We start from the raw sequence: 57671 nt of genomic DNA, 5'->3' as shown, positions 1-57671 counted from the left end.
CGAATGCTTAGATTGTCTAAGTATCTGCCATTGTTGTATACTTAGCAATCCTAAGTTAACTGCATTGTTTTAGCCATATGAATAGTCGAGTATCCAACCCTGAGTCGTACATATTTTCTGCAATAATCTACATTTGCAAGGATAACTTCACCAGTAATGATGTAGCAAAAATTCTTGTCGAGCGATTCTCACTCCCGAAAACTTATCGAAAGGCAAAAGCTTTTTCTTATAACCAAATTCAATATCTAGTTAAAAAAGGATTATTAAATAAAGTAAGAAAATCAGGCGTGTATCAATATTTATACTCAATCACATCAGAATTCAATATAGCAAAAGAAAATGTGCAATTAATTGAGGTAAGCCAAAAAATCTCACTTCAATTTTCAAGTGCTACCAGCCATGAACACAGTGATGTAAACATTCAAATAAGATATCTCATTGAAAAATACAGCAGTGAATTGGAAAAAGTTTCAGGAGCAAAAGAAATTTATGAAGAATTGATAATTGCCGTGCCGAGCAGGGAAAATGAATTCAGGAAACTTTCTCTTGAGCAAGATAAAAGACATATTAAGATAAATGAAAAAATAAACACACTAATTGGGATTGTTAATAAAAATATCGCAATAAGGCAATGAGTTTTAAAAAGGATTTGAAGTTTAATACAGTCATGAAAAAGAGAGGGCAAAGCCTACCCTGCCCTCTCCCTTCATGCACTGATAAGCCTCACTAATATGAGTGTTAGCAGCGCGTACCACTATATGCTAGTCCTGAAAAATATAATCTTAGTCAGTCCCAGATGCAACCTTTAACACTTTAATGCAACAAATTAAACAACGAGTTCATCCTTACACCTTAAAAGCTGTAAAGTAAAAAAACACCCTGAAGTCTGTTATTTTTACGCAAAGTGAACTTATTTTAAATAATCGACATGGTCACCTACTTATGGATAATGTTTTCCCGGTCAGACTTCTTAGCCAGTTACGGCCACTTTTAATTGGCTTTCGTAAATCAAAAGGATTAACTCAAAGAGAACTATCCGCCAGGTTGGGTGTCACTCAGCAGACTTATGCTCGACTTGAGGCAAACCCTTCAAAAGCAAGTTTTCAGCGTCTATACAACGTGTTAAATATTTTAGGAGTGGAGATTTCGCTTAGTTCTGGACCTATTTCAACTTATACAAAGGCTTCAAATTTGGTTGAAAAGGAGTTTGATTCACCGGCAAGGCGTGAAGAATGGTGATAGAAGCCAGGCTATTTGATAGGACTGTACGTCAGGCACTGGCCCTAAGGAAGGTGCGATTTGCGAGCAAGGGCGCTTTGCATCGGAGTTAGCGGGCCGCCAATATGGGAGTTAGCGAGCACACAACCAGCCGCGAAGCTCCCCGCGTCATAGCGACATAGAGGTGTTGTGCATCCATCTCTTCCGGGGATGTGATGACTGCCACCTCCCCTTCAAGTCCCTTTAGCAACAATGTGCTGCCGATTACACGCCGGGGCAACGGTCGACTCTCGTGGCGATTGCGTTCGCGCTCGTTTATCGTGGCGTCTGCAAAAGTGCAGCCTCCGGCAGCAGCCGACTGAAGGGCGCGCAAACAACAGCGCAAAACCTCTGGCCGATAGACTCGCGCATTGTCCTGACGAGTCAGAAGGCGCAGCGCCTCTGCGGCCAGCGTAAAACCTGGTCTCTCTGCAAATGCCACTAACGCTGCTTCTGCGACCGTCGGCGGATTGCGGGCTCTTCCTCTTCGTAGCGTTTCCAGCCGGGGCAGCAATGCTGCGGGGCCAACCTGGGTCATGACGCCTGCGGCAAACTTTACCAGGCGCGTCAACGCATCCGCAGCCTCCAGGTTAAACCCTGCACCAAAGTCGGTAAGGTCAACCAAATCGACAGCTTCGACGGTCGTCGCACCCGGGGTCTGGCTGGCCATCTGCTGGCGCCCGCGAGTGTCGTAGCTGTTTCCAATCACCAGTACCTGCCCGGTAGCGGTAACCGCTCGGGTCTGGGCGGCAGTAAGACGCTGCTGAACAGCAGTTTCTGCCTGTAACAGGGGCTTGCTTTAGGGCTAATGAAGTTGCTGATTTTGATGCCTTAACGGCAGGAGAGTGCATTGATGGATTATCATTCTCACATACCTTTACCGTCTTACCCTTTTTCAGATCGGGCAGAGCGGGAATTGCAGGCGCAGTACCTTTCGCAAGTGCCTTACAGTAACCGGCAAGCGGCCTGGGTATCCGCATTTCGCTGCATCGTTTTGCCAGTAACTCAGTACTGATGTCATACAACACAGCTATACATTCCGCGGGCTCGCACCAGACCAAGTGGTACAGCGTTTCCCGATCCTGGGGCAAAGTCTGCGCGGCATCGTGTGGATTCATCTCTGACATTGCGTCTCCCCTCCTATGGGTACATTATCAGGAATCTTTGCCTGTTGGTGATTGAAAGAAATATGAGCTGCTTCCCATTGATTGGCGCGACTGAAACTGAGCGGGAAGAGATTGACGCCATTTTGCAAGATACGTGGGAAAGCGCTGAGGATGGATTCTTTCAATAGGCCGATTTCGAATCGGGAAAATCTTGACGTGATCAGAACTGATTGATAGGGAGAAACGCCGTGGGGCTATATGAGAAGTGGTGTGAATCCATTAAAGAAAATGATGAACGCAAGTATTACTGGACGTATGTCGAGAAGGACGGCGGCCGCGATGATATCCGCGAGGACCTTGCTGAGACCATTCGCTCGCACTACGAACGACTTGAACGCATCGCCGATGACGTAGGGCGACTAGGATACAAGGTTGCTGCCAAGATCCTCCGCGAGGCAATGCCTAATACCCCGAAGGGCCGCTCTGGCGACCTCGGCGAAATCCTTGCGACTGAACTAGTTGAGGAAGAAATCGGTCTGCGGGTACCCGTGCGCCGGCTCCGTTACAAGGACGGCCGTAACATGGCCATGCGCGGCGATGACATCATCGGCGCGGGCTACCAAGGCAATAAGCTCTGGCTGCTAAAAGGTGAAGCTAAAAGTAACCAGAAGCTTGGCAAAACCACGGTCACCGCCGCCCGCAAGGTCCTCGACCGCGACAATGGCCGCTGCACGCCTGACTCGCTGCTGTTCGTCGCCAATCGCCTGCTGGAGAGCAACGACGCTGGCGATAACGCACTGGGTCGCGACCTTCGTGACGAAGTGGGTCTTAAGTCTATGCCAGCCGATCGCATCGACCACATGCTCTTCACCGTGTCGGGTAACGGCCCTCACGCTTCCCTGAAAGAGAACCTTGAAGCCGCTGGAGTCAACAGGGACCATTACGTCGTGAACATTCACGTCGAAGACCATCAGGATTTCATTGCGGCAATGTACCTAGAGGCGGAAGATCTTGGAGACGACTGAAGAATTAAGCACCTTCCTGACGGCCGCTACAGTTGACGGTATTCTCGGGCGCCTCCTCTATCGCGGTGCAGCTTGGTCGTTGATGCGCAAGAATGGCGTATTGCCGCAAAACGCTCCGCCGCTTGGCGCAACCATCGAAACAGATCTTGCCGAGCACGGTTTTGCCCTGCTTCGAGGCGCAATGGCACTGCGGGCTCAGGCTGGTGCTTCGGAACTCACTGGCAAGGCCTTTGAGCGCGCAGCCAACGCCTTCGAAGCCCTCGTGCGTAATGGTGATCCAGAGTCGCCTGATCGCGGATTCCGCCGCACCATTGCTGCTGCAGCCTACCATCTAGCCGGCTTCTCGGCCGTCGCCTTTTCAATCTTCAACGAGATAGAGGAAGACCTTAACGTCTCACCCGGGGAAATAGCGATCCGACACCTGATACTGCGCGATCTCGATCAACTTCGCGGCTTCGTTCGCGACTGGTTGAATTATGGGGCTCACGGCGATGAGCAGATCGCGGCGGCCCTGCAGGGCGGAGATGCTGACGTCGACGAAGTACTGTCGACAATTCTCAATACGACGATCTGCCGTGCCCTGGCATTTTTCGACTTCGCGCTTGAGACGGGCGAGGTTGAGTCGTTCGAAGCCGCGCGAGGGCTCCTTACCACCGCTGTCGGGCTTGCCGACAACGCTGAGAACGTCCCGCTGTGGTGGATCTCGAACCTCTGCCGTCACCTGATCGACGACTTGTGGCAACACTCACTACACCAGAATTTGCCGACTGAGCCACCCGAGGGTGCGGAGGAAAGATATCCCGACCTGCGGCGGTTGTTTATATCTTCCCTTTACGCCCGCAAGACCTCAGAAGTGGAGCTATGGCCATCGCAGCGCGAAGCCGCCCAGCGCTCCACAGACGTCACGGACGATCTGGTCGTCGCCCTGCCGACCAGCGCGGGCAAAACACGGGTGGCAGAGATTGCCGCGTTAATGACCCTATCCTCCGCACGCCGGGTGCTAATCGTCACACCGCTGCGCGCTCTTTCGGCCCAGACCGAACGAACTTTCAGGAAGACCTTCGCGCCCCTAGGGTTTGGTGTCTCTTCTCTCTACGGCGCCAGCGGCCTTTCGGCCGGTGATGAAGACGCCCTCCGCACACGGGAGATCATCATTGCGACGCCCGAAAAACTCGACTTCGCGCTGAGAAGCGACCAGACGTTGATTGACGATGTCGGCCTGATCGTCCTCGACGAAGGCCACATGATCGGTCCTAGTGAGCGCGAAATCCGCTATGAGACGCTCGTGCAGCGTCTACTTCGGCGCACGGATGCGGCAGAGCGCCGAATAGTTTGCCTTTCCGCGATCCTGCCAAGCGGCGACGAACTCGACGACCTTACCGCATGGATTCGTTCCGACGAACCCGGGGAGCCTGTGCGTTCCGACTGGCGCCCAACGCGCCAGAGATTCGGCGCGCTTACCTGGCGAGGTAAGGACGCGTTGCTACGGCTCGATCTAGACGACGATGGCCCCTTCCTTGACAAATTCGTCGCGGAAAAACCAGCGCTCGGGAAGGAGAAGAAGCCCTATCCACGCAAGAACTCGCACCTCGCTCTGTTCGCGGCATGGGAGTTCGCGAGCCAGGGCAAGCGCACCTTGATCTTCTCTACCCAAGCAAACTGGGTCGAGAGCTACGGCAAACAAGTCGTGGACCTCTGCAAGCGCGGCTATCTGGACTCGTTGCTGGAAGACGAGACTCCAATCGCCCGCGCCCTAGAAGTCGGCAAGGAATGGTTGGGCGAGGATCACCCAGCCGTGGCCAGCCTGAAGGTGGGCGTTGCCATTCATCACGGCCGACTGCCGAGCCCGTTCCTACGCGAACTGGAACTGCTTCTATCCGAAGGAGCGCTAAAGGTCATTGTCGCTTCGCCGACGCTCTCGCAGGGCCTCAATCTCAACGCTGCCGTGCTGCTTGTGCCCGCGCTATATCGCGCCTCAGAGAAGATCAAAGGAGAGGAGTTCGCGAACGTGGCCGGCCGCGCCGGACGTGCATTCGTCGATGTCGAGGGGCTGATCGTCCATGTCATGTTCGACAAAATCAAATGGCGAAAGAAAGAATGGAGGGAACTGGTCGCCTCTGCCAAGGCCAGGACGCTTAAAAGCGGCCTTATTCAGATCGTTGCCGAAATCCTTGAGCGTCTATCACGCGAGGGCGTCTTGGATATAGATGACGCCTGGGAATATCTCGCCAACGCCCGCGAGGCTTGGAGGTCACCTGAAGAAGAAGCAGTGGTAGCAGAACGACTGGCAGCCGCAGTGGAATACGACGCTTCCACCGACGATGAAGACGAGACGGATGACGAGGAGGAAACCATCGACGAGGAGCCCCTGTCTCAGCTCGTCGAACGCCTCGACGCCACCGTATTCGGTTTGATCGAAGCCCTAGACGCTGATCGCGCCGATCTACCTAAACTTCTAGACGAGGCGCTCAGGGGGTCACTCTGGGCTCGCCAAATTGCTCGGGAGGACGAGGATGTCGCTTCCCTGCACCGGAAGGTATTCGAAGCACGCGCTGCTCTCATCTGGAAAGCTACCACCCCCCCTACGCGACGCGGGCATTTCGCGATGGGAGTAGGGCTCGAAGCTGGCCTCCTCATCGACGCTATGGCGGACGAGTTGGCCGAACTCATCGACAGGGCAGACAGTGCAGCGTTGAGCGGCGACATCAACGAACTCGCCGATGCTCTCGGCGGACTCGGCGAACGCCTGCTGTTCATGCGGCCTTTCATCCCTGACAAGGCGAACGCGCTGCCGCCGAACTGGAAAGCTATCCTACGTAGTTGGGTGTCCGGGGAAGAAGTCTCCAAGATCGGCCCGCAGAACATGCGGGCGGTCGAAGATGCCTTCACCTATCGGCTAGTCTGGGCGCTAGAAGCCGTCCGCACCCGGCGCATGTCCTTCGGCTGGTCGCCGGATACGGTGGCGGGCGCCGCTGCGGCTGCGGTCGAAACCGGTGTCCCACAGTTCATGATGGCGATGCTGATCCGCGCAGGCCTGCCGTCACGGCGCGCGGCAATGGCGGCCATCGAAGATGCTGAACCAATCTTCGTCACGCCCGCAGAAATGCGGGCCTGGCTTGAATCCGACGAGATTACGGCCAAAACCGACGCAGGCGACTGGCCAACACCCGACACCTCCGCGTTATGGGCCCGCTTCCGAACCGAAGCTCTCAGCGGAGGCATCCAGAAATGGTCCGTCGAACGCTATAAGCGCCTACTCGATACCGAGTCCTCCCCGCCCGCTGGCCTCTATCGAATCCTCACCGACGAAGGGGACGCGCGGACTTGGCTGACAACCCCCGACTACCAGCGGATCGCCGTCTTCAAGAAGCCAGCGGTTGATCCCAAGCCCAGTCTATTCTCGGGACAGTTGCCGGGCAAAACCCGGCTCGTGGATGCTCTACGCGTCGGCCGCGGAAAGTTGCGTTGGCCGACTGCCGACGTCTAAAAGGGAACGGTCAAGATGCTGTATGCCTGGATCGACGAACAGAAGCGCGCACCTGTCGCGAAGGGAGAGTGAATCAACTGCCATGACTGTGGCGACATGCTAACCGCCGTTATGCTTGTCGAGAATGCGCCCCATGGGTGGCATAAGGCGGACGACTGTAATCCCTGGAGTTAGCCGGAAGTTTCTTGGCACCTCGTTTGGAAAGAGCACTTCGATATCTCCTTCCGCGAAATCGCGCAACGCGATTTCGCGGAAGAAGAGCTTCACTGAGTTGACATCCTAGTCCGTAGCAGGACTTATTCCATCAATGGGCTCATTGCAGTACCAGATATCAGTACCTAACTTCTGTTGCCAGGCCCAGACGTTCCGAACCGACGGCGATACTCTTCTGCCCCAAGAGCCATCACCTCAACGTCATGCTCGTTCACCTCGATAGCGTTCTTTACACTAAGCTCCCGCTTTAGGATTGCTAGCTCTGGAATAAACTTCGGCTCAGCCCGTCCATTAAATATCGCAGGAAGAAGCAAATACGCGCGTGACTGCCTGTAAATATTAAGAAAGCGGATCAGGTTGACATCGGTTTCTGCATGCATGGTTTGCATACGTGATGCCATCATGAAGGTCTTGCCTGACGTTTCGCCCTCATCATTAGAAAGCCTAGAAGTGATAAGAACACGATAATGCGCCGGTTCGTCAACGGATATTCCACGCAGAATCGCCAGGTAAATTTCGTCCTGCTTATCGACCGTTCCTAGACGTTGACGCCAACGTGAAAAAATCTTCCTCGCGGCATCCTCGTGCTTAAACATGAGCGCAATCGCTGGAGGATACGAGGGCCCCCAATGAGTAAAAGCAGTTCCATTCCAACCAGCTTGATCCCAAAGATGAACATCTATAACTGAGCGAACACCCAGATCGCGATGATCACTTGTTAGGGGCGGGGAACTTCGTTTTCCTACCGTCGAGCATCTTTCCTGATCCTCAACCGTGTTTAATAAGCGGCGGATGATTACGGGACGAGACGACTCAAGAGTGAACTCCGATATCGCCATCTGCGTCCAATCACTGAGCTTCGATAGCCCTTCTTTGAATACGCGTTGCCGACTATTGCCGACAATTACGACCATGCTAATGCGATCAAGCACCGCCTCACTGCTGAAGAGATGTTCGATCGTTTTTCGCATATCCTCCACGTAGCAAGTGGCAGCAAAAATCTCAGCAGCCAATCCAATCAGCATTTTCTGGATGTCGGCCTGCCGGGCAAATGTAGCTGGTTTGAACCCAGTCGGCCAGCGAACTATCGCCGTCATTTCATCAGTATTGATCGTGTAGTCAGGTGCCAGCACTTCAGAACTATCTTGAAGTGATATAGTGAAGTTCTCTGTATGCGCTACGGCGCCGCTTTCGATTGCGGTTGCAAAAAATGCTTCAACGGATCCTATTACTGCTTCTGCGGCAAGAACTAAGGCATCGGAGCACGGGTGAAAGACTGCCACACGAATGCCCTGAACTCTTGAGACAAGGCACTGCGAGTCTGCCTCGTTAAAGATGACAGGACCATGCTGGTTGCTAGATACCGGTTGGCTAGCAAGCAAAGTAAATAACTCGGCCACCTTCTCTGGCGTCTCTTCTTGCGGTATTGATCCCTCCCGACGAAGTTCGGCTTCATGGCCGAGCGCGTAAATCAGCGAGTTTCGACTCTGTTGCAGACCGAGTCCACCAAGAACGTCAGGTAATCGCACAACGTGTTGAAGTTCTTCCGCTGTGAAATTTAGGATTTGGCTCGCCAGAATAAGATCTAACTCCGTAAGTCGCTTCGCGATACGATCTTTTGATGAGTCGTCGAGCGGAAGCATCGCCGTACAACCTCGAACTAACCGAACAGCTTCGAGAGCGTCTGGAAGATGCCGAAGTTCGACAGCAATCCAAGCGAGGGCCATAACCATGGGTACGATCGAAGCCGAAAGGTCACTGTCCTCCTCGGCTTCGATGAACATCGAAGCCATTGCAAAAATGCATGTAGCCCGCGCAGCCCAGAGCAATCCGGCACTACGATAAGCAAACGTGAGCAGTTGCAGTGCTTCGATCAGAGAATCGGCATATTCTTTTTTAGTGAGTTGACGCGCGGCTTTGCCCAACAAACGAATGATTTCGAAGTTATCTTCGAAATCGAGTTGTTGCGCTCGCTTGAGAAGCACTAACGCCCCCTGAGCCTCACCGGTACGCTCAGAAACAAACGCTGCTACCTCGTCAACCAGTTGGACATAACTACTGTCCTTACCGGCGACGAGCCCGAACACCTCAATCATTTTAGTCAAACGCTCAGCAGAAAACTCACCGAGACCTCTCGCACGCTTGACGACATCCGAGAACTGCGGCCATAGCGAACTCAGTTTTTCAGTATCTTGTTTAAGTATCGCCTGATTGACTTCTATGACGAGTAACGACGACAGGGCCTCCAAGGCATTATTTGGACGTTCTTTATTCTCAGCAATTACCTTTAACCTCTCGGTCAATCTAGATGCTCGCTCTTCAAGCCTAGCCTCTTCGACCGTCAAATGCTGATGAATGACCGAGTTGAATAGCAATTGTACTAGATTACAAAGAAACTCAAGGTTTATGGCGTGATCCGTGTCGCTCACCAGATTCGCAAACTCGTCATACCTTCCGTTCAAATACGCGATGTCATCGAACCACCAAAAGGCGGTCCAGATGGACTCGTAGTGCGCTTCCAACTTCTGGCGATAAGTTCCATCTTGTTCAGCGAGTCGAATTGCACGAGCAAACCGACCATCTGTCTCGATTCGTGGGAGCTCTAGATTACGCGACAACTTAGCTGCCACCAGAGATTCCGTAACTCGTTGCATTTTCATCCCAGAAAATGCCTCCGGATTGCCGAGCGTTTTCTCGATGTCTTCAAGTTGCTGTGAGCGGGAGTAATCTGTGGGCCCCATACGCCTTGAGCCTGCAACCTCCTGCCCTACACCAAGGTAATTAAAGGCTAGGTCCTTACGATCATTACTGACGACCTGATCAACAATCCAACTCCGGTCAAGAATAGTGATGGTCACACCGTACTGTTTCGAAAGTTCATCCTCGACGCGGGCGCGATCCTTCGCCCGAGCGAACTGCGCTGTTACACAATAAACTTTCTGATAGCCACGCGGCGTAGCCACAATGCCTGCAACGTCATTGCGAACTTTCTCCGCCCACTTTCTCTTAGCACTGAAAGCGAATGCCCAACGCTCCTGTGCAGCATTTGCGTCCCCCATATACGTGAGAGTAGCAATCTCGTCGGCAATCGGAATAGTTTCTGAATCAGCTTTGCTGTCCCCTCCTCCCTCCGGACCGGTAGCAGGCTTCAAGTTTGGGCAGATCGTGCGTTCGCACAACTTGCGACAAAATATCTCGAAATCATGGGTCTGGTTACGCGATGTAATACTATCGAGGTGGTACTCAAGTGCCGAGGCATCGAGTTGATATGCTGTGCGATCGCTGGTATCCGAGTAAAATTCAGGACGCAGTTCACGCATGAATTTTGATGGCGATACCCCTTTTACTTGTTCTCTTTCAGCCATTCATTGCCTCTTAAATACGAGTTCCGCCATCGTATACATGCGAAGAAAATGTTCGAATGTCACCATGCACTTCTGCGCCAAGCCTAGACCTCCAGCGCCCCTAAACTAATGTTTCCAGCTCGCTGTAAGCCAAGCGCGACAAGCACCGTCCTGCCTTCGCTAGGTTCACCTGCAAGGCTATGCTACCTGTTCTCTGGATTTTACCCCGATTCATGGTATTCCCTGAATTTAAGTAGAGAAGGCTGAGGCCTGATACGTCTCTAATAAAGCAGCCTCGGCTCCAGTGAGGCCCAGTTTCGACCAATAGCAGCGAAGTGCGAAGGATCACCTGCTGCCCAGAATATGGAAAAAACGTCGACCAAAAGATTGAAGTTTACGCTTCCGCGTCGACTTTGAAAATTATCGCAGAGCTTCAATCTAAGAATTTGATTAGAAAAAGTTGATATGTCACAGAAACGCAGGTAAAAAACTTATCTCGGCTGAGACAATCAAATAATTTTGTAGGAGTAAGGGCAATATGGGGACTCCAGAAAACTACCACCTTAAGGGCTATGTAGACCACTCACTACCAGGTCAAATCGAGACGTTACATAAGGCGACGTTTTCTAGCAAAGAGGAAGTACTTACATCCAGCACGCTCTCACCTGAAGATGTTTTCATTTTAGTCGAAAGACTCCACTGGGCTTCAATTAGTGGCAATATAACTCATCATCTTGAAGAAGGTGCATCTAAAGTAATACTAAAATATCCATTTTCGCAATTCTGGGAAATAATCACTGACTCATTCGCTATCGCCCAGTACTCTAATGAGTACGGAATTGCGTTCCAACATGATTTAAAATCAAAGCTAAAGCTGGAGAGCCTTAACTTTCCCCACTTCATTCGAATTATACTTTCAGCACATTCGATCGGCGAGGAATTTGATAGCATAAGTATTCCCCCTCACAATGCTGATATTGGGCATTTCGAGTGTCGAGCGGATATAATTTCTCATGCAGCTTATATAGAGGGTATGCTTTACAAGATAATAACTGACAGCAAAAAAACCACATATAATCTTGCTGATAAAATGACATATAATAGAAAAATAGATTTTTGCGAAAAGGAGAAACTACTAAGCAATGAGCTTCTTTCAATTGTCAAATTGCTGAAAGATTTGAGAAATCAAGCTGCGCATCAGTTTTCGTTTGAGAAATGCGGCCCAACAGGAAACTATCTTAAAATTAACCCCGTCAGCGATAAGTTATTAGAGGAGATAAAGAGTTTTGTATGCGCCTGCGAAAAGCGGTACTCTTTGAAGGAAGGGAGGATAAATCGCTTTGACAATGTTTTTCGAATGCTTGCAGGAGAGTTAAATGCCAAGGCCAATTTGGCCCAAATGATAACCTTAGGAAAACAATACCCAGCCGAGCTATCGAGTTACTTCTACGGATAACAGAATTTTATAAAACTTCAACTTCTAGAATGAGGGTTCGGTCTTTGTATCTGCTATGCATTAACCTCCTCCTTCTTGACTTTATTAATAAGATTGATGAGCTGAGAACCGAAGTTGCCTATAAGCTCTTCAATGATATCAATGGCGTTCTGATCGACAGAATAAACAGCAAATCGGTTGTTGAGTTAATGTAAATATCTACCCATCAGTATATTGAGGAAATAACAGCAGAAAAAATTTCTGTTGTTAAAATTGGCGTAAGCTCTATGAGAATGCATATCGATGGGAGTATTGGAGCGCTCAATGTACGGATCAGCATCCGATCGGCGTAAAGGTGATGGAGCTGAAATTCCAGCTTCGTTTCCCGTGTACAGTGAAATGGAAGTTCTATTTAAACAACCATTGGGTAGTTCCATTAACCTTAATAAGTTTAGCGTAGATATTACGACTTGGTACGAGTAAACCTGGCCTGCACCTCACAGGCCAGACGTTTGCGCTCAGTGTTAATACTGCTCAATGTCAAAGGAGACGCCCTGGCGAGGGTTACCGTTCATGGTGATAATGCTCAGCAATGCACGATCGCCTGAGAGGGCCGAGAATTTTTGTCTCAGGTGGCGCCTCAGCGGGTCGCTTGCCGTCGTCAGCACTAACCCAAGCCCCTTCTCCTGCATCGTCAGCATCCTGAAAATATCCGTCATAGCCACCCGGTTCATATCATCCAGGTGAGCGACAGGCTCATCAAGAAAGAAGGTGCCGCCCAGGGTCCTTGCTCTGGCAAGATATAGGGACAGTGCAAGATCCTGCCGCTGCCCCTGGCTGAAATAATCCTGCGTAATAAGTTCATCATCCGCTTTTTCACCTGTCAGTGCCCTCCATCTCAGCTTGCCGTCCTTTGCCACTTTCAGTCCGTCGTAAACTTCATTGGCATGCATTCGTGAAAACATCTCCGAAGCAGGTTCGATGAGATTCTTAAGACTGAGGCTGGTCAGACGTTCGATTTCGGATGCTAGCTCATCACGGGCCTGCTCACCTTCCCGCTTTCTGCGTGTGTGTTCATCTATCCTGCGCTCAAGCGTCTCAATGCTGGTGCGAAGCGTTCCCGCGCGTGAAATAGTCCTGTGCAGATCCACGGCCGTCTGAGCCAGTGCATATAGCGTCTCCAGATGATTCAGGCGGTTCTGCATGCTTGCATGTGCCTCTTCACACTGGAGCAGATTCGCTTTTGTCAGGTCTGCAGCACTGACTTTTCTCCACTGAGTCTGGATGAACTGAAGGTCAGCAAGGACAGCAACAAGCTGCGCTTCTGCAGCCGTTATTTGTTGCAGGCTATTAGAGACGTCTTCCCCGGTCTGCTTCAGCCCCATTTCGGATACCTGCTGCGCCAGCCGCGCCGTCTTGAGGGCAATGTCAGTATCATCCTTCATCTTCGCCAGCGAAGACTGCACAGACTGGCACCGGTCGTAGACAGATAATTCGACCACTGCGTCTGTATCCGTCTTTAGAAATGCTTCCGCGGCAAGTAGCCTCTCCCTGAACGCTGCATAACGTGCAGACAGGTCCAAGTGAGCGATAAACTGAGATAACTGTTCGGGTGAAGATGAAGTTATTCCGCTCTCCTCAAAAAAGACACTATTGCAATGCGCCCTAAATGCCTCACTGAGCTTGCTCTCCGCTGCGGCAAGGGATGCTGAAAAGGCGTCTGCATCACGCAATAAGCCTTCCTTTTCCCTGAGCATCTCTTCCATGCCCGCATAATCACTGCGCATTTGCTCAAGCTGCACATTCAGCGCCTGTGCTTCAGGAGAAAGCCTGTCGCGGGCCGTACGTAACGCAGTTAATAAACGTTCATTTTTAACCCAGTCATGCGTGCAGAGCGGACAACAGCTCCCCTGTACCTGACTGACAAGCTGCAATCCCAGTGCGTGCAGTTCAGCGGTCTGATCATCCAGAGCCCTGACCGAGTATGTCATCCGCTTAAGTTCATCCGCTGCCTGTTGTTCTTTAACACGTAACGCGACAACCTCATCCCGCGACACGCGCCTGATACGAGACTGCCATTCCTCACGAGCCTGTCCTGAAATATACACACTGCGTGCCACATCCAGGTAGCGACTCAGTTCTTCGTGATAGCCCTGCAACGCGCCTGACGGGATACCCTTTTCAAAGTAGTTTTCAAGCAGCTGCGTATCCGTGAAACGGTGATTTGCGCTGACACCCGCCTGCTGCATTATTTGAGCATAATCCTGCGCCAGGGATCCTTGCGCAGCCATCCATTTCAGCCGCGTGTCTAGTTCCCGAACCTGACCGTCGTCACGTAGTTTTTGCTCCCCGGCATGTTGATGCTTCTGGTTGGCATCCTGCCATGCGGTGCGATGCACAAGGATTCGGGTGCGTAACTGCTGCTCCTCTCCGGATGCATGCTCAAAGGCTTCCCACCGGGCTGAAACATCAAGACAGATGGCTCCATAATTTTCCGTCTCACGTCTGTATTCCGCTATATCCGTTTGCGCACGTTGAAGGAAGGTTTCATGATTTGACTTGTCCAACCCGGAATTCAGACTGACGGCAAGCTGCGAAATCAGCTCAGCCGCATCTGACGCAGGTTCATTTACTTTTTCAGCCTCATTGACGGCGCGGAGCTCTTCCCGGAGACGGTCTAGCCGCTGTGTCAACTGGCTGACACCGGGCAGATACTGGAGATAACTGTTGATGGACTGCTGTAGAGGTATGAGATGTCCGTACCCCAGAATGTTGGCAAAGACCTGTGAACGCTGTTCGGCTTGCGATTCATCGACCAGCAGGGATAAGGCATTAGAATAAAGCCACCGGCTATTGCGAAGCCAGGCCTGCTTTGTCAGAACCGCCTGGGGACGGTTCTTGCCCGCACCAATTTCCTTCGGAGAGAGTAGGCTAAGAAGAGACAGGGTGTTGCATTGAGTGATGACCTGTCCGTCGGACTTCTCCAGTCCCTTCAGCGTGCGCGTTAGCCGATACTGCTGACCGTTGATAATGCAGTCTGCGGCAACAAAGGTTTCTCCATCCCCCCACTTACAGGTCAGCGAACTTTCTGAAACGTCAGGTAATATGCCCGTCAGTAACCACTCCACCGCCTGACAAAGCGTGCTTTTTCCCGTACCATTTGCGGCATAAATAACGGTCAGTCCCGAGTTAAGCGGAATGGTCACCTTTCCGGGTATTCCCCTAAAACGGCTGATCGTCACGTTTAATATCTGAAGATTATACATCGCTGCTCTCCCACTTACTTCCATGGTTCAGGGCGATAGCACGCGGGGAATTTCCCGACTCAAATTCAGCCAGAAGCGCTTGCGTGCTGCCTGTGACCCTAAGGTCTACGGCAGAGATTCCCCGCTGCTCCAGCGGGGCAAGCCCCAGCATTGTGACGCGACCGATGCGTTTCCACTCCCCATTTTCCATCCACACGAAATGCTTTCTGACCAGACGGGTATTCTGCTCAATATCTGTAATCATGCCGTCAGGGACACAGTGAACTGACGGCATCGCATATATTACGCTTGCATCAATGACCCTACCCGTGCCTTCACGAGTCCGGGCCATAGCGTCCGCAATCCTTTCGCTGACGATCAATTCTCTTTCCATCTGGTCAGGTTTCGCGTTTAAAGGCCACAGCAGCATGCATGCATATTCGGATTCCCAGTAAAGACTGCCTTCAGACAAACCCTCAAGGTATTCTGCCGGAAATGTTTTCCTGAAGAATCCGGCAAAGGCTGCTTTTGTTTCAAATTCAGCAATCAAACTATCCATTTTTTACCGTCCATAAATTGCTCAGATAGCACTCAAGCTCAGCCAGATCGTCATTTCGCGTCCGGCTGAGCAGAGGATTAAGGGGGAAAAGCCAGGCTCTGCGCGTTGAACGTGGCGCAGCGAAGGAGTCAGCCTCCGCCGCAGGTTCAGCAATATTGGCGCGAGTTAGATCCTGTCGGATTGAACGACCGTGTGAAGGTAGGTCCTCTTCCACATCAGCAAACACGCTCAGGTCGCAATGCTCCCCCCCATCCTGTATCCATTGGGTCAGTATGGCGTCAACCTGCGTGTCACTCATTTCATCAGGTAACCATCCCATCACGGACTCAGGTGTCCCCACACCGTTCCATAAAAGATGCCCCGTCACGGCATGATTACCGTTCCAGCTGAGGCTGGGGTGCATTGAAAGGTAGCTTAGCGCTCTGATCACTTTACGAATGCCCCGGCGCTGTTGAAGGAATGTGTTCACCTGCGGATAGACATAGGACCTGGGCCCGCTCAGTGCATAATGAACAAAATAGCCGGCATAGGGAGGGGCACATGTCACCAGCGCATGCCGAAATGCATTCACCCCCTCCTGTACAAGGAATTGCGGGGGATCAGTGAAGGGATCCAGCAGCACCCGCTGAAGCTCAAGTTGTATACCATCGGCTACCTCGTAAAAACACCCATTGTGCCATTGCCACATGTAAGAGGATGTCGCGGTAAATTCATCACCCGCCGAATTAAACCGAAGACAAAACATCGCAGAGGTCACGCTCTTATCCCGGATTAACAGGGCCGGAATCGGCCCGTTATCGGCGTGCAAAAGATCATCACCTGCACTGGCTGGGTAAATTCCTGAGGCATAACGTATGCCGTCCGTAATCTCCACTTGTGACTGATGGCAGAAAATGACCCCTAGAAAACGCTTCTGCCGTAGGCTCTCAAAACGGCGGATTTGTGCGTTAAAATGCTCCTGTGTCAGCGCACAGGATGATGAGACCAGAAGGACGTTGGGTCGCCGGTGACCGTCATCAGCAATGCTCAGAGAGAGACGGTCATCCAGTACCGTGCCGGAAGAACCGGCCGGAGTGTAATAATCGGTGTTCAGAACGGGCCAGAGATTCACATCATTAAACGCCAGGCGAAGCGCGCGCCCTGCATAACTCAGCGCGGCATCGCAGTCGCAGGTTTCCAGTAAAATAAAGCGGTGAATATCGCCTACACCGGACTTTACCCAGCACCAGCCCGCCTGATACTGAGCCCTTCCCGGGTAAAGGCCCTCGCTGTCAGCAGAAAGCCAGCCGTCGTTTTTCCAGGTGTTTAGCATGGTACCGGGCACGATGCCGCAGCCTGCCTGTAAAATAACGGTGCCCTGACATTCACTGATAAGCGCATCAATGGAGCACTGGTCAGCAGGGTCAAAAGCATTCGCGGGGCAGACCAGCATGACCGGATAGTTTCCGGCCACCTCGGGCATTTTATCTTTTAGGAATTCGCCCAGCATACGCACAGAAAGTCTTTCACCCGCAGGAAAAATAAATGCGTTCAGCCGGCCTGCGGATAACAGGTTTTCATTTCCGTAATGGGTATAAACGTTTTCTGCATGCATGGCGCGTACATCCGCCGCAATAGCGCCCTCTGGATAAACCTCCCGGAAAAAATCCAGAACGCTCTGTTGAGAAAAATACACTTCACGGCGAAAATAGATGCTCATGAGGTTGTCGGACGCACGCACAAGTGGCGAGAGCGATTCACGGGTGTAAAGCTCAATATTCAGTCGCTCAAACTGCGGATACACCATGTCATATAATGCCTGTCCGGTTTTTTCCTTAAGCAGCGGGGATTTTCTGAGCAACGCATATTTGTCCCGGACGGCAACCAGTGCTTTGAGGTAATCCGTTTTTCGTCCGATAAGATCGGCCAGCGCAGTAGAGTTTCGCTGGAAATACTGCTGTGTTTCGCCGTTAACGTTATCAGAAACTACGAGAATATAGCGGAATGGGAGACCGTCAGGAGGAAGCAAATCACTTATCACCAGACTGCGCAGGCAGATTTTTATCCACTCATCGCGAACTTCTGGCATGGTAAACGCTTTCGAACTGTACCGTTTACATTGTACGATGCCCGCAATCACTCGGTCTTTCATCAGTTGAACGTCTATACCGTTATCGGAACCATCGTTTATCCGAAAGGCAGTGTCATACCAGTCCCAGGTCGCCTCAACCTTTTTCTCATCAAATAAATCCCGGACGATTAATTCGAATGCTCTGGGGTCAAGCGTGCCAAAAGGCAACTGTCCGCAGTCATGAGCATAAATATCCCGAGCGTTGTCGTGAGCCCGCGCTCTCTCCCGAACATCGTCTTCATCGCTGTAAATATGAATACAGGCGTCCATTCACCATCCCTTAGACAACGTAGTCAATATTTTTTGTATCATTTTAAGGCACTTTACTCCCAATTGAGTCGGGCACAAAACCTGAAATGCTAAAAATTTCATCGCCATCAGTAACAGGTATTTAACGCACGCCATGTTTTAATGCCTGGCAGGGCTATCCCGAATGGATGAGATCCGGATTCAAAAATACACTTGCTGCAACCTGCTGAATCAGAAGGGGATGTGCTTAAGCGTTAGCTTCAAGAATTTCAGGCGCGTGGCTGGCAGATCCTTGCGAGATTCGCAGTTGCCCAATGTTAAATCTATACGTTGGAGCGCATTCAGGTTAAAACCTGTGAGGGCCCGGGCGGCGCGACTGACCTTTCAGCTTCTCCCTCCAGGCAAATAAGGCTGGCGAGAACGGCTCACGAATCCAGCTCACAAGGGAATAAGTCATCAGAAATCGTTATTGACCTGCTCCCTATCAATTAACATATTTCAATGTTATCAATGTCTGCTTTTGGCACAAAGCAGACGCCCACTCTCACGCGAATGCTTTGCCCTTGACTTGCCAACAACCGTATCGCTTGCTCCGCAACTATGGTTTTTTATTAGAATCTTCGCCACTAAATAAATTATAATAAATTGATTTTATTAGATATCTGTCAGAATCTATATGGTCAGCACGAGTAGCATGCTCTAATGTTTCAAATGCTAGGGTTTGTGCGGCTTCAGCAAAAATTCCAGGCCAACCCTTACTCAGCATCGACAGTCCTTTAAGGACCCTTATCTGAATTTCCCTCATACTGGCACCATCGCGCGCAACAGGTGAGAAAAAGTCTTCAAGTAGATCGTTATTCTGAAGTGGTGCAACATGTACAGAAGGATATTTCACTTCTATTTCATCAGATTTATTCTGCGCGTAAGCGGAAAGTATACGTACACCTCTGCCAATGACATCAATGGCGGTTCCAGGATCGTTCACTGCGGGGGAAAGGGCTCGGCAGGCTATTTCGGCCATGACGCTAAGACAAAATCGGGGGTCCTGAGCAAATGAACGTACATCCGAGACAATAATCGTCTCAAGTAAATCGGTGCTGATTGATGACTCCTGGCCCTGACTCAGGTACAAAACTGGCGTGGACGGATGTATGAAACTGCCCGGCTGCGCCACGAGGTATACATGACGGGGATCATTGGTCAGCAGCTTGCTGAGTTTCACCATATCAACATATTCAACATAGCCAATCTTTTTCGGATAAACTGCAACCGTTCCTTTCGGCTGTTCATTGTTCTCAAGCCATGGATATCCGCCGAGACAGGGATTTCTTGCTCTCGCAATAAATGTTTCGATGGCCGCCTGTTCTACTTTTGCCGTTGTCTCACCAACCCTCCCCAGAGAGGTCAAATGCTGTATCCAGCGAAGCAATGTGATGAGGATTAAGGCAATGACAACCAGTGTTACAATGAATAAAATGACTCTCCCCCTTTCTCCATAAGCTCCCATATTGAGGGCAATAATCCCTACCAGACTGAAGAGAAAAGAACCGATGAAGGTGGCCAGTACATTTTGTGTGGTGACGTCTTCAACAACTAAACGAGTAGCTCTGGGAGTCACATTAGTAGTGGCTGAACCGTAGGCTGTGACCATGATGCTCAGCGAAAATGTGGTCACTGCCAGCATACTCGATGCCAGTATGTTCAGAATGTTATCGACTGCTTCCGCACCAACCTTCACGGAAACCGACTCAGGTATCATTGATTTAAAAAGAATTGATAAAAGGGCCGTTATTATTGCGACAATTGCGAATAACGTTGCCCTGAACCATAGTTTTTTAAATGTCTGCTTCAGCATCCATTTCCAGCGTGAAATCATTCTGCATTCCCTCATATTGCAGCCGGGATAAATAAATGCCGCCTCTGTGGCGGCATGTTGCTGTTAACGAACCAGATGCAGGAAGTGCAGGTGTTTTTCGTACTGGTCCAGTATGTCATTAATCAGCTGTTCCTGATTCCAGCCCATTACATCATAATTTTGGCCGCCCTCTTTGAGATAGACTTCAGCGCGATAATATCGATGTTGTTCACTCTGCTGCTCATCATTATCCAGCGCAGCGAGCGCGAAGGTCGGTGAGTTATACCCGCGAAGCCTCACTTCATATATATAATTCAGCTCGTTGCCCAAATCGACTTCAAGGCGAATACGATCCTCGGCGGCGTCACTGATGTGGCTTATCGTTCCCTGCTTGTTAAGTTCCTCCTGAACCAGCGTCATGGCGGGTTGGATAATGTCGTCCATAAAACGTTTCACAAGAGAGCGCTTCGGCAAATACGCGATATTGCGTAACCTTCTCTGCCAGGGAATTGGGTTACGTGCAGCCGTAGGAGCAATAGTCGCCATGCTAAGGCTTTCACGCTTGGTCAAATCCCGACGCAGGGCTTTTAACAGTCCGTATATGGATATTAATAAGATAACTGAGAAGGGCAATGCACTCGCTATCGTTACGGTTTGCAACGCACTCAGCCCCCCTGCGATCAGCAGGGCAATAGCAACAACGCCCATGAGCAATGCCCAGAAAATTCGCTGCCAGACGGGCGTGTTTGCCACCCCACCTGATGCCAGAGTATCCACAACCATTGCCCCCGAATCAGCAGACGTTACAAAGAAGACGATGACCATCGCCATTGCAATGAATGACAGCACGGAAGAGAACGGGAAATGCTCCAGGAAATTAAACAGGGCAAGCGCAACATCCTGCTGAACGGTATTGGCGAGGTCAGTGGCGCCCTGGTTCATGATGAGATAGATGGCGCTGTTTCCAAACACCGTCATCCACATGAGCGTAAAGCCGGCGGGAACAAACAACACGCCAGTCACGAACTCACGAATTGTCCTGCCGCGGGAAACGCGTGCAATGAACATACCTACAAACGGCGACCATGAAAGCCACCATCCCCAGTATAATAATGTCCAGCCCCCCAGCCAGTTGCTCGACTTGGGTTCATACGCGTAAAGGTTGAACGTTTTACTCACCAGTTCCGACAGATAACCACCCGTATTTTCCACAAATGACTTCAGCAGAAGCACAGTGGGACCCAGGCACAAGACCAGCGCCAGGAGCAACACCGCCAGGCCCAGATTAAGCTCAGACAGGATGCGTATTCCCTTGTCCAGGCCGGACACCACCGAAATCGTCGCTAACCCCGTGATGACCACGATCAAAATGACCTGTACCGTTTCATTGATGGGCACGCCGAAAAGATGGTTCAAACCGGCATTCACCTGCAATACACCGTAACCCAGCGATGTTGCAACGCCAAAGACAGTGCCTATCACGGCGAAGATATCAACCGCGTGGCCTATAGGCCCGTAAATGCGATCGCCGATAATGGGATAGAGCGCAGAACGCAGCGTTAAAGGCAGACCGTGACGGTAACTGAAAAAGGCCAGAATCAGCGCCACGATGGCATAAATTGCCCATGCGTGCAGACCCCAGTGGAAGAACGTCAGGCGCATGGCTTCCTTCGCTGCCGCAACGGTCTCTGGAGTGCCGACAGGTGGCGAAAGATAATGCATCACAGGTTCGGCAACGCCAAAGAACATCAGGCCGATCCCCATCCCTGCCGAAAAAAGCATCGCGAACCAGGAGTGGTAGCTGAAATCAGGCTGCGCATGGTCTGGGCCCAGCTTTATATCACCGTAACGTGAGAGTCCAAGGAACGTGACGCTCAGTAAAATCAGGGCCACAGCAAGTATGTAGAACCAGCTGGCATTCGTGAAGATTTGTTGCTGAAGTAGTTTAAAATTTTTGTCGGCGACATCCGGGAATACGGCGGCAAAGGCGACAAGAAGGAAAATTAGCAAAGCAGATGTAAAGAATACCGCTTTGTTAACCTGGCTTGTAGACTTCTTTGGGGTTGTATCATTTTCACTCATAATCATTTATTCCATTAATTAAATCCGCACTGGATAGAAGGTACTACCTCTCACAGAGTAGCAAAGTTCAACTGGCTATGCGGGATTAATCGGAATGCATGGTGGAATGAGTGCCGATACAAATCATCCTATATTCTAAGGAGTTTTAAGTTACTCAGCCTGCCAATTACTGGGGCATTTAATTTGTATGATCTGTATCAAAGCTGGGATATAAGTTAAGTGAAGTATATTAGGCACGAATTACCAGCGTCTGCTCTTGGCACAAAGCGGACTCCCGCGCTCAAGGCTCTGGCAACTAAGATATAGCTCCTACAAGCTTTGCCCTTCCCTTCCCAACAACCAAATCGCTTGCCTGGAAGCAGTGTTAGGGGATAACACGATGCGCTCTGGAACGCGATGATTCTGAAGCGCGCTACGACCTCACCATCTCCTTCCATGTACCGGAGACCAGTGTCGATCTGCTGATTCCAGTACAGAGTAAAGTGGATACGCTCATCGCCAGTCAGGTCGAAATGACGTCCTGAAAAAAGTGTTAGACGCAACGCAATTTCGCCCTGTCAGGGAGTTAAATTTTTCCAGATGTCATAGCCGATATAAGCTAGCGTTGAGGTAGCAAACAGGGCAAAAATGATGACAACGTAGCGGAATCTACCCTGACTTGCGGCACTTTGCGCCTCCAGATAGCTCTTTTGCTGGCTCACTGCCTCGGTCAACGCCTGCTGGCTGGTTTGCAGAGACTCAATTGCCTGGGTTAGTGGGGTCAAATGCTGCACCAGTGCTGCCGGGACGTCGGAAGACAACGTTTCAAGGCTGCTTAACACTTGCCTCCGATCGCTTTCCTGCCGTTCCGCGAGCATGGTTCGCGTCGTTTGCACTCCTTGGCTCACGCCCTTGAGCTGCTGGTCAAGTTCGCTTACGTAAGCAATACCTGACTCGACTTTATCCAGCCGCATGATTTTGAGGTCACGACCGAACATTGCCGCAGAAACAGCCTTGCAAACCTGACCCACCGTCACTTCAGAAGCCAGTACCGGAGCAGCAAACACGAGCGGAACAAGAAGCAGCAGTTTCTTCATATGGATCCATCCTTTTAGTTATGTTCTTGAATAACGCTTATCGTATATTTCGGCAACCTGAAGCATTTCTTGACGAATATTTAGCATTAGGTTGACAGGACTGACTAATAAAATCCCTGGCGTAATCTCACGCACTCCCTGACGGTTAGCCCTGCTCCTGCTGTACATCCTCAGCGTGGTACGCGAACAAAACATCGGGCATGAGGCCCGTTTTCTCTATGGTTGCCAGCACGGACTGCGTTGAAGCCTCAGCGATAACCTTCATCGCTTCATCACGAATTTCGACATACGCTTGGTCTTCACGGGGCACGAAAGGCTCAAGGAGGTGGGCGATGGCTTTACCGTTAACAGAAAGGCTGAACGTGCCAGCGGCACGATCCACATTCCAGATGTAGATGAGTGGCCATAAACCCAGTTCGTCGCATTCGGCCTCACTGCGGATCCCCGGCAGATACACAGGCATTGACAGCTTTTCATCACTCAGCGTCAGCGCGATAAACTGTTGCGCCGTCAGTCGGGAACCCTGCCCGGGCGCAGCGTCAGGTTTTTTCTTTTTAAAGAATCCGAACATGGTCTTTCCTTGTTTATGATGAATCGGAGGGATAGTCACTGTCTTACAGAGCGGATGAATCAGAGCGTCACGGACCACAGCGCAGACTCGCGGTAACTCTCATTCGGCAAAAGTGATTTTTACACATTTCATGTCACCAGAAACGAGAATTACTTATCGCTTTTCCTGGCAAGATAGCCATGATGATGGCCAACACATTGCTGGCGTGGATGCTGGCACTATCACGAAGAAACGAGGGAGATTCCTTCGATTACATATGCAGCATTATTGGTTGCCGTTTTATTGGGAAGTGGAGTCGTCACTTTTCTTAACGTCCTTCTGCCCTCTTCCGCCAGATCGAACCTCATAAAGTTGTTTAGAAATCAGCAGGTATTCAATGGCAGGCCATGCTGTGGTTCACGCTGCATTTCAAAGGCGTCACCAACATCAGCAAATGCTCCGGACAAAGACGCGCTGTTCATGTGGGCCAGATGCCCAAACGTCCTCTTCCTGCTACTAACCAATCCTGTCATGCATCCATTTGATATGGCCGCTTTGAGCGATAAGCGGGCCTAAATAAAAATGTGATATTAATCACGAAATCAGAAAAGCAGGCTCATGAACAAACAATCGCAATTTTGTATAAATTATGGCCCGATTTTCACACAGTTATGAACTCAAACTGAGTTCATAACTGTGTGATTTTGATTGTTTCATGAATAAAGTTATTTTAATACAGGATATTGCAAAATTTTTTGATTATAGATTTAGTTATGTAGCACCCGTAAACCCAGAATAGTTAAATCATGTTGATTGTTAACTTACTTCATGAACTTAGATGGCTTGCATAAAATCATAGGGTTAAGCCCCCTCTTAATCTTTAGTTTGCTGGCATTATGTTTAAGAGCTATTTTCTTCATATCCACGAACCTCTCTGAGGATGTCTCAGATGTATGTACTTGACCAGTTGAGCGTTGCTCCTAATCGGCGACTTTGGACATTGGTTGACACCACTACTAACTTACCGCTTCTGTTTCCACTTCTCTTTCTCATTGATCGCTTAGCTTCACGTTCCGAATCCACGCAGTCATCTACACTACAGGCTCTAAAGTTTTTTTATGAGTACTGGTATCAAAAACATGATGTCACTTTCTGTTTGAGCTTCCAATTGTCTGGATACAATCCTTCGATTGCGGTTAGTGAGCTTGAAGCATTTCTTCATTATCTTGAATCAGGAAAGCTTATGTTGCCTACACTCGGATATGCAGTAATTAGTAAGCACAATACGAATATAAATCATGTACATGCAGTCTGCCGTTTTATAAACTATCTGATCAATACTTACGTTTCTCCTCGTTATATGGATGGCACCCCAAAAGAGCTTTCTCGTTATGCTTTACAATTATCCAAGCGTTTGTCGACCTATCGTTTTGATTTTCGACCCAGCAAGCAAAAGCATTCACACAAACATTTTAATAGCCTTACAGCAGACATGGTCAGGAGATTTTATGAGATTATTAGACCAGAATCGTCTTTCAAGCCAAATCCTCTTAATCCCTTCCCTGCTGGAGAAGTTCAATTCAGAAATTATTTAATCTGTCGTCTTCTTTTGAATTATGGTTTGCGAGTAAGTGAATTGCTCCTGTTAGAAAAACACTCAATTAAACCTAACATCCAAGGCGGACAATTCAGTATCATAGTGACCTCTGTAGATGATGATGTCAGAGATCCAAGAAAACGATTGCCGTCATTAAAAAACTCATGGGCGCATCGAGTTTTAGCGTTAGACATAAATGATTACAACCACTTGAAAATATACATTGATAAAATAAGTAAAAATACCTCTCATAACTTCATATTCACATCAACAAAAAGTAACTTGCCTCCTCTATCATATCACTCTATATATGATATTTTCTCAAAAATTGATTGTGTATTTAAAAAAGAGTACCCGCAATTCAGTGATGAAAAAAGTATTGATTCTGTAGTTAGCATAACCCCACACGTAACTCGCCATACATGGGCTTATTTGATCTTAAAGAGAATTTATGCTGCTAAATATCAGTCTGTTATGAGAAATTGCAAGATTGCCGGAGTTGATTTCGCTATTGCAGGTCTGATGAGTGAAGCTAAAGATGAGCTTCGTCTTTTAGGTGGATGGAGTCATAATAGCCGCATGCCAGAATTCTATGCCCGGCGTTTTCTTTCTGAGCGAGCTAATTTTTCCAATGTCAAACGTATTGCCGCTGACTCCTCAGAGGATGAATTTTTTTCATCGATACATCAAGCGTTTAGGGAGGTTATCAAATGAATAAAATCCCAGCAATAGAAAGCGAAGATAAGCATGTTTTTTTTGAACGTGAACAAATGATACAAATAAAAAGTCTCCACATCCCTTCAAAAATCCACTTAAGGTCAGCTGATGTTTTTGATGACAAGAATATATTTGCAGAGACTAATGATTGGGTGTTCCATTACTCAGGTAGCCAGTCACACATTAATTTCAAAACGGATGATTACACGACTAAACTAATTAAGTATATATTATACCGTTATGCATCATCAAAATCTCCTGGGACTATTTATCGTGTGCATCGCGCATGGCTAGACGCAATTGAATATGCTTCGAAGCAAGGAATGTTTAACTTTAAATTGTTAAGTTCTTTCCTTGAAAAGGAAAACTTATTGCCGACTTATTTTTTTTGTATTGTTTTTGGTCTGAAAATTCTTTGTGTAGATGAATTTCCGGGTTTTACTTTAGATGACTACGAAGACCTTGAATTGATCCCTCGCCCTAATTCAAATGATTGGAATGTATATCAAAACATAGATAATATTCTTGACCCATTTGAAAAGAACATGATCAGCAAAGGTCTTTTTGAAATGGCTGTCGCTATCTCACGAGGCAGAAAATACAATCTGGTGGACCTTCGCAATGCCACTGTTCTGGGGCTAAGTTATGTCACAGGTAGTCGTCCGGTTCAGTTAGCTAAATTGGCTGCTGGTGACTTTCGAATCGATACTTGCAATACGACAACAGGGTTGGTTCGTTATAGCGTTCTTTTACCTTATGCTAAACAAAGGCACGTCACTACGGATCGGTTGATTCTGGCGCTCCCGCCAGAAATAGGTGCACTGGTTAAGCATTATATAGATGAAGCCAGATTATTACCTACCGATAAAATGTTTAATATGGGGGGATCAGCACCTAAATTTGTTTCTCAGTCGATTAGCCAAACGATTCTATCCTTTAGCCCACAAGATTACCAGTTTGCCGTATCGTGCGGTGAAGCCGCCCTACCTTCAATAACATCAACTGATTTGCGCCACAACGTTGGTCACTCACTTGCAATGCAGGGTGCTAGTGCAGAGGAAATTGCTCACATTCTCGGCCATTCATCTCTGGTTGTAGCAAAGCACTACATCCGTGCGACCCCAGCCTTGGCATTGATCCGCGCTAAAGCACTCGGTTCTAACCCTGTGTGGCAAAACATGGTGGCTATGATGCTTACTGGGAAACTAGTTCCTTCAAAAGAATGGGAAGGTCGACGCGTGGTTGGTATGGTTGGTGATCGATTACACTATGAGATCGGTGGCTGTGCGAGAACCGATGATGAATGCCCCTTCTGTGAAGTTCGTTGCTGCTATGGTTGCTTATATTACCGCCCTTTCCTTGATGGCCATCACCAGGGCGTATTGAATAGCGTCTCTAAAGAAGTCGATGAGCTGATAGCAGTATCAGATAGTGTTGGTAATGCTCTCAATCCACTAATTTCTATCCACGAGACGACGCAAATAGAAATCAAGTCAGTGATTGCCCGTTGTCATTTGCATAACGTCAGAGGTTGTGGGAAATGAAAAAAAATATAGCGAACTTTGAGACTTTTATCATAGAACAGAAAGCTTGGTTCGAAGAGAATCTGGCAGCAGATTTTGCAGAATCATGGGATAGCTTTGTCTGGATATGTGGGATCAAAGGCTCCGGCTGGTTACGTGGCAATGGGGCTAATTTATTACGTTTTGATGAGGTTAACCGGCTCAAAGGGATCGATGATCGCCATACAGTATCCGAGCCTTATCAGTTGTTCATGAAAGCGATGCTGGTACTCGTCTATCGAGGGAGAAATCGCAGTATTTCCTCTGCGGTTGCTGTCGCAACGCTGATTATTTTGAAACGATGGTACTGCGCTCTCATTAAGTTAACTGGGCAAACACATCCCATCTATCTGACTACAGATGTCGTACGTAGCGCAATGGATACTCTGAGTGCAGCATCCCGGCCAGGTGATACCAACCTAGCCAACTACAAGGGGCGTTGTGTTAAGATTCAGAAATTAGTAAACCATCACGCCTTCACATTAGTAACATTGCAATATGTTTCCGATGATTGTTATACCAATCAGACTAATTTGACCCGGAAAGCCCGGGAAACAATCTCACTAAAAGAAAAAGACAAGCTGGATGATACTTCCACTGATGGTGAAGATACACTGATTACCATTAAAGGTTTCCTCAATATCGTGTCGTTAATCCAGCGAGTTGAAAGCGGTACTGAAAAGATTGCCCTCAATTGTCTTCTGTTACTGATCGTCACTGGATTCCGTTCTGTTGAGGCATTCAATCTCAGACAGGATGCCTTGGTCAAACGACATATAGATAACTCTGACCTCAGCAAACGTCTGCGGAATAAAGGATTGCCAGATTATTTTCTTGGCATACGCTATGTTGGTGTTAAGGGGGCTGGCGAACGAACGCATTGGGTCGAGCCTTTAGCTGTACCTCTGGTCGAAAATATATTTAAGTCGGTGAAGTTACTAACAGCTGAGTTTCGCAAACATATCGAATATTTACGATTAAAAAAATTTTCTGATTATTTACCGAAGCCAATCAGTGATATTACCAGTGAACTCGTTGAGCTTGATGATATTGTAAAATACATGGTCCAGTCCTCATCAGAGCTTCGGGGGCGTGCAGGCTTACGTGATAAAGCTTCGAAAGCATTAGAGAAACGTGGCTTTATACCGGCAAAAGTCATCCTTAAATCAGGTAATGAAAAAGAAAAATATTTTACAAAGTCTGATCTTAGTCATTTTCTTAAAAGTGAATTCGGTGATAACAGTGCAAATACTCCCTGTACTCATGCATGGGCAGAAAATGGCAAAAGATATGAGATTAAATATGAAGAGCTATTGTTCCTTTTCCCCAAAGGATCACTGACTCTCAAGAGAGTATTGCAACTAAAAGCCACGCCACTACCTCTAAATAATAACGGCCTAAACAAATTTCTAGGTAACGTTGCTGGCTATGTATCTGTTTTCAGCAAATACAGGTTGCTTGAAGATGACGGCCGCCCTACTCAGCTCCGAACGCATATCCCTCGACACAACATTAATACTTTTCTCGCAATTGCAGAGATCTCAGACCACTTACAAGCGATGTTGATGGGGCGTGTTGATATTACTCAAAATCAGCATTATCAGCACCTGGCTCTCAAGGAACGGCGAAAAGCAGCTTCTCTAACCCCTTTAGTTCGAACCGTACCGGAGCAGTCAGCATTTACTGCTGTTGACGTTGATTCACCTCTCGATATGGTAAAGCAAAGCGGTTTAATGACGTTTAATAGTACCCAAACTCTGGAAACCAACATAAAGGCAAACCTGCATACCTTTGATGATCGTAACGATGTTGCTGGTTTCATTGAAGCGTCGTCAGGGGATGGATTATTCGAAGACATAGCCGCTGCGTTCGAGGAAATCAGTAAAAATGAAGGGCCATTACAAGCGTCTGAGATGGTACAAAGGCATGCGGTATTGCATCCATTAAAACTGGGCTCCTGCATGAGAGACGTTAACTTGTGGGGATGCCCTTATCGAATGAAGTGCCAAGCATTGAAACCCTGTGAGCATTTCACGTTGACAGGTCGTATTGATGAATACTCAACTATTGCAGTAAAAGGTCGGGCATTAAACGAGGCTTCGCTCGCTTTTGAACAGTATATCGCGGCCCTTCCAGACAACCAGTTAATACAAGGCAATATCAAAGAAAATCTAACTCACCTGGATGCCTTAAGCGAGCAATTACGCAGGCGCTCAAACTTGTTACAAGTTCTCTCTGCTCGAGAGATTCTGTCTGGAGAGATAAAAGTGGAAGGTGAAATTCGTACTTTAGCTCAATTATTTGCCCTTGAGCACCATAAAAACAAAGAGGAAGAAAACTAATGCGTGGTAAAGAATTGGATACTCAGATAGAGCATGAACTCCAGTTGATGTTGATTGAAGGGTTTGATAAATCGCCTATTTCAGCTAAAAACTTACATGCCAGACTTAAATCAAAAGGAATCATTAATGGTGGCTTAAGTACATTAAGTAACATTGAACGAAGGCGTCTTATTGCAGCCTATGTCGATCAACAACTATCGCCTCTGAATCTTCGTCCCAAAGAAAAACAGCAGTATGTGAACCGTAAGACCCGGCAGGCCTTGCTTGGTCGTAATCAGCAGTTACAGGAAGAGAATAAAGAGCTTCGCGAACAACTAGCTCAGAATACCTTGTCATTGATTGAAATTGTCAAAGCGGTAAAAGTCAATACGGTTATACCGGTAGAAAGCCTTCTTGCTCCGCATTTGATCATGGAATTACACAAAAGGAAAAAAGATCAATGATAGATATAGCGGTATATTCGCACTACGAACTCATGAATAAACACCTTGCTCTATTCGAAAGATGAGCATTGCAACTTTCAACGCCCACTCATTAGAGTCCATTTTCTCAGAGGGCGTCTACTACTGTAATGCCCTGCTTGGTTTATTGCACTGCACTTTTGTTACCTTCAAAAAGTTTAGCAGGCGTTTGTACAACATCATTTTTTGTCAGCAGTGTTGTCACCTGAAGACGTTTTGAGTGCTTCGATAAGTTTACTTCGCTCTTCCTCTGTCATTCGGGATATGAGTAATGCAAGTTCTGCTGTCGTCTGATCATCACAAAAAAAGTAGTTCAACGGCACGTTTAACTCTGCCGCCATCCGTCGAAGCGTATCAATGTCGGGGACATGGCGCCCTTTCTCATAGTGATTCATACGACTACTAGCCGATGCGGGATCAAAGCCAATAAGTAGCCCCAGAGAGCGCTGTGATAGTCCCGCCCTGCATCTCGCTTCTTTAAGTCGTTCTGGTATCGGGTTTTTTTCTGACACTGAATCATCTTCATCGGCCTCGGATGCTTAGATTGTCTAAGTATCTGTCATTGTTGTATACTTAGCAATCCTAAGTTAACAGCCTTTTTTTAGTGATATGAATAGTAGAGTAACCAACCCTGAGTCGTACATATTTTCTGCAATCATCTATATTGGCAAAGATAACTTCACCAGTAACGAAGTAGCGAAAATTCTTATCGAGCGATTTTCACTTCCGAAAAATTATTTAAAGGCAAAAGCTTTTGCTTATAACCAAATTCAAGGTCTGGTTAGAAAGGGATTGTTAAATAAAGTAAGAAAATTAGGTGCGTATCAATATTTATACTCAGCTACATCTGAATTCAATGTCGTAAAGGAAAACGTAGAGTTAATTGAGACACCCAAAAAAAGCCCCTGTCAATTTATTTCAAGTGCTACCAGTCATGAACATAGCAATGTAAACATTCAAATAAGAAATCTTATTGAAAAATACAGCAGCGAGTTGGAAAAAGTATCAGGAGCAAAGGAGATTTATGAAGAATTGATAATTGCCGTGCCGAGCAGGGAAAATGAATTCAGGAAACTTTCTCTCGAACAAGAGAAAAAGAAAATTAAGATAAATGAAAAAATAAACACATTGATTGGGATTTTTAATAAAACCATTGCAATAAAGCAATGACTTTTAAAAAACATTTAAAGTTAAATAAGTTCATGAAAGAGAGAGGGCGAAGCAGAGTCCGCCCTCTCCCTTCATACCCTGATCAGCCTCATTACAATGAGGTTAACAGCGTACACCACTATATGCTAGTCCTTAATAAATATAATCCCAGCCAGAGCGAGATGCAACCTTTAAAATTCAAGCAGTACTAGTTAAACAACGAGTTCATCCTTACACCTTTTAAACTGTAAAGTAATAAAACACCTTACAGGCTGTTTTTTACGAGGATTGAATTTATTATGAAGAAATCGATATGGCCACGTACTTATGGATACTATTTTTCCCGTTAGACTTCTAAGCCAGTTACGTCCACTTTTAATTGGTTTTCGTAAATCAAAAGGATTAACTCAAAGAGAATTATCTGCCATGTTGGGTGTAACTCAGCAGACTTATGCTCGCCTTGAAGCAAATCCTTCAAAAGCAAGTTTTGAGCGTCTATACAAAGTGTTAAATATTTTAGGGGTGGAGATTTCGCTCAGTTCTGCACCTCTTTCAACTTATACAAAGCCTACGAATTTTGTAGAAAAGGAGTTTGATTCACCGGCAAGGCGTGAGGAATGGTGATAGGAGCAAGCCTATTTGATAGGTCTGGACATCAGGCACCGCCTCTAAGCATTTGATCTGTTTCCCCATTGATCAACTCAGACTGTTTAGCCACGACCGATTCTGGCTCGGTGCGGATAAATTGACCAGTTTAAATGTCCGCTGTGAGCGAGGTGCGGACGTTACAGCTATCATATCTAAATTAGCTTTGATGATGCCTGGTAATGTAAATCATCTTTTCGCAAGCTTAAATGCCAATAAAAAACTAGCCAAAATGAATTGGCTAGCCTTCCCTTTGCCATCGGGATTTAAATTTACGTAGGTGATTACTCACACTCAGTCAGGTAAACAATGAGTGCTTGGCTGACATGTAGGGTAACAATAAGGTTTTGGTGGCTCATCTTTAGGGGACGGTTTATTGTCTGCTTGCACCTCGTCGTACGGAGATTTAATGTCAATTCTTTTCTTATCCCATATGGAATGTTTTATCTCTGCTCGTTTTAATGCCAACAACTCACTGTTAACAATATCACTTAAGCTTTCTTTGATTATCGAACCAACTTTTATTTTCTTTGACATGGCGCATGGACTAACATCACCATTTACTGCCACGCAAATTATTCCATTCCAACACGCCCCACAAAGCTCACTTAATTCCGATGTTGTGTTATCATTACAAACTCTTCCAATTTTTTTTACGTGATCGAAATGAATAATATTAACACCGATATTTTCCAGGAATTCTTTTGTCTCTTGGAAGTACTCGCTGTTCTCAGCATGAAGTGCTACATTAGCTTTTATTGAGATGCCATCACCCACTAATCGTGATATGTTTTATACTGTCTTTGCGTGAGAACCTTTTTTCTTAGTTATTAAATCATGTATTTCTGCAATATGTGAATGTATAGAAACTGCTACTTTAACTTTATACTTTCTGATTGCACCGAAAAGCTTATCGTTTATCATTGTTCCATTTGTTGTGAGTCTAATACTGGTAAAACCTAGTTCTGACGCCTCAGCGATTAAATCCTGCAATCGTTGCTCTAAAGTAGGTTCACCCCTAAAAAGTGCACATCCTTACAGTTCAATGCTGAAGCACTTGCAAGAACTGTTGAATAATCAGCATAAGTTAATTCCAGAGACCTATTAATATGAGGGACAGATTCGTTATAACAGTGAATACATTCAAGATTACAAAAATTAGTTAACTCTAACCATAAAGAACGGATTCCATAAATGGCTTCATCATCCATTGTTAGAACATTTATCGTTGACATAACATTGCCTCACTATATTGGTCATTAACAGTAAGTGCGCTAATCACATTCTAAATTAATGGTTGTCAAATCGAATCAAATTTGATTGACAGATTTTTATAGCATTTTGAATACTAGTGGCATGCCACAGATTGTTTTCTAATATATTCCAAAGCGACGATGGGATATCTTTAGGAATCATATCTAGAACCAATATACGTCTAATTCATAAATTAAATTATTAAACATTTTCAAAAAAAGTCAAGTTATCATTAAATTGTAAAAAACCCTTATATTTCATGCCTTATGACTGAGATTTAAACTCAACTTGGTAGTGTTCTAAGTATCCCGGCAAAACGAGCTATTCAATTTTAGGGTGCTTCCGGCATATCTTTTATGTTCTTAGGAGATCTCCATGTGTAACAGTCAGTTCACCGCTCTAGTCCTTATTGACTAACTCGCTATGGTATCTGCAACATCCGCTCCTGGCTGTGAGTTCAATGGGGCGAGCTTTGCTGATATACTGTTTATGAGGATAAGTGCCGCGTGTTCATACTCACACAGCTCAATATCGACTAACGACGGCTTTTATGGGTACCGATGGACACATTATCTTATTGTTAATTTACCTGAACTAAACAGCCAGTCATAAACTGGTCGGTGTTTCAGTGTAAATCTATCAATCACGATTGTTTATGCTCACCAGGGTATGATCTTTCCAAAGCGATCTAAAAATTCCAGACCCGGTTTGCCTTGCTTCTGCTCGATTGTATTAATGATATCTGGAATGGCTTCCTCTAGGCTAAAAGTACCATTACTCCCCCCCATATCTGTACGGATCCAGCCAGGAGTTAGCCAGTACCGGATGCAACTCTTTAATAAAGTTCAGCACTCTCTTTTTTTTAGTTGTCGAAACTTTATGGCTATGCGAACCCTTGGTTGGAAGTCCATGCATGTTTTAGCGCCGTTTTGAATTCATCAGACTCTATCTTTTCGAGCTCATCTCTGAGCATTTCATTCCAGTCATCTTCTTCAAACTCTTCGAGCAGAGAATACAAATATTCGACATTAGGCATGATTGCTTGCACTGCAGTTCTGCGACTACCAAGCAACTTTATGTCACCGTTCAGGTTAAAAACACGGATAGTTTCTTGCGCTTTTTTAAGCGCTCTCCCCGTGAGTCCGATAGCTGGTACAACCTCTCCGGTAGTGAGAAATAGCAGGTAGTCGTCAGGGTTTTCTTCATCAGGTTTTATTAGATCATCAGCATTGTAGGCGCCAGCACCATTGTCCTTATATATACCGCAACGTGACCACCCGCCACTTTTTTTGGAATCGCCACAAGAACCAAACAGGTTACTCCAGATAAACGTCAGAGCAGGGAATTTTCCCCTAGGCCTGAAATGCTCAATATGACGTCTATTCAACCGGCACTCACAATAAGCACAAAACTCACCCTGCATTTCAGTTAATTTCGGCCATACCGCAGACTGATCAATCTCCATCCAGTCATTTTGACCGGCTGTATACTGGTCCAGAATCTCCGGACTCTCCAGCCGAGCTAACTCTTTCATTCCTATTTTCCCTTCTCGGCCCTTATCTTGTTTATTTTATTCTTCATCTTATTAATGCGAATAAGGCTGTCTGCTTTCTTCAACTCAGCACTATCGATGCCAAAGTGCGTCTTTATTTGGTCGTAAAGCTCTTGAGACTGGTTATCGAGTTCTCCCGAATTATCTAAAAGCAATAGTTCAAAGTCACCTAACCAATGAGATTCCGCAATACCAGGCGGTGTAGGATGTACGTTCATTACCTGCTCAAGAATTTGAGCATTCTCACTTCCCTTTGTTTGCATATCGGGAGAATCAAGGAATGATTGGTTGCCATCATCGTTGGGATCAAACTCACGAATACAGCGTTTCTCAATAGTAGAAAGAACAATGGGACTGTGTGTTGTAATAATAAATTGAATGTTAGGGAATGCACTGCGCAGGTTCAGGATAACTTCCTGCTGCCACTTAGGATGAAGGTGAAGTTCTATTTCATCAATTAAAACAATGCCACGTCCCTCTAATGGATTTTCCAGTAGGGGATTAAGCATGACCATTCTTCGCGCAAGATCAGCCACCAACGACAGAAATACACGCTGCCCGTCAGACAATTGGTCAATAGTAACATCATGCCCATCATTGGTAACTTTGACTAAATCAGAACCCGTTGTCATTTCAACCCATATCTTACTGATACTAGGTACAACCGAGCAGATTGATTTCTCAACAACACTTTTTTGAACAGACTCAGTTACCATTTTCGAGGAAACCGCAGCATCGTTTCTTTCTGAAGCTTCACTAAGCTTTAGCTTCATCTGTTCCAGAAGTGATTTTACCGAAACCATACCGCCATCAACGGAACGCTGTAAGTCATTAACTTGTTGTTCAAGTTCTTTAATTGAACTTGAGATATCTGATATGGTACGCTTATGCAGGTAAATGTACCACTCAACGAAATGATCGAAACGACCTGCGCCACCGAGTGCTTGACTATAGGCATCAAAACGCTCTTCTCTGCGTCCGGCATTATCTTTTGTATTGCGGTTAAAGGGTTGCGATCGCTCAACGTTGTAAAGAGCAAACGTCGGCAAGTTGATCGTCTTCGCCTCATTGATGACTCGCCATATATCAGCTAAATCCCTTGCAGGCTTAACCTCACTGTCCCGCCTTTCTGCTGTACCAAGGGCTGAGCGTGACAATCTGATCGGCACACTCTTAAGTCCTTTGCCAAAGAAGAAAGTGCTGCTGACATCGGCATACCTGTTTTCAGCGTCATTTTTTATGTCAGTCAGTTCGCTTAACCTTTGTCCACTACCACCTTCCTTCAGGATGTTCGCGACGAACCAACTCAGCGTTTTTGCGATCGCATATAAGATGCTTGTCTTACCTTTACCATTGTTGCCAATAATGACTGTCAGATCTTCTTCGAATTTGATTTCAAGAAGAGAGAAACGGCGAAAGTCCTTTAGCGTCAGGCGCCGAAGATAGAACGCATTATCTGGACGAAACGTTCCTGACTCATCAACGTGTCCATCCTGAATGTAATCCCTACAGGTTTCGAACCACTCATCCACCAACATTTCACCCAGACCAGGCACATTATCATTATTACGTTGGTAAAGTTCGAACGCTGACAGTAAATTTCCACCCTTTGCTTTTCTTTCGTATTGTTTGGTCATCTCTGTCCTCTCAGGCGCTCCATGAGTTCTAATGAGTATTTTTCGTTCATCCGTGCGATGAACCCAGGTTCGATATGGCTGGCAAATGCTAACAGCCCGGTCAGATAAGCTTTATCCTCATTATCAAGCAGCCCATACTTGTACTGGTTAATCAGGTGTTTGATAAATCTTTTTCTATCGCGCCCTAGTGACAATTTCTCTTCATTATTTATTGTTACGCCAGTCACATGCCGGTTATGTGCTTTTGATGAGAAAACCGTTTTGCTGTGATTAAGTCTGAGCTCGCTTCCGAATAAATCCTTAAGTAACGCCTCAAGTGTTGAAGGAACAGCTTTCAGTACATTAGGGATATTACACGAGAATGTGAGGTCATCTGCATAACGTGTGTATGTTATCTCCAGCTTATTGCAAGCCGCATGAATTCGATTATCGAACTCATACATACAGAAATTGGATATGACTGGTGAAGAAGGGGCACCAACACTCAATATCAATTTGGTTTTGAGATGCTTTATCGGTTGCCAGAAAAGGATCTTTTCAATAAAAAACTTATCTTGTGGTTCAAATTGAGGTGTCAGCGCAGATGACATTTCAATGCACCGCCAAAAAATTGCTGGTGTAATTGAGTTAAAAAAATTCTCCAGATCCGCCTTCAGGAGATACTGGTTGCCAGCATGTGCTGCAGCATTATCACGAATTCCCTTCCCTTTCATATAGGCCATTGAAGCATCATGAACAGGGAAGCTATAGAGCTGAACAAAGGCTCGTTGGATATCTTTTAGCCCTTTGGCAGGCTGGGCAATGACTCTAAATCCCGTCGTACGCTTAGGGATTTTGTAAACTTTGTACTTTCTCGGGGCGGTCACAAGAAAGGCGCTGATATCAGAGTCACTTTGACGTAAAACCGAAGCTAATCCACGAATAACAGACATAACAGTACCTGAAAATGGCCCGGCGCATTTGCGCCGGGCTTCACTCTTTACTAGAGGAAGCGAAAGTGTCGCAACCCGAGAGAGGAACGATCTCGGGTTGCGACACTTTCGCAACCCTTAATACGTTCAATAAGTTAGAGTCTGGCTAATCACCCGACTAGACGTAACCGTCCAACGCTAAAGAGTATTTAAAGCTTATCGCAAACAGCCATACTTAACAACTCGGCATGACCGGCCCATGAAGGAAGCTAAACGACTGTTACTTCAGAATTTATAGACAAGCAGACAGTTCCGGCAGTCACTGCGGCGGTATCGGACAGACAGAGTATGAGTCGGCGTGGAAACTGCTGGGATAACAGTCCAATGGAACGCTTCTTCCGGAGTCTGAAGAACGAATGGGTGCCAGTGATGGGTTACGTAAGCTTCAGCGATGCAACTCATGCCATAACGAACTATATCGTTGGATATTACAGCGCGCTCAGACCGCATGAATATAGCGGTGGGTTACCACCAAACGAATCGGAAAACCGATACTGGAAAAACTCTAAAACTGTGGCCAGTTTTTGTTGACCACTTCAAAGCGCTGACCTTTAGTTGCAACGTCAAAAATGAACAACTCCCAGGCAGGGTTACTGGCTTCGGCTCAACGCATATGGTTAAAAACCCACCAGGAAAATTGTCTCTCTACTTCCATTCTTAGTTCTGGGTCAGTTTTCATCGATGCTGTATCAGGCATACCATCCGGACAAAAATCAGCAAGCTGACTTTGAATAAACTTTAGCTTTTCTTCTTTTTCCCCTGCGCTCTCAAACACCATGAATGGCAGCTCGATAATCGGCGGTTTGGTCTGGGTGGTTAACGGCATGGTTATGACTGAATTACGGCCAGGCAGTGAGTGTAATTCTCTGATATGACTCAACAGATTGTAGGGTAAGGTGTTTTTTACGAAGTAAAAAACGTCTGCATAATAATCAGTTACGTATCCATCCCTTTTTCCAGGATAAGCCAGCGTATCCATCTCTGGAAAGGGAAACTGTAAACCCTCATTTCTGTAATGTACGATTGGCACCCGTTCAAGTACACGCCCACGGTATTTGAGGATGTATTCATAGTGACAAGGTTGCTCAATGCTAATCGTTGACCACCAGTGATGTCCTCCTATATCTTTTTCTGTATCGCCAATATTAATGGCATAATCCGGGTCCAACCGATAATAGGCCTCGCTGATACCGTCATATTCCCAATTGTCGTAATCCAGAAGCAGTCTGACTATGCGGTCAGCGGGTGCCAGGTCCAGATTAAAGCGCTCTCTCCACATTGCCATAACATCTCCAGGGCTGGCACAGCTAGTTACGGGCGTATTGGCATCTTGTTGCCGAGTGTAAACGACACCGGCTCTGACAGTTTTTCCCTCTTTTATATAGTCCTGGGTCAGATAGTAGGGTTTCATTCTGACGTTACGAATTTGTAGAATAGCCAGCACCTTATGCTGGAGTGTGATGTGGTGCAGCTGAATATCCGGACAATGGTGCTCTGCAAAACTGACTTTTCTTAATAGATCGATTAAATTTGCCTGGTTAAGTTGCTTACCATCTTCCGGCACGCCGGTAACCAACCCTTCATCATTCACACCAAAAATCAGATACCGGTCACCGTCATGCAGGACGTTTGCCATGCAGAGGATATCGTGAACAAGGGCTGCATTGTTTTGGTGGTAGGTTTGTTTAAAGTCCCACCATGGCCCTTCCTTTCCACTGGCAATCAGTTTTTCGATGGTTTCGTTCATAGTCCCCTCTATCCGATATGGCGTGCGTTGGTAGTGTGAAATGGCAGTTCCTCTTCTCGTAAAACTACTGGCGCCTTGTCTGCCCGGTACTGGAGCCAAGTTTTCAGGTCTATTTGCGTGCCGTTACTGTAAGCATACTGACCGCAGATGCGGCCATTTGAAAAAAATGATATTATTATTCTATTGAACATCCAGTTACAGTTTCATATTCTCAATAGTTTCTCACCCGCTCAGTAAGGATTGTTAATTTCAATTCTTCAGCATGTAAATGTATGGCCTGAATTTTCATTGGTTGGATTTTAAATGATTCATTTTTCACCTCGAATTCATCACCAGTAATTGTATCATTAAAAACCGCCAGAGCATCATTGATTGATTTTTCATTCAAATTTTCATATTTAGAAATAACAAACCCTATTAATAGTTCTAACTGGGTTTTCTTACCAACTATAGAGTTCACAGAGATTTCACTTCTAGCATCAATATCCATCCCTGCCCAATACTTGCATGAGAGATCTTCAAGCGTTTCAATTTTTTTTATTATTTCTTCAACTCGTTTGGAAAAATCTTGCTCTCTAATTGTATATCTAGTTCTCCACCAGTTTGTTACAATAACAACGAGTGCACCAAACAACGCAGATATGATAGCTGTTAAAAGATTAGTCATTTCTTCCACCGGCCTTATTTATATATATCCAAACCTGATGAACAACCGATGGGATTTTAGGTAATATAACGTTCAATCGACCCTCTAATTCTGATGCACTAAAACCACGCCTGACCAAACCTCCAAAAACCTCCTCGAGGAAAGATGATGCTAATCCAAACTTCCCCGTAAGATCAATGGTTACCATCTTGTATTTATTTAAAGCTGGGATAACATGATTTTCCCGAAAAGCTTCTGCACTAAAAGGAGAATCCGTTTCATACCGTCCGAAAGGTTGTTCTGAAAAATCTTTACTCATAATTATTTCAAAGCTATCGCTCAATAAGATTTGTTTATCAAGATATTCTTTAGTTAATGTAATATTTGTCCCTAGGGTTTTTGATTTCACTAATTTTAATTCTGAATGCTCAGGTACAGAACATTCTTTAAGAAATCCATACCCACTACTTATTATTACATTGTTGAATGTATTAATCCTAACCTGTCTCATTAGATCTTGAAGACCAATCCCTCTACCATTTTTACTATATTTCCCACTCGCTGCCTTTTCTAATAATTTATCGTCCGTTAAATTAGTAGAGGATATTTTATTCAGGATTGTTACGGGTATTGATGCACCATGGTCAATGATAGTTATTATCAGATTATATTCATCATAGCGTATCAAGGCTTCACAAAAGTTTTTGTTGAATACCTTAAAATTCCCAGGGTAGGCATGATCGCGTATATTGGCTACAATTTCAGATATCGAACTGTAAAAGTTAAATTTAAGTTCATCTTTGTTTTCAAAGAACTCTGGAGGTATTGTTTCAATAATTAAGTTTACAGGATCATTATTATTCATTGTTTCAAATTCTAATGTAATCTCTTCCATGTTACCTCAGATTATAATTTAAATTAAAAGAACAAAACTCTGATATTAATTAATCGCTATTCAACGCTATCGCCACCAGAGACATCAGTTATGATTAAAAATTGGGGAGCCCTAATGTTACCAAAATTCATGTGTTGTTCAAGAAGACAAGCTGAAAATCTCTAAAGTTATGTGTAAATTTACCCACGAGTAGTGGACTACGCTGTTAAGCGAGTAAAATTGTTACAAAGTCCTCCGGACTAACGCCGCCGAGGTGACTGTGACGCCGGGCCCGGTTGTAGAACACTTAAATGTAATTGAAGATATCGGCCCGGGCCAGATCCCGGGTTTTGTATATGCGTTTTCTGATCCGTCCTTTTTCAGCGAACTGAAGAGCGATTCGGCCACCGCATTATCCCAGCAGTTGCCACGTCGGCTATGCTCGGAGCCTGGTTATTGGCCCGGCAGAAGCGCTGCCAGTCGTCACTGCCGTACTGACTACCTTGATCGCTATGTACGATAACCTCGCCGTCCGGCTTTCGACGCCACACGGCCATCATCAGAGCGTCCAGCGCGAGTTCGTGAGAGAGAGTGGGTTTCATCGACCAGCCAACCACGTTACGGGCGAAGAGATCGATAACCACCGCCAGATACAGCCAGCCCTGCCAGGTGCGGATATTAATAATATCGGTGACCCAGACCCGATTGGCCTGGACAACGGTAAACTGCCGCTGCACACGATTAGGCGCAACCACTGAAGGTCTGCCAGCGATACGACGCGGAGCTTTATAGCCGCGCACGGCTTTAATCCGGTTCAGTTGCATAATACGGCCCACCCGGTTTTTACCGCAGGTTTCCACGATTTCGTTCAGATCGCCATGAACCCGCCGGTAACCGTATACGCATCCGCTCAGGGAATATGAGTCACAGATAAGCGTCAGCAGACGCTGATTATCTTTATCCCGCGCGGAGACCGGGTTATACAGCCACACGTAAAAACCGGCCCGGGCAACGCACAACACCCGACACATCGTCATCACACCCCATACAGTGCGGTGCTCATTGATAAAGCTGTACTTCAGTCGGGCTCCCTTGCAAAGTACCGCGCGGCCTTTTCCAGAATATCCCGTTCTTCTTCGGTGCGTTTTAGCTGCGCCCGGAGTTTCAGGATTTCGCTTTTGGCTTCCTCTCAACCTTTCAAGGTCATATGTCAGATCAAGTCGCAGCTAATAGATTTAATTCGACCTAAAATAAATAAATCACCTATTTAGCGGCTGGCTATTGGCTATTAATATTTGCCTTGCAACAAACTCAATCAATTTTAAATCCTGATTAATAAAGCGAACTTCATTTGATAATGGATGCAATGTTTCAACGTTATCTTGCACACCTTTTGTATGAACAATTCGGCATCTTATTTCATAAATACGCCGCGCAATTTGTGAGAAAAGAACCTCAGCATCTTCATATTGAATGTGAACTTCACATTTTGAAAGTTTTTTAATGCTTTTGTTTGTAAATGTCTCTTTTTCGAAATTTTGCTGCTCTATAAAATCTTTAAAGTCGTCTATATCGATGCAATGCTTTAGAGTTGCTTTCAACTGTTCTAACTCACTACCAAAAGCGTTGGAGTTGTTATTAAATTTAACTATATTAAGTATTTTCGATAAATCCTTATCCTTTGAGACATCAAAACTAGGTTGTTTAAGCAAGTTTTTTATTCGTAACTGAGCATCTCGATAAGAATAAACCGTATAATAAAACTCAATAGTTTGATAAAAAGCCAAGTATTGACCAAGAGGCATTCCAATAAGCGACGTCGCATTCCAGTATAGCGCTAAGGCTTCCACATCATAGGAATAATCAAATTTAGGGATAGATAACTGGCCATTTGTAAAATCTTTGTGCCTTTTACCTAGTTGCTGTTGCTCTGCTAAAAGTTGTAGAGGCAATCCTGTTGTGCAATCTAGCTGGAAACAAATAGTCGACATAAGCCCCTTAATTATTTTCAGTGCATCTGAATGTGTTTTAACACCTGCGCCAGTAACCCTTATTGTGGTTGGGTTACTCCTGGATAATCTAAATCTATCTTTATTTCTAAAACTATAAAGACACGAAAAAGTATCAGAGGAATTGCTAATCTCTATTTTTTCTTCACCATCATAGGCTATTTTTATTATATAATCCGCATTCCTAATAGGGAGGGACTCATCAGAAGGATTAAAATATCTATATAACACTCTTTCCCAGAAGCCATAGTACGGAGCACAATCTATCATACACTCTATTACATCATCTTCTTCTGACCATATGGCTTCGTAACCAAGTACGAATTTATATTTATAAAAATCATTGCTAATAAACTCATTCGCCACCCTTCCCTCGCGTATATATAAATCTGTAAACCCTCTCTCCCTGCCTAATTTAAAATTCAAAACCTTTCTATCACCTTCTAAGATGGAATTGCTAATCCCATGTTGGTTGCATATTTCAATCAGCTCATCAATTCTTTTTTTCATTATTTCGATCACTTATTTTATAATTTGTAATATTGCCTACTCAAGCAATGAGGTTTTTGTAATTTATGGTTCATAAAGCAAGGGACTACATTCTGTTATAGCTTTTACTGCTCCGGGCATGACTCTGCAATCACCTCCTCAGATAAACGTCAAGCACCCCATCATAATTATCATTGTTAATATTGCAAGCTAACATATTAAATCAACCAACTTTAACCTATGTTAGGTGAATTTATATTCAGATTATTCATCTGTATTTTCTTCGATACACAGAATCGGCATTGTTATAAACCGAGACACCGTCTCACATTGGCACAACGCTACCACCATCAGAAACATTATTGGTCCTGATAAGTAAGAATGTATCTAAGGGTTACAGGAATTATTGAATTGTTCAAGTCGGCAAATAAGTCAACTGACCTGCTCCCAGTTGATTAACACATTATGAACTCAGCAAAGTCCGCTCCTGGCACAGAGACGACAGTCAGCACTGGAATCTAGGCTTAGTATTTACATCATGCTTTTGCTCTGCTAACACTATGACAAATCGTCCTCACTTTTTGCTCAAGCAGATGCGGCAGGTACCTAAATCAAAACGGCAAAATAGCCTCAAAAGCTGCTATTTGGGGCTAGTTCATGAAGTGAATTTCTGACGAAATTGTTTTTTCTGATAAAAATAACTAAAGAACAATGCTTTTCTGAGGATGGCTCAGATGTTAGTACTTAACCAGTTGAGCGTTGCTCCAATCCGGCGACTTTGGACATTGGTTGATACCTCTACTAACTTACCGCTTTTTTGAGCGACGACGTTGCATCTGGATCTGTCAATCTTGCTCAAGATGTCACAGCACTTACACATATTTGGAAAGAACCGCTAATCCATTCGACTCTAAGAACGCTACCGCCATCAAAGATATCAGCTCTGATTAACTATTAATGTGACTAAATGTTACCAAAAATTATTGGTTTTTCAAGAGGGTAACTACCCCCCCCAAAAAAAAGTTATACGTGTTTGGGTATGCGATTGAGATTGGAAATGGATCATGAACTGAGACAGATCAAAAATTCAGAAGATGCTCACAAGAACCAGATTCTCTGTTAGTTCATGAAGTTATCTGAGTGTCAGTTGTTGTTTATATTAAAAATTTTATTTATATCAATTATATATGACGCACTTGTATTATGAACTGAGTTTACGCTCAACATAAGTTAAATAAGATATTATGAAGCCTATCCCTCGTCAGATAAGCCCATCGCATCCCACCCCTTCCCTGTGCCGCTACTGGGGAAGCCGGAGAAACAGTGTCCGTTCCTGAGTCTGCGATGCTTTGAAACCATGGTGGATATAAAACGCTTTGGCTTCCTCAGTGAGTGCATGAACCATAATCGCCCGCACCCCGATATTCTCAGCTACCCGATAACAGCGTAAAACCGCATCGTGGAGTAAATCGGCTCCCAACCCGTTTCCGCGTAACGAGACATCCACAGCCAGACGGGCAAGTATTATCACGGGTATGGGATCGGGCATGTTACGCCGCAGATTACCTGTCGCTTGCGTATGGTTAACGCTCCCGGTAGCCAGAGAGTAAAATCCCGCGACCTGCTTCGTGCCCGTTTTACAAACGACAAACGTTCGGGCTGCGCCGAGCGCCTGGTTTTTCAGACCTCTTTGTTTTAGCCATTCGTCAAGCACGGCCTCTCCACTGACGAACTCCGCCAGTTGATGGACGCTGGATAAGGGCTCTGGTGCTGTTACACGTCCCACTGAGGTTTCCTTGCCAGCAGTTTTTCTATGGCAGGATCGTCCGCGACCGGGGCATCGAGCATGTCAATGAACTCAGCATACTGTTCATCGTTAAAATTGAATACACGCCGATCGAGGATCACATTCTCGGCTGCCTGACAGGCCATCTCCAGAATGAAGTCCGTGCGTGATTTATGGAGGATCTCTGCGGCGGCATCGATAAGCGCCCGCTGGGATTCTTTGGCTCTGAGATTGAGTTGAACATCTGATTTCATAGGTATACCTCTTGTATAGCAATTGCTTTACAAGCATAGCATAAGCGCTGTGTATAGCAATCGCTATACAGAACCCTTAATCATGTCTGACCTCGCCACACCGCATATCGCAAGAATTCGCTCTCTCAGCCAGCGGTGACCAGGGTCGCGTTCCATTCTTGGGTGCCACATCTGCGATACCGTAATACGACGGCTTCTGAACGGCAGCTCGAAAACGTGTATCTGGTCCGTTACCTGCTGATTGAGTAAATAGAGCGCGGGTATCATGGCGATAAGATCTGATTCCAGCGCCACGGACAGTGCCGTCGGAAATCCCGGTACGACGCTGACGATTTTACGTTTTGTCCCCAGTTCGGCCAGCGCATCGTCAACGGAACCGTGCAACGCGCCCTCGGGTGACGCTACCACATGGCCCCAGGCGACATAATCCTTCACGCCTATTTCTGCCTGCTTAGCCAGCGGGTGTCCCTTACGCACGACGCCCACAAATCGATCCTCAAACAACCGTTGCAGCCGTATTTCAGGCCCCATATTGCTCTGGACGCCAATCTCCAGATCAACCAGCCCTTCCCGAAGATAGCGCGACGTTTTTTCCGGCTTAGGCGCGAAGCGTATACAGACGTCCGGCGCGGCGTCGGCCACAGCCGCTATGAGCGCAGGCCCAAACGCCACCACAAAACCATCGTTTGCCCTGATGGTAAAAAGACGCGCCAGACTTTGCGCGCTGAACGTTTCAGTTGAGGGCTGCAATACCGCCCTCGCCTCGTGCACTGCACGCCTGGCGCGATCCCGGGTCGCTTCGGCCCACGGGGTCAGTACCATGCTACGCCCGGCGCGCACCAGGATCGGGTCGCCTGTAACGTCGCGTAACCTGCTTAATGTCCGGCTCATGGCCGAGGTGCTGAGGTTCAGACGACGTGCTGCACCTGCGACACTCGCTTCGCTCAGCAATATGTCGAGTGCAATCAGTAAATTAAAATCAGGATCGGTCATAGCGCTCATTCCTGTTCATTCAGATAAGGCGTTTCGTGCAACGATAAAGTGCAAATGGTGCGCCTTCCGCCCTGTAAAAGCCATCTTTATAGTTTTGTCATCCATACACTCTTCTCAGAGGACAACATAATGACGCTCTTTTCCAGTCAACCCGGCGACGAAGGACTTCCCGGCCCGGCGCGCGCACGGGTGATGGCCGCAATTATGACCACCACCTTAATGGGCGTGTTTGATGGCACCATGATCAACATTGCCCTGCCCTCCATGGCTCAGGAGATGCAGGTACCTGCCAGTATTGCCGTCTGGTTCGCCAACGGGTATCTGCTGGCGGCTGCGATGACGCTGGCGATATTCGCGGCGCTTGCGGCCCGCCTGGGTTATCGCCCCGTATTTCTGGCAGGTCTGACGACCTTTACCCTAACATCACTGGGTTGCGCGCTGGCGAATACACCCGAAGTGCTTATCGGTATGCGCGTGCTTCAGGGGATCGGCGGCGCGGCGACGCTGAGTATTGCCCCCGCAATCCTGCGGTCCGTATTTCCCGGGCGATTGCTTGGCCGCATTCTGGGGTTGCACGCCCTGCTCATCGCCTCCAGCTCCGCTATCGGCCCGGTATTGGGCGGGACGATCCTTCACACCCTGCGCTGGCAATGGCTGTTTGCGATAAACGTTGTTCCCGGCACCCTCGCCTTACTGCTGGCGGTCAAAGCGCTGCCGCGGGATGCGGTACGAAAGCAAGCGCCTTTCGACACCCCGGGCGCCATATTGTCGGCGCTGCTGTTGGGGTCGACGATCATGGCGGCGAACAGCCTCCAGGACTATCATCCCGGTAGCCTTTGCTGGACAATGCTCGCTGCGCTGAGCGGCATGGCGTTTATCTGGCAGATCCGCCGCGCGGATAACCCCTTACTGCCGCCGATGATGTTTAAAAATGAACGTTTTACCCTCGCGGCCTTCACGTCGATGATTGCTTTTGTCAGCCAGGGGATCACCTTTATTGCGCTGCCCTTCCTGTTTCAGAGCGAATACGGCTACAGTCCGGTGTTGTCTGCCCTGCTGTTTACGCCGTGGCCGCTAGGGATCGTACTGATTGCGCCGCATGCAGGCCGGTGGGCAGACACGATTTCAGCCCCGGCGATATCCGCCCTGGGGCTGATGATTTTTGTCGTCGGTTTGATCCTGCTGGCAACATTACCCGACCGCCCTTCAGTGTGGGATATCTGCCTGCGGAGTCTGGTGTGCGGAGTGGGGTTTGGCTGCTTTCAGAGTCCCAATAACCGGGAAATGCTCTCCAACGTTATTCGTGAGCATGCGAGCTATGCATCCGGTGTTTTATCCATTATGCGCACGTTCGGGCAGTGTCTGGGCGCCGCCGCCGTGGCCGTTCTGCTGGCCGCAGATGAAAGGTCAATTCATGTTGCGCTGTGGGTCGCCGCCGCAGCTTCTGCGGTAGCGGTCGTCGTCAGCGCGAGCCGGTTGCGTAAAATCACTCATCCTGCGGAAACAGGATGAGCACGAAAAATATAACTAAGCGCTACTCCAGCGCCAGCAGCGCAAAACTCGCCAGCCAGTGGCCGCCGCTGTAGTGGCTGCCGACAACATGCTCCACGCTTGCCGAGAGATGGCGCGCAACGGCATCCTGTAACGCCTGTTGCGCCGGGTGGTTTTCCGGCAAAGCGCGGGCAATGTGCTTCATACACCACGCGCGGCTGAGGTTAAGCCCGTCCAGATGTGCGATTTTCGGGTCGGTGCGGTCGCTTACCTCAGCCGGGTTCATCAGCGCTGAAACGGCACCCACTTCAGGCAGAAACGCATCAAACCAGGCCGGGAAATTCTCTACCACCTTACTCATCAGTAACGCCTCGGTCAGCGCCCCGGAGATATACTCGTCGCCGCCCGGCTCATAATGCGCCGGATATTGCGTGTCCGTATGATAAAAGCGCGTCGCCGCGTCCAGGATAGCCTGTTCAAGCCCGTCATCCGTCACCGCCCGGGCATAATCCAGCCCCAGCGCGAGCGCAAACGCCGTGTTGTAATGTGTTCCGACGCGGATGGGATAGGTGAGCTTGCTGAGGTAATCCACCAGCCGCTGGCGAATATCCCGCGTTAACGGTTGCAGCGTCTGGTACCAGCGCTCCGCCTGTGGCAGTGACGACTGTTTCAGCTCCTGCGCCAGCGCCAGCAGCCAGCCGTAGCCATAAGGCCGCTCAAACGACGCGCGGAACGGCGCGGTAAAATAGGCCAGCTCCTTCGCCACCTTCTCGTCGGTCAGGTGTTCTTCGAACAGAGTGATGATCTCTTCCCGGCACGGCAGTTCGGGCCAGAGACGCAGGCAGCGCAGCAGCAGCCAGTAGCCGTGCACCGCAGAGTGCCAGTCAAAACAGCCGTAAAAGATCGGGTGCAGCTCGCGAGGCGGCAGAACGTCGCCGTCATCGTTGAGCAGATGCATAATGTGGTTCGGGTATTCCTGACGTAAATAGGTCAACGGCATTCTGGCGAAGGCGTCAGCCTGATGTTGCGTTAATTCCATTGCAGCTCCTTAGCGAAACACGAGGAAATACATTAAGAACACGTTCACCACCAGCAGGGTTAACGCGGTCGGGATCTGGATCTTGATAACCTGATATTTGTCTTTTAGCTCCAGCAGCGCGGCGGGCACAATGTTGAAGTTGGCGGCCATCGGCGTCATCAGCGTGCCGCAATAGCCTGCGTACATACCGATAGCCAGCAGCGGCGCCGGGTTACCGTGATGGACGTTAATCAGGAATGGCAGAGCGATACCGGCGCTTAACACCGGGAAGGCTGCGAAGGCATTACCCATGATCATGGTAAACAGCGCCATCCCCACGCAGTAAATGACCACCAGCATGAAGCGGCTGTCCGGGTTCACAAACAGGCTGACCACCTTTTGTACCGATTCGCCGGTATTCGCCACCACGAACACCCCGCCGAGCATGGCGAGCATCTGCGGCAGGATCACCGCCCAGCCAATGGTATCGACCAGCCGACGCGACTGACGCACCGCATGCAGCGGCGTACCTTTTGTCAGCCACCAGCCGGTAAGGATAGCCGCCACGCAGGCTACGCAGAGCGCCGCCAGCGTAAGCTGTTTCTGGTCGAGCAGATAAACGCCGCCAATCGACACGCCTTTCAGAAACAGCGTCCCGATGACCGTTACCACGGGGATCATCAGCGCGGGCAAGAATAGCCAGTTTTTCAGCCGGTTCGACGAGGCAACACGCTCCTCCTCGGTGGACATTTTATAGTGCCCCTTCCCGACCAGCCCGAAACCGGCCAGCAGCGCAATCACGATAACGGCGCCGCCAATAATGCGATACGCCAGCGACTTACCCAGCTCCTGCACCATCAGATCGCCAAACAGGAAGATCCCGCCGAACAGAAACCAGAACAGCGCCGTGGTATAGCGTTTCGGGTTAGCGCGGTCGCGAAGGGTCATCACAACCAGCAGCATCACGACGAAGCCGATCAGGTAGTACACGCGGTTAATGGTAATGAGGGTCATCATGGTGCGATCTCCTGCGTACCCAGCTCTGCTTTCCAGGCCATCACGTCGCGACGAATGCTGGCATCGAGGCGCAGCAGACGCGTCATATGGATGATCAGTGCCGCAATAGCGGTCGGAATGGCCCACAGGCCGATATGCAGCGGTTCGATCCCCTCGATCCCGTTCTCTTTCAGGAACGCATCAATCAGCAGTACCGCGCCAAAGGCGATAAAGATATCTTCCCCAAAGAAAACCGCGATATTGTCACACGCGGCGGCATGGGCTTTGATTTTGTCGCGGATAGTCTGCGGCAGTTCGCCGTATTCATTCAGGGCCGCCCCTTCCGCCATCGGCGCCAGCAGCGGACGCACCGTTTGCGCGTGGCCGCCAAGGGACATCAGGCCCAGCGCAGCCGTCCCTTCGCGGGCGACAAAGTAGAGCATCAGGATACGCGCCGAGGTGGCGCTGGCGATCTTCGCGACCCTGGCCTGGGCGCGCTCTTTCAGCCCGTAATACTCCAGCAGGCCAATCACCGGCAGGATCAGAATGAAGGTGGCAAGCGATCGGCTATTCACGAACTTTTCGCCAAAGGTTTCCAGCAGCATACCGAAATCCATGCCAACCAGCAGGCCCGTCGCCAGCCCCGCCACCACGACAACCAACAGCGGGTTGAAACGCAGTGCAAAACCAATAACCACCACCGGAATCCCGATAAGTGGCAACAGTGTAGAACTGTCCATAAACGTTACCCTATCCAAAGTGAGCGTTGCGCGCCGACGGCTATTTTTTATACTTCGCAGCAGAGCGAAGCCGGTGCATTAAGGCGCGCGATGTTGTGTTTTGCGTCAGGCTCCACAGAACCTGCACTAAAAAGCTATATCTGAACGTCAAAAACATGTAAACAATTTATCAATAAAATGTTCTTATTTTATCGACGGGTTTACATTTCGGGGGAAGGATCGTTATGACAGTAAACAAAAAGACGACGGCGTTAAACCACGACGATATTGCGGACGGGCGAATCGTCTCCTCCCGTCATCTCGTCTCAGAGCGGTGTGCTGAATTATCAGAGCTGGAATATGCGCTGATCATGACCAGCAATGCGTTTAACAAATGGATGGTGCGCTGCATGACCGCAGCGGGTGAACCGGATATGGGGGCCTTTGACGTTTCGCTTCTGCACCACGTGAATCACCGCAACCGCAAGAAAAAGCTGGCCGACATCTGCTTTGTGCTGAACGTGGAAGATACCCACGTGGTAACGTATGCGCTGAAAAAGCTGGTCAAGGCGGGATATGTCACCAGCGAGAAAGCCGGAAAAGAGCTTTTTTTCTCCACCACGGAGGAGGGAAAAGCGCTGTGCATGAAGTACCGGGAGGTGCGGGAGGCCTGCCTGATCAACATTCATGCGGAAAGCGGCATTCCGGGAGCATCAATTGGCGAGACCGCGCAGTTACTCCGCGCGATCTCCTCCCTGTATGATACCGCCGCACGCGCGGCGGCCTCGCTTTAAGGACGGCGGAAAAGCGACATGCTCCGCCCGGCCAGTTCATAATCGACGGATTCCGTGATGATTTCCCCTGTGGGGGCCTCATCCGCCGTCGAAAGCTCCAGCACCCAACCCCCTTCGCCAAACTGCGGGATCTGGAATGGCACCGTACCTTCAAACGGGTTAAACAGCATCAGCACGTCGTGCCAGACGCCCTCTTCCTGTTCAAGATCAGGACGGCTGATGGCAAGACCAAGGGTGGAACCCTCGTCCCACTGTTCCGACTGCTGAGGTCCGCCACCGGCGTTAAACCAGCGGATCTCCAGCCCGTCGCGCCAGTTTTCACGTCGCAGCAGCGGCTGCGTCGCGCGCAGGGCAATCAACCGACGGGTAAAGTCGCGCAGCTTCTCGTCGTTTTCAGTGAGTCCTTCCCAGTTTACCCAGGAGATCTCGCTGTCCTGACAATAGCCGTTATTATTGCCCTTTTGCGTCCGGCCAAACTCATCGCCTGCCAGCAGCATCGGCGTGCCGTGGGAGAAGAAGAGCGTGGTGAGGAAGTTGCGCTTTTGCCGCTCGCGGGTGGCGATGATATCCGGGTTCTCCGTCGGCCCCTCTTCGCCGTAGTTATACGACCGGTTATCGTTATGTCCGTCGTTATTATCTTCCCCGTTATCGGCGTTATGTTTCTCGTTGTACGACACCAGGTCGTTCAGCGTGAAGCCGTCATGCGCGGTGATAAAATTGACGCTGGCCCACGGACGACGCCCGCGCAGATCGTATAAATCACCGGACCCTAACAGACGGGCGGCAAAATCGTTAGAGACGTTATCCCCCTTCCAGTATTCACGTACCGTATCGCGGTATTTGTCGTTCCACTCACCCCAGCCTGGCGGGAAGCCTCCCACCTGATACCCGCCCGGGCCGATATCCCACGGCTCACCGATGAGCTTCAGCTTCGACAGCACCGGATCCTGGGTCACGGCATCGAAGAAGCCGCCGCGCGGATCGAACCCCTCCGGCTCACGTCCGAGAATGGTCCCGAGATCAAAGCGGAAACCGTCAATCTGCATCGATTCTGCCCAGTAACGCAGGGAGTCCATGACCATCTGCAATACGCGCGGGTGGGAAGTATTAACGGTGTTCCCGGTGCCGGTGTCGTTGATGTAATACCGGTGCTGATCCGGCATGGTGCGGTAATAACAGAAGTTATCAATTCCCTTAAACGACAGGGTTGGCCCCAGCTCGTTGCCCTCCGCCGTGTGGTTATAGACCACGTCGAGGATCACCTCGATGCCCGCGTCATGATAGGCACGCACCATGTCGCGGAAACCCTGGATCCCCGCCGGGCCGTAATAGCGTGACGCTGGCGCAAAGAAACCGAGCGAGTTATAGCCCCAGAAGTTTTTCAGACCGCGATCGAGCAGGTGCTGATCGTCAGGGAACCAGTGAACCGGCAGCAGCTCGATCGAGGTAATGCCGAGGCTTTTGATGTACTCCACCGACGCTTTATGCCCCATCCCCTCAAACGTACCGCGCAGTTCAGGCGGAATAGCCGGGTTAAGCTGGGTAAAGCCTTTTACGTGGCTCTCATAAACCACGGTATGCGGCCACGGGATATCGGGTCGGCGGGAGTCTTGCCAGTCGACGGCATTGGGGTCGATGACCTTACATTTGGGCGTAAACGGCGCGCTGTCTCGCGTATCAAAGCTGAGATCCAGCTCATCGTGTCCCAGCTCATAGCCGAAGTGGGCATCGTTCCACTCAATGTCACCCACCAGTTCACGGGCATAGGGGTCAATAAGCAGCTTATTGGGATTGAAGCGGTGACCGTTCTCCGGATCGTAAGGGCCATACACACGGTAACCATACAGCGCCCCCGGTTTCAGATCCGGCACATAGCCGTGCCAGACCTCATGGGTATATTCCGGCAGTTCCAGGCGGGCTATTTCTGTTTTTCCCGAAGGATCAAACAGACACAGCTCTACCCGCTCCGCGTGGGCGGAAAACAGAGCGAAGTTCACCCCTTTCCCGTCATAATTTGCGCCCAACTGCTGGCCATGACCGGCCCGAATTTCAAACGTTGTATCCTTTGGCATTTTTGTTCTCCTCGATTAGTCGCAGGTAAGCAGAACCAACAAACATCCCTTTTCAGACGTTAAATCCAGCGTCTCTGGCAGAAGGCGGCGCTCACCGGTAAACAGATCCCGGTAGTGCTTCCCGGCCAGCTCCTGGGGTATGGCCACCGTAGTATTGGCCCACAGCATCGCATTGTCGGTGACGTCAAACACCAGACGCGGCACGGCGACGATCAGCGCCTCGTCATCTTTTATGCGGGCATAAACGATCAGATTCTCTTCCCGCTCGCCGGTCACCTTCAGCGGCAGCCAGTCGCCGTAGCGGAAAAGCGCGGGGTAATGCGGCCGCAGCCGTAACAGCGTGGCGGTGACGTACTGCTTCACGCTGCCCTCTCGCCAGCGTTGCGCATCGTTAAAAATGGTTCCATCCGCTACGCTGAGGTTTTCCGCCAGCGCGGTGAAATCCGGTTCGCGGCGGTTATCCGGGTCGACCAGGCTGAAGTTAAGCCCTTCGCTGCCCTGGTAGATGTCCGGTACGCCTGGCGCAGTCAGCTTGATCACCGTCTGGCTCAGGCTGTTCATTAACCCAGCCCGAATAAACGGCTGGAGTGCGGCACTGAAATCACGCAGGAACAGGGTGTTATCCGGGGAGAGCAGATGGCGCACGTAGTCCAGCACCACGCTCTCGTACCCTTCGTTGCTGTCGATCCAGTCGGTACGCTGCTTGGCCTCGCGCAGGGCTTTCTCAATAAAGCCGAGGAAACGCTCTTCCAGTGACTTAAGACCATCACGATCGTCTGGCGACAGCGTGGCTGGCCAGACGCCCGCCAGCGCCTGGAAGATCATCCAGGTGTCGGCGGCGTTCGGCGCGGTGCCGTCGTTGAGGAATCGAACCTGCGTCTGGTTCATCTGGCGCCAGCGCGCCAGGTTTTCCCCCCACAGATCTGGCGCTTCCGTCAGCGTGTATAGTCGCGCTCGCGCATCCTCGCCGCGTTTGGTGTCGTGGGTGGAGGTTCCCAGCAGCGCATCGGGCTGGCGGGCAAGACGAATACGCATCTCCTGATGAAAACGGGAAAGTGAAAACGCGCGCGGCGTCGGGTCGGCGCCGACTTCGTTCAGGGCCAGCTCCAGGTTATGGCGAAAGAACAGCGTATCCTCTACCGATTTCGCCATCAGCGGCCCGGTCAGTTGCTGAAAACGGGTGCGGAAAAGCGAGGCCAGCGCGTGGTCATCCTCCGGCAGATCGCCGGTGAGAATACGCACGATCAGGCTGAGCGCGGGTTCAGAGGTGTCGACGCTGGCGACCACGCGACTGAGCAGCGCCACATCCGGTGGCGTCAGCCCCTCTCCGGTGCCGTAGGTGCGATACACCGGAAACGCGATAAGCAGCTCGCGCAGGGCATGGCGGATATACTCATGCTCCACTTGGGCGCCGTTATGCCCGGCCAGCTCGCTGGCTATTTTGAGCAGCGTGGTAAATTCACCTTCAAAATTACGATCGGTCATCAGCCCTTTGGCTTTGCGAAGTTCCGCCTGCCTGTCCACGGTCGTACCCAGCGTCTCGTCGTAGAGCGTCTCCAGTCGAGAGAGGTTGGTATCATCCACCAGCACTTCCGCCAGAGAGGCAATAAACTCATAGCCCGTTGTACCCGAGACCGGCCACTCCGGAGGAAGCTGTTCCCCTTTGGCGAGGATCTTCTCTACCGTGATGTAGCAATCCGGTCCGGTCGCCGCACGCAGGCGCTCCAAATAGCCCAGCGGATCGGCAAGCCCGTCCACATGGTCAATGCGCAGGCCATCGACAACCCCGGCGTGAACAAGCTCAAGGATCAGGCGGTGCGTGTCTGCGAAGACCGCCTCATCCTCTACCCGCACGCCGACCAGCCCGGTGATTTCAAAAAAGCGCCGCCATGAAAGCTGTTTCGGCGCTTCCCGCCAGGACATCAGCCGCCAGCTTTGCGCCTCGTGGATCTCAGCGATGCTCTTGCCTTCGGCATACGTGCCGGGATTAAGCGGATAGGCGGTATCATAGTAAACCAGCGCCGCGCTGTTGGTGACACTGTCACGTTTTAAGGTGATAGCCCCCCGCTCCAGCTCGGCTTCAAAGGTGTCGCCAAGAAACGGCAACGTCAGCGGTCGGGACCAGTCGATATCAAAATACGCCGCATAGCGGCTCTGCCTGCCTTGTTCTATAACATCGCGCCACCAGCGGTTTTCCAGCGAGGTCGACATATGGTTAGGAACGATATCCAGAATCAGCCCCATCCCCGCCTGTTTCAGCGCCGCCGCCATGCGGTCAAACCCTTCCCGCCCGCCAATCGCCGGGTCGATTTCGTTGGGGTCGGTCACGTCATAGCCGTGGGTGGAATCCGTGGTTGCGGTGAAAACAGGCGACGCGTAAAGATGGCTAATTCCAAGGTCTTTCATATACGGAATCAGGTCCACCACGCGATCGAAGGTCATGCCGTTGCGAAACTGAATTCGGTAAGTAGAGGAAGGGATCATAGCGCTGCTTCTCCATCAGCTAAGCGAACAACAATGCTGTTTGGCGGCAGGTTATCGACTGCCTCCGGCCAGCTAAAGATCGTTTTTCCGGGCAGGTTCGGTAAGGCGAGCGGCTTTTTGCCGATATTCAGCGCCAGCGACAGCGTACCGGACGGGAAACGCCAGCTCACGGCAACCATGCCGAGCGCCGTATGCAGGACGTTACCCTCCACGGCGCCCCGCTGTTTCAGTAGCGGGACGATAAAGCGCTGACGCAGCGCAATCAGTTCGCGCGTAGCGTGCAGCCACGCCCTGCCTTCCTCCGTGTCTGCCTTGTTCCAGTCAAGCTTCGACCGCATAAAGGTATTTACGTCATTGGGGTCCGGTACGGTTTCATCGTGCCCGGCATGGCCGGTGAACTCTTTCGCGCGCCCTTCCCGCACGGCTTTCGCCAGGTCGCCGTGGAAGTCGGTGAAAAAGAGGAACGGATGCGTTTCGCCATACTCCTCGCCCATAAACAGCAGCGGAATATGGGGCGACATAAGTAGCGCCGCGAACAGCACACGCGTTTTATCCGCGCCTGCCAGAGAGATAAGCCTCTCCCCCTGGGCACGGTTGCCGACCTGGTCGTGATTCTGAATAAAATCGACAAAAAACTGCGGAGGTTGCTCGCGACACTCTACCCCGCGCGATTTTCCGGTCTGAAGCGAGATTTCCCCCTGGTAGACAAAGCCCTCTGCCAGCGCCCGCGCCAGTTTTTTCTCCGGCTCAAAGGCAAAATCCTGATAATAGGCGTGTGATTCCCCTGTCGCGAAGACATGCGCGGCGTTGTGAAAATCATCATTCCATTCGGCGGTGAAAAGCGGCGTCTGACCATGCTCATCGCGCGGATGCAGGAAAATCACGTTGCGACTGTCTTCGGTGGTCAGATGGATATGCCGATCCGGAAATGCGTCGCGGATCCGTTGCGCTATCTCGGGAAGAATATGGGTCTCAGCGTCGTCATGGATCTGGTCGATGGCGTCGAAGCGCAGACCGTCAAGATGATACTCCGAGAGCCAGAATAACGGCGCCTCAGCGATGTATTGCCGGACGGCCTCAACCTCATAGGCAATACCGTTGCCCCACGGGGTCATACGATCCTGATGGAAAAACGCTGGCGAGAGCAACGGCAGGTAATTACCTTCCGGGCCAAAGTGGTTGAGTACGATATCCAGCACCACGGAAAGCCCGAGCGCGTGGGCGGCATCAATGAAGGCATGAAAATCATCCGGTGTGCCATAAGCCGAGTGCGGGGCATACAGCAGTACGCCGTCATACCCCCATCCGCGCGCGCCCCCGAACTGGGACACGGGCATCACTTCCAGTTGCGTAATACCCAGCCCGGCCAGATAAGGCAGTTTGTCGATGGCCGCCCTGAAGGTTCCTTCCCCGGTGAAGGTGCCGATATGCAGCTCGTAGATCACCGTCTCTTCCCACGGTCGTCCTTGCCATTCCCGCTGAGTGGGCTGGCTGCGACGCGGGTCGATCACCACCGACGGGCCGTTGACGTCAGCCTGCTGCGCGCGTGAGGCCGGATCCGGCACCGCCATTCCATCCTGTAAAACAAACTGATAGGTCGTACCGTGCCTGACGCCGGGCACGTCAATCTGAAACCAGCCGTCGCCCACCGCCGCCATGGGAATGTCGGTATCGGTTAAACGTAATGTGAGATCTTTCTGCCCTTCTGCCCAGACGCGAAAACGTACAACGTCATCGGAAATAAACTCAGCACCCCAGTGCCTGCGACATGTTCTGAATTCCATTCATTGTCCTCGAATGACCACCTTTTACGCGGAAC

40 protein-coding genes and 4 pseudogenes are annotated in these 57671 nt (G+C 48.8%); 15 read left to right on the top strand and 29 right to left on the bottom strand.

The window, feature by feature from the left end; genetic code table 11:
* Nucleotides 1-77: 77 nt before the first annotated feature.
* Complete coding sequence (locus ACWKXX_RS10115; RefSeq protein WP_050010340.1) at nt 78-635, top strand: hypothetical protein; 558 nt, start codon at nt 78-80, stop codon at nt 633-635.
* A gap of 307 nt (nt 636-942) precedes the next feature.
* Entirely contained in the window at nt 943-1239 is a 297-nt protein-coding gene (locus ACWKXX_RS10110; protein ID WP_032149706.1) for a helix-turn-helix domain-containing protein, read from the top strand.
* Between the two features lie 88 nt (nt 1240-1327).
* Here the strand turns inward: ACWKXX_RS10110 and ACWKXX_RS10105 are convergent, their stop codons facing one another.
* Together ACWKXX_RS10105 and ACWKXX_RS10100 are read right to left on the bottom strand one after the other, a co-directional pair.
* Complete coding sequence (locus tag ACWKXX_RS10105; protein ID WP_016237034.1) at nt 1328-1927, bottom strand: hypothetical protein; 600 nt, start codon at nt 1925-1927, stop codon at nt 1328-1330.
* Nucleotides 1928-2131: 204 nt separating this feature from the next.
* Nucleotides 2132-2384 (bottom strand): annotated as a pseudogene (locus ACWKXX_RS10100) (hypothetical protein); the annotation flags it as partial.
* Between the two features lie 227 nt (nt 2385-2611).
* On the opposite strand from ACWKXX_RS10100, the gene ACWKXX_RS10095 reads away from it, so the two are divergent.
* Nucleotides 2612-3388 (top strand): HamA C-terminal domain-containing protein, encoded by a 777-nt coding sequence (locus tag ACWKXX_RS10095; protein WP_016237032.1) that lies wholly within the window; start codon nt 2612-2614, stop codon nt 3386-3388.
* A complete protein-coding gene (locus ACWKXX_RS10090) occupies nt 3375-6875 on the top strand; it encodes a DEAD/DEAH box helicase (RefSeq protein ID WP_044864441.1) in 3501 nt (1166 codons plus the stop codon). The genes ACWKXX_RS10095 and ACWKXX_RS10090 overlap by 14 nt, the downstream gene beginning before the upstream one ends.
* A 338-nt stretch (nt 6876-7213) precedes the next feature.
* Here ACWKXX_RS10090 and ACWKXX_RS10085 read toward each other — a convergent pair whose 3' ends face one another.
* On the bottom strand, nt 7214-10453 hold the full coding sequence (locus ACWKXX_RS10085) for a tetratricopeptide repeat protein (protein ID WP_225402501.1): 3240 nt from the start codon (nt 10451-10453) through the stop codon (nt 7214-7216).
* A gap of 517 nt (nt 10454-10970) precedes the next feature.
* Here ACWKXX_RS10085 and ACWKXX_RS10080 point away from each other — a divergent pair.
* Complete coding sequence (locus tag ACWKXX_RS10080; protein ID WP_040017491.1) at nt 10971-11888, top strand: hypothetical protein; 918 nt, start codon at nt 10971-10973, stop codon at nt 11886-11888.
* Between the two features lie 282 nt (nt 11889-12170).
* Entirely contained in the window at nt 12171-12350 is a 180-nt protein-coding gene (locus ACWKXX_RS10075) for a pPIWI-associating nuclease domain-containing protein (RefSeq protein WP_157903522.1), read from the top strand.
* Between the two features lie 41 nt (nt 12351-12391).
* Here the strand turns inward: ACWKXX_RS10075 and ACWKXX_RS10070 are convergent, their stop codons facing one another.
* The 7 genes and pseudogenes from ACWKXX_RS10070 to ACWKXX_RS10040 form a co-directional block, all read right to left on the bottom strand.
* The gene (locus tag ACWKXX_RS10070; RefSeq protein ID WP_226199836.1) at nt 12392-15109 is read right to left on the bottom strand and encodes an AAA family ATPase; all 2718 of its coding nucleotides are present in this window, start codon (nt 15107-15109) and stop codon (nt 12392-12394) included.
* 16 nt (nt 15110-15125) lie between these two features.
* A complete protein-coding gene (locus ACWKXX_RS10065) occupies nt 15126-15671 on the bottom strand; it encodes a hypothetical protein (protein WP_040017492.1) in 546 nt (181 codons plus the stop codon).
* Nucleotides 15664-18051, bottom strand: coding sequence for an ABC-three component system protein (locus tag ACWKXX_RS10060; RefSeq protein ID WP_044864610.1), 2388 nt, complete (start codon nt 18049-18051; stop codon nt 15664-15666). Before ACWKXX_RS10060 ends, ACWKXX_RS10065 begins: the two co-directional genes overlap by 8 nt.
* A 577-nt stretch (nt 18052-18628) precedes the next feature.
* The gene (locus ACWKXX_RS10055; protein ID WP_000625667.1) at nt 18629-19906 is read right to left on the bottom strand and encodes a DUF2254 domain-containing protein; all 1278 of its coding nucleotides are present in this window, start codon (nt 19904-19906) and stop codon (nt 18629-18631) included.
* Between the two features lie 63 nt (nt 19907-19969).
* A complete protein-coding gene (locus ACWKXX_RS10050; protein WP_005032116.1) occupies nt 19970-21967 on the bottom strand; it encodes a BCCT family transporter in 1998 nt (665 codons plus the stop codon).
* A gap of 899 nt (nt 21968-22866) precedes the next feature.
* Nucleotides 22867-23043, bottom strand: a pseudogene (locus ACWKXX_RS10045) (hypothetical protein); the annotation flags it as partial.
* Nucleotides 23044-23188: 145 nt separating this feature from the next.
* Nucleotides 23189-23614, bottom strand: a complete 426-nt coding sequence (locus ACWKXX_RS10040) for a hypothetical protein (protein ID WP_007697902.1) — start codon at nt 23612-23614, stop codon at nt 23189-23191.
* Nucleotides 23615-24542: 928 nt separating this feature from the next.
* Between ACWKXX_RS10040 and ACWKXX_RS10035 the strand changes: the two genes are divergently transcribed.
* From ACWKXX_RS10035 to ACWKXX_RS10020, 4 genes are read left to right on the top strand one after another with little or no spacing between them, the layout of a single operon-like run.
* A complete protein-coding gene (locus ACWKXX_RS10035; protein WP_454540819.1) occupies nt 24543-25904 on the top strand; it encodes a tyrosine-type recombinase/integrase in 1362 nt (453 codons plus the stop codon).
* The gene (locus ACWKXX_RS10030) at nt 25901-27451 is read left to right on the top strand and encodes a site-specific integrase (protein WP_454540818.1); all 1551 of its coding nucleotides are present in this window, start codon (nt 25901-25903) and stop codon (nt 27449-27451) included. Before ACWKXX_RS10035 ends, ACWKXX_RS10030 begins: the two co-directional genes overlap by 4 nt.
* Nucleotides 27448-29811 (top strand): hypothetical protein, encoded by a 2364-nt coding sequence (locus tag ACWKXX_RS10025; protein WP_454540817.1) that lies wholly within the window; start codon nt 27448-27450, stop codon nt 29809-29811. The genes ACWKXX_RS10030 and ACWKXX_RS10025 overlap by 4 nt, the downstream gene beginning before the upstream one ends.
* Nucleotides 29811-30254, top strand: coding sequence for a hypothetical protein (locus ACWKXX_RS10020; protein WP_042718069.1), 444 nt, complete (start codon nt 29811-29813; stop codon nt 30252-30254). Before ACWKXX_RS10025 ends, ACWKXX_RS10020 begins: the two co-directional genes overlap by 1 nt.
* Before the next feature lie 197 nt (nt 30255-30451).
* Here the strand turns inward: ACWKXX_RS10020 and ACWKXX_RS10015 are convergent, their stop codons facing one another.
* Nucleotides 30452-30784, bottom strand: coding sequence for a helix-turn-helix domain-containing protein (locus ACWKXX_RS10015; protein WP_042718067.1), 333 nt, complete (start codon nt 30782-30784; stop codon nt 30452-30454).
* 97 nt (nt 30785-30881) lie between these two features.
* Between ACWKXX_RS10015 and ACWKXX_RS10010 the strand changes: the two genes are divergently transcribed.
* Both ACWKXX_RS10010 and ACWKXX_RS10005 read left to right on the top strand, forming a co-directional pair.
* Nucleotides 30882-31442: a hypothetical protein gene (locus ACWKXX_RS10010; protein WP_454540816.1), complete on the top strand. Its 561-nt coding sequence runs from the start codon at nt 30882-30884 to the stop codon at nt 31440-31442.
* Nucleotides 31443-31748: 306 nt separating this feature from the next.
* Nucleotides 31749-32045 carry a helix-turn-helix domain-containing protein gene (locus ACWKXX_RS10005; RefSeq protein WP_047668715.1) on the top strand — a complete coding sequence of 99 codons (297 nt, stop codon included), beginning with the start codon at nt 31749-31751 and terminating at the stop codon, nt 32043-32045.
* A gap of 315 nt (nt 32046-32360) precedes the next feature.
* Here the strand turns inward: ACWKXX_RS10005 and ACWKXX_RS10000 are convergent, their stop codons facing one another.
* The 4 genes from ACWKXX_RS10000 to ACWKXX_RS09985 form a co-directional block, all read right to left on the bottom strand.
* Complete coding sequence (locus ACWKXX_RS10000) at nt 32361-32843, bottom strand: SPASM domain-containing protein (protein ID WP_454540815.1); 483 nt, start codon at nt 32841-32843, stop codon at nt 32361-32363.
* A gap of 1360 nt (nt 32844-34203) precedes the next feature.
* Nucleotides 34204-34854, bottom strand: a complete 651-nt coding sequence (gene ptuB / locus ACWKXX_RS09995) for a retron Ec78 anti-phage system effector HNH endonuclease PtuB (protein WP_213842553.1) — start codon at nt 34852-34854, stop codon at nt 34204-34206.
* Nucleotides 34855-34856: 2 nt separating this feature from the next.
* Nucleotides 34857-36509 carry a retron Ec78 anti-phage system effector ATPase PtuA gene (gene ptuA / locus ACWKXX_RS09990; RefSeq protein WP_454540814.1) on the bottom strand — a complete coding sequence of 551 codons (1653 nt, stop codon included), beginning with the start codon at nt 36507-36509 and terminating at the stop codon, nt 34857-34859.
* On the bottom strand, nt 36506-37441 hold the full coding sequence (locus tag ACWKXX_RS09985; protein WP_454540813.1) for a retron St85 family RNA-directed DNA polymerase: 936 nt from the start codon (nt 37439-37441) through the stop codon (nt 36506-36508). The genes ptuA and ACWKXX_RS09985 overlap by 4 nt, the downstream gene beginning before the upstream one ends.
* 277 nt (nt 37442-37718) lie before the next feature.
* On the opposite strand from ACWKXX_RS09985, the pseudogene ACWKXX_RS09980 reads away from it, so the two are divergent.
* Nucleotides 37719-38011: pseudogene (locus ACWKXX_RS09980) on the top strand (integrase core domain-containing protein); the annotation flags it as partial.
* 73 nt (nt 38012-38084) lie between these two features.
* Here ACWKXX_RS09980 and ACWKXX_RS09975 read toward each other — a convergent pair.
* The 8 genes and pseudogenes from ACWKXX_RS09975 to ACWKXX_RS09940 form a co-directional block, all read right to left on the bottom strand.
* The gene (locus ACWKXX_RS09975) at nt 38085-39227 is read right to left on the bottom strand and encodes an AlbA family DNA-binding domain-containing protein (protein WP_454540812.1); all 1143 of its coding nucleotides are present in this window, start codon (nt 39225-39227) and stop codon (nt 38085-38087) included.
* Between the two features lie 211 nt (nt 39228-39438).
* Nucleotides 39439-39894, bottom strand: a complete 456-nt coding sequence (locus ACWKXX_RS09970; protein ID WP_454540811.1) for a hypothetical protein — start codon at nt 39892-39894, stop codon at nt 39439-39441.
* Nucleotides 39887-40768, bottom strand: coding sequence for an STAS-like domain-containing protein (locus tag ACWKXX_RS09965; RefSeq protein ID WP_454540810.1), 882 nt, complete (start codon nt 40766-40768; stop codon nt 39887-39889). Before ACWKXX_RS09965 ends, ACWKXX_RS09970 begins: the two co-directional genes overlap by 8 nt.
* 205 nt (nt 40769-40973) lie before the next feature.
* Nucleotides 40974-41933: pseudogene (locus ACWKXX_RS09960) on the bottom strand (IS3 family transposase); the annotation flags it as partial.
* 73 nt (nt 41934-42006) lie between these two features.
* Entirely contained in the window at nt 42007-43266 is a 1260-nt protein-coding gene (locus ACWKXX_RS09955; RefSeq protein WP_454540809.1) for a hypothetical protein, read from the bottom strand.
* Nucleotides 43267-44545: 1279 nt separating this feature from the next.
* A complete protein-coding gene (locus ACWKXX_RS09950) occupies nt 44546-45031 on the bottom strand; it encodes a GNAT family N-acetyltransferase (protein ID WP_003857133.1) in 486 nt (161 codons plus the stop codon).
* Nucleotides 45019-45285: a type II toxin-antitoxin system TacA family antitoxin gene (locus ACWKXX_RS09945; RefSeq protein WP_003857131.1), complete on the bottom strand. Its 267-nt coding sequence runs from the start codon at nt 45283-45285 to the stop codon at nt 45019-45021. The genes ACWKXX_RS09950 and ACWKXX_RS09945 overlap by 13 nt, the downstream gene beginning before the upstream one ends.
* Before the next feature lie 63 nt (nt 45286-45348).
* Nucleotides 45349-46278: a LysR family transcriptional regulator gene (locus ACWKXX_RS09940; protein ID WP_261666232.1), complete on the bottom strand. Its 930-nt coding sequence runs from the start codon at nt 46276-46278 to the stop codon at nt 45349-45351.
* 129 nt (nt 46279-46407) lie between these two features.
* Between ACWKXX_RS09940 and ACWKXX_RS09935 the strand changes: the two genes are divergently transcribed.
* A complete protein-coding gene (locus ACWKXX_RS09935; RefSeq protein WP_261666231.1) occupies nt 46408-47790 on the top strand; it encodes an MFS transporter in 1383 nt (460 codons plus the stop codon).
* A gap of 22 nt (nt 47791-47812) precedes the next feature.
* Here ACWKXX_RS09935 and ACWKXX_RS09930 read toward each other — a convergent pair whose 3' ends face one another.
* Genes ACWKXX_RS09930 through ACWKXX_RS09920 form a run of 3 tightly spaced genes read right to left on the bottom strand, consistent with a single transcriptional unit; the run spans nt 47813 to nt 50523 of the window.
* On the bottom strand, nt 47813-48808 hold the full coding sequence (locus ACWKXX_RS09930) for a DUF2891 domain-containing protein (protein WP_015570513.1): 996 nt from the start codon (nt 48806-48808) through the stop codon (nt 47813-47815).
* A gap of 9 nt (nt 48809-48817) precedes the next feature.
* Complete coding sequence (locus ACWKXX_RS09925) at nt 48818-49804, bottom strand: DUF979 domain-containing protein (RefSeq protein WP_017382341.1); 987 nt, start codon at nt 49802-49804, stop codon at nt 48818-48820.
* Nucleotides 49801-50523 carry a DUF969 domain-containing protein gene (locus ACWKXX_RS09920; RefSeq protein ID WP_454540808.1) on the bottom strand — a complete coding sequence of 241 codons (723 nt, stop codon included), beginning with the start codon at nt 50521-50523 and terminating at the stop codon, nt 49801-49803. Before ACWKXX_RS09920 ends, ACWKXX_RS09925 begins: the two co-directional genes overlap by 4 nt.
* 224 nt (nt 50524-50747) lie before the next feature.
* Here ACWKXX_RS09920 and ACWKXX_RS09915 point away from each other — a divergent pair, with 224 nt between their 5' ends.
* The gene (locus tag ACWKXX_RS09915; protein ID WP_017382340.1) at nt 50748-51296 is read left to right on the top strand and encodes a winged helix DNA-binding protein; all 549 of its coding nucleotides are present in this window, start codon (nt 50748-50750) and stop codon (nt 51294-51296) included.
* Here ACWKXX_RS09915 and glgX read toward each other — a convergent pair.
* Genes glgX through treZ form a run of 3 tightly spaced genes read right to left on the bottom strand, consistent with a single transcriptional unit; the run spans nt 51293 to nt 57636 of the window.
* A complete protein-coding gene (gene glgX / locus ACWKXX_RS09910) occupies nt 51293-53368 on the bottom strand; it encodes a glycogen debranching protein GlgX (protein WP_261666230.1) in 2076 nt (691 codons plus the stop codon). The two genes, ACWKXX_RS09915 and glgX, sit on opposite strands and share 4 nt — an antisense overlap.
* A gap of 15 nt (nt 53369-53383) precedes the next feature.
* Nucleotides 53384-55852 carry a malto-oligosyltrehalose synthase gene (treY, locus tag ACWKXX_RS09905; protein WP_284329789.1) on the bottom strand — a complete coding sequence of 823 codons (2469 nt, stop codon included), beginning with the start codon at nt 55850-55852 and terminating at the stop codon, nt 53384-53386.
* Complete coding sequence (gene treZ, locus ACWKXX_RS09900; protein ID WP_032653613.1) at nt 55849-57636, bottom strand: malto-oligosyltrehalose trehalohydrolase; 1788 nt, start codon at nt 57634-57636, stop codon at nt 55849-55851. Before treZ ends, treY begins: the two co-directional genes overlap by 4 nt.
* Nucleotides 57637-57671: the final 35 nt, after the last annotated feature.

This window comes from Enterobacter sp. UPMP2061 (genome assembly GCF_053709615.1).
This window is presented reverse-complemented; position numbering and strand designations above follow the sequence as displayed.

What these genes read in the sequence shown, in the direction of transcription:
- ACWKXX_RS10115 (WP_050010340.1), top strand. Translation starts at nt 78, where the DNA reads ATGAATAGTCGAGTATCCAACCCTGAGTCGTACATATTTTCTGCAATA.
- ACWKXX_RS10110 (WP_032149706.1), top strand. Translation starts at nt 943, where the DNA reads ATGGATAATGTTTTCCCGGTCAGACTTCTTAGCCAGTTACGGCCACTT.
- ACWKXX_RS10105 (WP_016237034.1), bottom strand. Translation starts at nt 1,927, where the DNA reads ATGGCCAGCCAGACCCCGGGTGCGACGACCGTCGAAGCTGTCGATTTG.
- ACWKXX_RS10085 (WP_225402501.1), bottom strand. Translation starts at nt 10,453, where the DNA reads ATGGCTGAAAGAGAACAAGTAAAAGGGGTATCGCCATCAAAATTCATG.
- ACWKXX_RS10080 (WP_040017491.1), top strand. Translation starts at nt 10,971, where the DNA reads ATGGGGACTCCAGAAAACTACCACCTTAAGGGCTATGTAGACCACTCA.
- ACWKXX_RS10075 (WP_157903522.1), top strand. Translation starts at nt 12,171, where the DNA reads ATGGGAGTATTGGAGCGCTCAATGTACGGATCAGCATCCGATCGGCGT.
- ACWKXX_RS10065 (WP_040017492.1), bottom strand. Translation starts at nt 15,671, where the DNA reads ATGGATAGTTTGATTGCTGAATTTGAAACAAAAGCAGCCTTTGCCGGA.
- ACWKXX_RS10060 (WP_044864610.1), bottom strand. Translation starts at nt 18,051, where the DNA reads ATGGACGCCTGTATTCATATTTACAGCGATGAAGACGATGTTCGGGAG.
- ACWKXX_RS10055 (WP_000625667.1), bottom strand. Translation starts at nt 19,906, where the DNA reads ATGATTTCACGCTGGAAATGGATGCTGAAGCAGACATTTAAAAAACTA.
- ACWKXX_RS10050 (WP_005032116.1), bottom strand. Translation starts at nt 21,967, where the DNA reads ATGAGTGAAAATGATACAACCCCAAAGAAGTCTACAAGCCAGGTTAAC.
- ACWKXX_RS10040 (WP_007697902.1), bottom strand. Translation starts at nt 23,614, where the DNA reads ATGTTCGGATTCTTTAAAAAGAAAAAACCTGACGCTGCGCCCGGGCAG.
- ACWKXX_RS10035 (WP_454540819.1), top strand. Translation starts at nt 24,543, where the DNA reads ATGTATGTACTTGACCAGTTGAGCGTTGCTCCTAATCGGCGACTTTGG.
- ACWKXX_RS10030 (WP_454540818.1), top strand. Translation starts at nt 25,901, where the DNA reads ATGAATAAAATCCCAGCAATAGAAAGCGAAGATAAGCATGTTTTTTTT.
- ACWKXX_RS10025 (WP_454540817.1), top strand. Translation starts at nt 27,448, where the DNA reads ATGAAAAAAAATATAGCGAACTTTGAGACTTTTATCATAGAACAGAAA.
- ACWKXX_RS10020 (WP_042718069.1), top strand. Translation starts at nt 29,811, where the DNA reads ATGCGTGGTAAAGAATTGGATACTCAGATAGAGCATGAACTCCAGTTG.
- ACWKXX_RS10010 (WP_454540816.1), top strand. Translation starts at nt 30,882, where the DNA reads ATGAATAGTAGAGTAACCAACCCTGAGTCGTACATATTTTCTGCAATC.
- ACWKXX_RS10005 (WP_047668715.1), top strand. Translation starts at nt 31,749, where the DNA reads ATGGATACTATTTTTCCCGTTAGACTTCTAAGCCAGTTACGTCCACTT.
- ptuB (WP_213842553.1), bottom strand. Translation starts at nt 34,854, where the DNA reads ATGAAAGAGTTAGCTCGGCTGGAGAGTCCGGAGATTCTGGACCAGTAT.
- ptuA (WP_454540814.1), bottom strand. Translation starts at nt 36,509, where the DNA reads ATGACCAAACAATACGAAAGAAAAGCAAAGGGTGGAAATTTACTGTCA.
- ACWKXX_RS09985 (WP_454540813.1), bottom strand. Translation starts at nt 37,441, where the DNA reads ATGTCTGTTATTCGTGGATTAGCTTCGGTTTTACGTCAAAGTGACTCT.
- ACWKXX_RS09975 (WP_454540812.1), bottom strand. Translation starts at nt 39,227, where the DNA reads ATGAACGAAACCATCGAAAAACTGATTGCCAGTGGAAAGGAAGGGCCA.
- ACWKXX_RS09970 (WP_454540811.1), bottom strand. Translation starts at nt 39,894, where the DNA reads ATGACTAATCTTTTAACAGCTATCATATCTGCGTTGTTTGGTGCACTC.
- ACWKXX_RS09965 (WP_454540810.1), bottom strand. Translation starts at nt 40,768, where the DNA reads ATGGAAGAGATTACATTAGAATTTGAAACAATGAATAATAATGATCCT.
- ACWKXX_RS09955 (WP_454540809.1), bottom strand. Translation starts at nt 43,266, where the DNA reads ATGAAAAAAAGAATTGATGAGCTGATTGAAATATGCAACCAACATGGG.
- ACWKXX_RS09945 (WP_003857131.1), bottom strand. Translation starts at nt 45,285, where the DNA reads ATGAAATCAGATGTTCAACTCAATCTCAGAGCCAAAGAATCCCAGCGG.
- ACWKXX_RS09940 (WP_261666232.1), bottom strand. Translation starts at nt 46,278, where the DNA reads ATGACCGATCCTGATTTTAATTTACTGATTGCACTCGACATATTGCTG.
- ACWKXX_RS09935 (WP_261666231.1), top strand. Translation starts at nt 46,408, where the DNA reads ATGACGCTCTTTTCCAGTCAACCCGGCGACGAAGGACTTCCCGGCCCG.
- ACWKXX_RS09930 (WP_015570513.1), bottom strand. Translation starts at nt 48,808, where the DNA reads ATGGAATTAACGCAACATCAGGCTGACGCCTTCGCCAGAATGCCGTTG.
- ACWKXX_RS09925 (WP_017382341.1), bottom strand. Translation starts at nt 49,804, where the DNA reads ATGATGACCCTCATTACCATTAACCGCGTGTACTACCTGATCGGCTTC.
- ACWKXX_RS09920 (WP_454540808.1), bottom strand. Translation starts at nt 50,523, where the DNA reads ATGGACAGTTCTACACTGTTGCCACTTATCGGGATTCCGGTGGTGGTT.
- ACWKXX_RS09915 (WP_017382340.1), top strand. Translation starts at nt 50,748, where the DNA reads ATGACAGTAAACAAAAAGACGACGGCGTTAAACCACGACGATATTGCG.
- glgX (WP_261666230.1), bottom strand. Translation starts at nt 53,368, where the DNA reads ATGCCAAAGGATACAACGTTTGAAATTCGGGCCGGTCATGGCCAGCAG.
- treY (WP_284329789.1), bottom strand. Translation starts at nt 55,852, where the DNA reads ATGATCCCTTCCTCTACTTACCGAATTCAGTTTCGCAACGGCATGACC.
- treZ (WP_032653613.1), bottom strand. Translation starts at nt 57,636, where the DNA reads ATGGAATTCAGAACATGTCGCAGGCACTGGGGTGCTGAGTTTATTTCC.